Annotated in this window: 55 protein-coding genes (1 of these 55 only partly in view); 18 read left to right on the top strand and 37 right to left on the bottom strand. The window is 63.3% G+C overall.

Going from position 1 to position 56,854, the window contains the following annotated elements; genetic code table 11:
• Window positions 1-129: 129 nt before the first annotated feature.
• Complete coding sequence (gene hemE, locus RBA40_RS09440; RefSeq protein WP_306647669.1) at window positions 130-1,215, bottom strand: uroporphyrinogen decarboxylase; 1,086 nt, start codon at window positions 1,213-1,215, stop codon at window positions 130-132.
• A gap of 129 nt (window positions 1,216-1,344) precedes the next feature.
• On the opposite strand from hemE, the gene RBA40_RS09435 reads away from it, so the two are divergent.
• From RBA40_RS09435 to RBA40_RS09410, 6 genes are all read left to right on the top strand, one after another.
• Complete coding sequence (locus RBA40_RS09435; protein ID WP_306647668.1) at window positions 1,345-3,294, top strand: S9 family peptidase; 1,950 nt, start codon at window positions 1,345-1,347, stop codon at window positions 3,292-3,294.
• A complete protein-coding gene (locus tag RBA40_RS09430; RefSeq protein ID WP_306647667.1) occupies window positions 3,291-7,430 on the top strand; it encodes a DEAD/DEAH box helicase in 4,140 nt (1,379 codons plus the stop codon). Before RBA40_RS09435 ends, RBA40_RS09430 begins: the two co-directional genes overlap by 4 nt.
• 79 nt (window positions 7,431-7,509) lie before the next feature.
• Window positions 7,510-7,995 (top strand): hypothetical protein, encoded by a 486-nt coding sequence (locus tag RBA40_RS09425; RefSeq protein WP_306647666.1) that lies wholly within the window; start codon window positions 7,510-7,512, stop codon window positions 7,993-7,995.
• 115 nt (window positions 7,996-8,110) lie between these two features.
• Window positions 8,111-9,988 (top strand): DUF885 domain-containing protein, encoded by a 1,878-nt coding sequence (locus RBA40_RS09420; protein ID WP_306647665.1) that lies wholly within the window; start codon window positions 8,111-8,113, stop codon window positions 9,986-9,988.
• A gap of 10 nt (window positions 9,989-9,998) precedes the next feature.
• Entirely contained in the window at window positions 9,999-10,787 is a 789-nt protein-coding gene (locus tag RBA40_RS09415) for an alpha/beta hydrolase (RefSeq protein WP_306647664.1), read from the top strand.
• A 140-nt stretch (window positions 10,788-10,927) separates the two neighbouring features.
• A complete protein-coding gene (locus tag RBA40_RS09410; protein WP_306647663.1) occupies window positions 10,928-11,626 on the top strand; it encodes a hypothetical protein in 699 nt (232 codons plus the stop codon).
• Here the strand turns inward: RBA40_RS09410 and RBA40_RS09405 are convergent.
• Both RBA40_RS09405 and RBA40_RS09400 read right to left on the bottom strand, forming a co-directional pair.
• Window positions 11,580-12,143: a DinB family protein gene (locus tag RBA40_RS09405; RefSeq protein WP_306647662.1), complete on the bottom strand. Its 564-nt coding sequence runs from the start codon at window positions 12,141-12,143 to the stop codon at window positions 11,580-11,582. The genes RBA40_RS09410 and RBA40_RS09405 overlap by 47 nt on opposite strands.
• Window positions 12,136-12,621, bottom strand: a complete 486-nt coding sequence (locus tag RBA40_RS09400) for a hypothetical protein (protein ID WP_306647661.1) — start codon at window positions 12,619-12,621, stop codon at window positions 12,136-12,138. The genes RBA40_RS09405 and RBA40_RS09400 overlap by 8 nt, the downstream gene beginning before the upstream one ends.
• Window positions 12,622-12,917: 296 nt before the next feature.
• Here RBA40_RS09400 and RBA40_RS09395 point away from each other — a divergent pair, with 296 nt between their 5' ends.
• The gene (locus tag RBA40_RS09395) at window positions 12,918-14,651 is read left to right on the top strand and encodes an extracellular catalytic domain type 1 short-chain-length polyhydroxyalkanoate depolymerase (protein WP_306647660.1); all 1,734 of its coding nucleotides are present in this window, start codon (window positions 12,918-12,920) and stop codon (window positions 14,649-14,651) included.
• Between the two features lie 19 nt (window positions 14,652-14,670).
• Here the strand turns inward: RBA40_RS09395 and RBA40_RS09390 are convergent, their stop codons facing one another.
• Entirely contained in the window at window positions 14,671-15,621 is a 951-nt protein-coding gene (locus RBA40_RS09390; protein ID WP_306647659.1) for a hypothetical protein, read from the bottom strand.
• 270 nt (window positions 15,622-15,891) lie between these two features.
• Here RBA40_RS09390 and RBA40_RS09385 point away from each other — a divergent pair, with 270 nt between their 5' ends.
• Both RBA40_RS09385 and RBA40_RS09380 read left to right on the top strand, forming a co-directional pair.
• Window positions 15,892-16,455 (top strand): hypothetical protein, encoded by a 564-nt coding sequence (locus RBA40_RS09385; RefSeq protein WP_306647658.1) that lies wholly within the window; start codon window positions 15,892-15,894, stop codon window positions 16,453-16,455.
• Window positions 16,456-16,506: 51 nt separating this feature from the next.
• Window positions 16,507-17,145 carry a hypothetical protein gene (locus tag RBA40_RS09380; protein WP_306647657.1) on the top strand — a complete coding sequence of 213 codons (639 nt, stop codon included), beginning with the start codon at window positions 16,507-16,509 and terminating at the stop codon, window positions 17,143-17,145.
• Window positions 17,146-17,181: 36 nt separating this feature from the next.
• Here the strand turns inward: RBA40_RS09380 and tatC are convergent, their stop codons facing one another.
• The 30 genes from tatC to RBA40_RS09230 form a co-directional block, all read right to left on the bottom strand.
• Entirely contained in the window at window positions 17,182-17,937 is a 756-nt protein-coding gene (gene tatC, locus RBA40_RS09375; protein WP_306647656.1) for a twin-arginine translocase subunit TatC, read from the bottom strand.
• Window positions 17,938-17,957: 20 nt separating this feature from the next.
• Window positions 17,958-18,443, bottom strand: coding sequence for a Sec-independent protein translocase protein TatB (gene tatB, locus RBA40_RS09370; RefSeq protein WP_099872957.1), 486 nt, complete (start codon window positions 18,441-18,443; stop codon window positions 17,958-17,960).
• A 48-nt stretch (window positions 18,444-18,491) separates the two neighbouring features.
• Complete coding sequence (tatA, locus tag RBA40_RS09365) at window positions 18,492-18,710, bottom strand: Sec-independent protein translocase subunit TatA (RefSeq protein ID WP_306647676.1); 219 nt, start codon at window positions 18,708-18,710, stop codon at window positions 18,492-18,494.
• A gap of 87 nt (window positions 18,711-18,797) precedes the next feature.
• Window positions 18,798-19,169, bottom strand: coding sequence for a histidine triad nucleotide-binding protein (locus RBA40_RS09360; protein WP_306647655.1), 372 nt, complete (start codon window positions 19,167-19,169; stop codon window positions 18,798-18,800).
• A 38-nt stretch (window positions 19,170-19,207) separates the two neighbouring features.
• Complete coding sequence (locus RBA40_RS09355; RefSeq protein ID WP_306647654.1) at window positions 19,208-19,546, bottom strand: phosphoribosyl-ATP diphosphatase; 339 nt, start codon at window positions 19,544-19,546, stop codon at window positions 19,208-19,210.
• Window positions 19,543-19,986 (bottom strand): phosphoribosyl-AMP cyclohydrolase, encoded by a 444-nt coding sequence (hisI, locus tag RBA40_RS09350; RefSeq protein WP_306647675.1) that lies wholly within the window; start codon window positions 19,984-19,986, stop codon window positions 19,543-19,545. Before hisI ends, RBA40_RS09355 begins: the two co-directional genes overlap by 4 nt.
• Before the next feature lie 12 nt (window positions 19,987-19,998).
• Window positions 19,999-20,760, bottom strand: a complete 762-nt coding sequence (hisF, locus tag RBA40_RS09345) for an imidazole glycerol phosphate synthase subunit HisF (RefSeq protein WP_306647653.1) — start codon at window positions 20,758-20,760, stop codon at window positions 19,999-20,001.
• Window positions 20,761-20,776: 16 nt separating this feature from the next.
• The gene (gene hisA / locus RBA40_RS09340) at window positions 20,777-21,553 is read right to left on the bottom strand and encodes a 1-(5-phosphoribosyl)-5-[(5-phosphoribosylamino)methylideneamino]imidazole-4-carboxamide isomerase (RefSeq protein WP_306647652.1); all 777 of its coding nucleotides are present in this window, start codon (window positions 21,551-21,553) and stop codon (window positions 20,777-20,779) included.
• Between the two features lie 56 nt (window positions 21,554-21,609).
• Complete coding sequence (hisH, locus tag RBA40_RS09335) at window positions 21,610-22,248, bottom strand: imidazole glycerol phosphate synthase subunit HisH (RefSeq protein ID WP_306647651.1); 639 nt, start codon at window positions 22,246-22,248, stop codon at window positions 21,610-21,612.
• A 182-nt stretch (window positions 22,249-22,430) separates the two neighbouring features.
• Window positions 22,431-23,021 carry an imidazoleglycerol-phosphate dehydratase HisB gene (gene hisB, locus RBA40_RS09330; protein WP_099872969.1) on the bottom strand — a complete coding sequence of 197 codons (591 nt, stop codon included), beginning with the start codon at window positions 23,019-23,021 and terminating at the stop codon, window positions 22,431-22,433.
• A gap of 11 nt (window positions 23,022-23,032) precedes the next feature.
• Window positions 23,033-24,127, bottom strand: a complete 1,095-nt coding sequence (gene hisC / locus RBA40_RS09325; RefSeq protein ID WP_306647650.1) for a histidinol-phosphate transaminase — start codon at window positions 24,125-24,127, stop codon at window positions 23,033-23,035.
• A gap of 45 nt (window positions 24,128-24,172) precedes the next feature.
• Window positions 24,173-24,988: a DNA-methyltransferase gene (locus RBA40_RS09320; RefSeq protein ID WP_306647649.1), complete on the bottom strand. Its 816-nt coding sequence runs from the start codon at window positions 24,986-24,988 to the stop codon at window positions 24,173-24,175.
• Window positions 24,985-26,307, bottom strand: coding sequence for a histidinol dehydrogenase (gene hisD, locus RBA40_RS09315; protein WP_306647648.1), 1,323 nt, complete (start codon window positions 26,305-26,307; stop codon window positions 24,985-24,987). Before hisD ends, RBA40_RS09320 begins: the two co-directional genes overlap by 4 nt.
• A gap of 13 nt (window positions 26,308-26,320) precedes the next feature.
• Window positions 26,321-26,998, bottom strand: coding sequence for an ATP phosphoribosyltransferase (gene hisG, locus RBA40_RS09310; protein ID WP_099872977.1), 678 nt, complete (start codon window positions 26,996-26,998; stop codon window positions 26,321-26,323).
• Between the two features lie 20 nt (window positions 26,999-27,018).
• Window positions 27,019-28,269, bottom strand: a complete 1,251-nt coding sequence (murA, locus tag RBA40_RS09305; RefSeq protein WP_306647647.1) for a UDP-N-acetylglucosamine 1-carboxyvinyltransferase — start codon at window positions 28,267-28,269, stop codon at window positions 27,019-27,021.
• Between the two features lie 14 nt (window positions 28,270-28,283).
• Window positions 28,284-28,520, bottom strand: coding sequence for a BolA family protein (locus tag RBA40_RS09300; protein WP_306647646.1), 237 nt, complete (start codon window positions 28,518-28,520; stop codon window positions 28,284-28,286).
• Window positions 28,521-28,535: 15 nt separating this feature from the next.
• A complete protein-coding gene (locus RBA40_RS09295) occupies window positions 28,536-29,300 on the bottom strand; it encodes an ABC transporter permease (protein ID WP_306647645.1) in 765 nt (254 codons plus the stop codon).
• A complete protein-coding gene (locus tag RBA40_RS09290) occupies window positions 29,297-30,214 on the bottom strand; it encodes an ABC transporter ATP-binding protein (RefSeq protein WP_306647644.1) in 918 nt (305 codons plus the stop codon). The genes RBA40_RS09295 and RBA40_RS09290 overlap by 4 nt, the downstream gene beginning before the upstream one ends.
• A gap of 149 nt (window positions 30,215-30,363) precedes the next feature.
• Window positions 30,364-30,660, bottom strand: a complete 297-nt coding sequence (locus RBA40_RS09285; protein WP_099872983.1) for an STAS domain-containing protein — start codon at window positions 30,658-30,660, stop codon at window positions 30,364-30,366.
• 1 nt (window position 30,661) lies between these two features.
• The gene (locus tag RBA40_RS09280) at window positions 30,662-31,300 is read right to left on the bottom strand and encodes an MlaC/ttg2D family ABC transporter substrate-binding protein (protein ID WP_099872984.1); all 639 of its coding nucleotides are present in this window, start codon (window positions 31,298-31,300) and stop codon (window positions 30,662-30,664) included.
• 69 nt (window positions 31,301-31,369) lie between these two features.
• Entirely contained in the window at window positions 31,370-32,266 is an 897-nt protein-coding gene (locus RBA40_RS09275) for an MlaA family lipoprotein (protein ID WP_306647643.1), read from the bottom strand.
• A 5-nt stretch (window positions 32,267-32,271) separates the two neighbouring features.
• Window positions 32,272-32,739: an outer membrane lipid asymmetry maintenance protein MlaD gene (gene mlaD / locus RBA40_RS09270; protein ID WP_099872988.1), complete on the bottom strand. Its 468-nt coding sequence runs from the start codon at window positions 32,737-32,739 to the stop codon at window positions 32,272-32,274.
• Between the two features lie 52 nt (window positions 32,740-32,791).
• A complete protein-coding gene (mlaE, locus tag RBA40_RS09265) occupies window positions 32,792-33,571 on the bottom strand; it encodes a lipid asymmetry maintenance ABC transporter permease subunit MlaE (RefSeq protein ID WP_306647642.1) in 780 nt (259 codons plus the stop codon).
• A complete protein-coding gene (locus RBA40_RS09260) occupies window positions 33,568-34,371 on the bottom strand; it encodes an ABC transporter ATP-binding protein (RefSeq protein ID WP_306647641.1) in 804 nt (267 codons plus the stop codon). Before RBA40_RS09260 ends, mlaE begins: the two co-directional genes overlap by 4 nt.
• 339 nt (window positions 34,372-34,710) lie before the next feature.
• Window positions 34,711-36,174, bottom strand: a complete 1,464-nt coding sequence (locus RBA40_RS09255) for a glutamate synthase subunit beta (protein ID WP_306647640.1) — start codon at window positions 36,172-36,174, stop codon at window positions 34,711-34,713.
• Between the two features lie 73 nt (window positions 36,175-36,247).
• Entirely contained in the window at window positions 36,248-40,996 is a 4,749-nt protein-coding gene (locus RBA40_RS09250) for a glutamate synthase-related protein (protein ID WP_306647639.1), read from the bottom strand.
• 225 nt (window positions 40,997-41,221) lie between these two features.
• The gene (locus tag RBA40_RS09245) at window positions 41,222-41,923 is read right to left on the bottom strand and encodes a transposase (RefSeq protein WP_306647638.1); all 702 of its coding nucleotides are present in this window, start codon (window positions 41,921-41,923) and stop codon (window positions 41,222-41,224) included.
• Window positions 41,924-42,163: 240 nt separating this feature from the next.
• The gene (locus RBA40_RS09240) at window positions 42,164-42,847 is read right to left on the bottom strand and encodes a response regulator transcription factor (protein ID WP_099872997.1); all 684 of its coding nucleotides are present in this window, start codon (window positions 42,845-42,847) and stop codon (window positions 42,164-42,166) included.
• A 71-nt stretch (window positions 42,848-42,918) separates the two neighbouring features.
• Window positions 42,919-44,079, bottom strand: a complete 1,161-nt coding sequence (locus RBA40_RS09235; RefSeq protein WP_306647637.1) for a PAS domain-containing sensor histidine kinase — start codon at window positions 44,077-44,079, stop codon at window positions 42,919-42,921.
• Window positions 44,080-44,168: 89 nt separating this feature from the next.
• Window positions 44,169-47,276: a DEAD/DEAH box helicase gene (locus tag RBA40_RS09230; RefSeq protein ID WP_306647636.1), complete on the bottom strand. Its 3,108-nt coding sequence runs from the start codon at window positions 47,274-47,276 to the stop codon at window positions 44,169-44,171.
• 417 nt (window positions 47,277-47,693) lie between these two features.
• Here RBA40_RS09230 and RBA40_RS09225 point away from each other — a divergent pair, with 417 nt between their 5' ends.
• From RBA40_RS09225 to RBA40_RS09210, 4 genes are all read left to right on the top strand, one after another.
• Window positions 47,694-48,164: a YegJ family protein gene (locus RBA40_RS09225; protein WP_306647635.1), complete on the top strand. Its 471-nt coding sequence runs from the start codon at window positions 47,694-47,696 to the stop codon at window positions 48,162-48,164.
• Window positions 48,165-48,257: 93 nt separating this feature from the next.
• On the top strand, window positions 48,258-48,845 hold the full coding sequence (locus RBA40_RS09220) for a hypothetical protein (RefSeq protein WP_306647634.1): 588 nt from the start codon (window positions 48,258-48,260) through the stop codon (window positions 48,843-48,845).
• 64 nt (window positions 48,846-48,909) lie between these two features.
• Window positions 48,910-49,380 (top strand): hypothetical protein, encoded by a 471-nt coding sequence (locus RBA40_RS09215; RefSeq protein ID WP_306647633.1) that lies wholly within the window; start codon window positions 48,910-48,912, stop codon window positions 49,378-49,380.
• A gap of 104 nt (window positions 49,381-49,484) precedes the next feature.
• A complete protein-coding gene (locus RBA40_RS09210; protein ID WP_306647632.1) occupies window positions 49,485-49,910 on the top strand; it encodes a hypothetical protein in 426 nt (141 codons plus the stop codon).
• Between the two features lie 169 nt (window positions 49,911-50,079).
• On the opposite strand, the gene RBA40_RS09205 is transcribed toward RBA40_RS09210, so the two are convergent.
• Window positions 50,080-51,084 (bottom strand): serine hydrolase domain-containing protein, encoded by a 1,005-nt coding sequence (locus RBA40_RS09205; RefSeq protein WP_306647631.1) that lies wholly within the window; start codon window positions 51,082-51,084, stop codon window positions 50,080-50,082.
• Window positions 51,085-51,259: 175 nt separating this feature from the next.
• On the opposite strand from RBA40_RS09205, the gene RBA40_RS09200 reads away from it, so the two are divergent.
• The 4 genes from RBA40_RS09200 to RBA40_RS09185 all read left to right on the top strand — a co-directional run bounded on the left by RBA40_RS09200 (window position 51,260) and on the right by RBA40_RS09185 (window position 55,121).
• Window positions 51,260-53,611 (top strand): Tex family protein, encoded by a 2,352-nt coding sequence (locus RBA40_RS09200; RefSeq protein ID WP_306647630.1) that lies wholly within the window; start codon window positions 51,260-51,262, stop codon window positions 53,609-53,611.
• 7 nt (window positions 53,612-53,618) lie between these two features.
• Window positions 53,619-54,110 carry a GNAT family N-acetyltransferase gene (locus RBA40_RS09195; RefSeq protein ID WP_306647629.1) on the top strand — a complete coding sequence of 164 codons (492 nt, stop codon included), beginning with the start codon at window positions 53,619-53,621 and terminating at the stop codon, window positions 54,108-54,110.
• Window positions 54,111-54,208: 98 nt separating this feature from the next.
• Window positions 54,209-54,520, top strand: a complete 312-nt coding sequence (grxD, locus tag RBA40_RS09190) for a Grx4 family monothiol glutaredoxin (protein ID WP_206090881.1) — start codon at window positions 54,209-54,211, stop codon at window positions 54,518-54,520.
• Window positions 54,513-55,121 carry a UbiX family flavin prenyltransferase gene (locus tag RBA40_RS09185; protein WP_306647628.1) on the top strand — a complete coding sequence of 203 codons (609 nt, stop codon included), beginning with the start codon at window positions 54,513-54,515 and terminating at the stop codon, window positions 55,119-55,121. The genes grxD and RBA40_RS09185 overlap by 8 nt, the downstream gene beginning before the upstream one ends.
• A 60-nt stretch (window positions 55,122-55,181) precedes the next feature.
• Here RBA40_RS09185 and RBA40_RS09180 read toward each other — a convergent pair whose 3' ends face one another.
• Together RBA40_RS09180 and RBA40_RS09175 are read right to left on the bottom strand one after the other, a co-directional pair.
• Window positions 55,182-55,352, bottom strand: coding sequence for a hypothetical protein (locus RBA40_RS09180; RefSeq protein WP_167086010.1), 171 nt, complete (start codon window positions 55,350-55,352; stop codon window positions 55,182-55,184).
• 335 nt (window positions 55,353-55,687) lie between these two features.
• The gene (locus tag RBA40_RS09175; RefSeq protein WP_306647627.1) at window positions 55,688-56,242 is read right to left on the bottom strand and encodes a hypothetical protein; all 555 of its coding nucleotides are present in this window, start codon (window positions 56,240-56,242) and stop codon (window positions 55,688-55,690) included.
• Window positions 56,243-56,581: 339 nt separating this feature from the next.
• Here RBA40_RS09175 and RBA40_RS09170 point away from each other — a divergent pair, with 339 nt between their 5' ends.
• A protein-coding gene (locus RBA40_RS09170; protein ID WP_099881878.1) for a MerR family transcriptional regulator crosses the window boundary here: on the top strand, window positions 56,582-56,854 show its 5' portion. It continues 120 nt past the right edge of the window; the window shows 273 of its 393 coding nt (coding positions 1-273); the start codon lies at window positions 56,582-56,584; the stop codon falls past the right edge of the window.

Genomic DNA, 56,854 nt, shown 5'->3' with positions numbered 1-56,854 from the left:
TTCCGCGCCGCCTTCTTTTTAATCAGGGGTGTTTTGGAAAATTGTGAATAAGTGGGATATTGTCGTTTAGAAAACAGCTTCTGCGGGGTAGCGAAACCACCTTGTCAGGGTGGCATCGCTGTAGCCAGACTACAGGCCGGCGCGTTGCTGGCGGCTGAAGCTGTGGACCGCCTCGACCATGGCGCTGACCGACTCCGGCGGGGTGAACTGCGAGATGCCATGACCGAGGTTGAACACGTGACCTGAGCCGTCGGACGGCTTGCCGTAGCTGGTCAGGGTACGCTCGACTTCGGCGCGGATCTGTTCCGGGCTGGCGAACAGGATCGCCGGGTCGAGGTTGCCCTGCAGCGCCACCTTGTGGCCGACCAGCGCGCGCGCGCGGCCCAGGTTGACGGTCCAGTCCAGGCCGACCGCGTCGGCGCCGATGTCGGCGATCTGGTCGAGCCACAGGCCGCCGCCCTTGGTGAAGACCACCGCCGGGATGCGCACGCCGTCTTTCTCGCGCTTGAGCTGGCTCATCACCTGCTGCATGTACTGCAGCGAGAAGGTCTGGTAGGCGCCGTCGGCCAGCGCGCCGCCCCAGGAGTCGAAGATCATCACGGCCTGGGCGCCGGCGTCGATCTGGGCGTTCAGGTAGGCCGCCACCGCGCTGGCATTGGTCGACAGGATGTGGTACATCAGGTCCGGGCGGTTGTACAGCATCTTTTTGATGGTGTGGAATTCCTTGGAGCCGCCGCCTTCGACCATATAGCAGGCCAGGGTCCACGGACTGCCGGAAAAGCCGATCAGCGGCACGCGGCCATTCAAGGCGCCGCGGATCTGGGTAACCGCCTTGAAAACGTAGTCGAGCGAGTCCAGGTCGGGCGCGCGCAGGGCCATGACGTCGGCCTCGGTGCGCAGCGGACGCTCGAACTTGGGGCCTTCGCCATCGACGAAGTACAGGCCCAGGCCCATCGCGTCAGGGACGGTGAGGATGTCCGAGAACAGGATCGAGGCGTCCAGCGGATAGCGGTCGATCGGCTGCAGGGTCACTTCGGTGGCGTAATCGGGGTTCTTGGCCAGGCCCAGGAAGGAGCCGGCCCGCTCGCGCGTGGCGCGGTATTCCGGCAGGTAGCGCCCCGCCTGACGCATCAGCCACACAGGGGTGTAATCAGTCGGTTGGCGCAGCAGCGCGCGCAGGAATGTGTCGTTCTGGAGCGGGGCGAATTGGGGCATGGGAGAGAGTCGAAAGCTTGAAGAAAGGCGCTATTATCGCATTCCCGCGCCGCACGCCGCGCACCGCCATTTGCACGGGGCCGGGGTATTATCTATCATGCCATACCACCGCCAACCCAGTGAATCCCCATGACAGCTTCGACCAGCCCGCAGAGCGCCCCTTTCGGCCTCTGGCCTTCCCCTATCAGCGCCGCCACCGTGGCCGCCGGCGCCACCCCGCTGTCGCAGCCGCAGGCCGATGGCCTCGACGCTTACTGGCTGGCCGGGCGCGCGAGCGAGGGCGGGCGCACCACCCTGCTGCGCCAGCGCGGGGCCGAGCTGGTCGAACTGACGCCGGCCCCGTTCAATGTGCGCAGCCGCGTGCACGAATACGGCGGCGGTGCCTACCTGGTGGCGGCGGGCACGGTATATTTCTCGAACTTCGCCGACAACTGTATTTACGCGATCTACCCCGGCCAGACGCCGCAGGCGATAACGCGTCCGGGCAGCGCGCGCTACGCCGACTTTGCGCGGGATGCGGCGCGAAATCGCCTGATCGTCGTGCGCGAGGACCATGCCGTCCCCGGCGCCCAGCCGGTCAATACCCTGTGCGCAATTGACGCCGACGGAACAGAGACGATCCTGGCCCACGGCAGCGACTTTTACGCCGCTCCGCGCCTGTCGCCGGACGGCCGCGCGCTGGCCTGGCTGAGCTGGGACCATCCGCGCATGCCGTGGCAGGGCACCGAACTGTGGCTGGCCCAGGTCAACCCGGACGGCTCGCTGGCCCCCGCCACCCTGGTCGCCGGCGGCCCCGGGGAAGCGGTCTGCCAGCCCGAGTGGGCCCCGGCCGGCGTGCTCCATTTCGTGTCGGACCGCAGCGGATGGTGGAACCTGTACCGCCTGGCCGCCGGCAGCGTGCAGCCCCTGTGCGAGCGCGCCGCCGAATTCGGCACGCCGCACTGGACCTTCGCGGTGTCGATGTACGGCTTTCGCAGCGACGGCGAGATCATCTGCACCTATATCGAAAACGGCGTGAGCCGGCTGGCCCAGCTCTCCCCCGAGACCGGCAAGCTGGCCCCGATCACCAACCCGTACGAGGAAATCCGCGAGCTGCGCGTGGGCGGCGGCGCGGCGCTGATCCTGGGCGGCTCGCCCACCATTCCACTGGAACTGGCGCATTTTGATCTGGCCAGCGCCCGGCCCCACGTGCTGGCGCGCTCGATCACCGACCTGCCGGCCGACGGCTATCTGTCGGTCCCGGAGAGCATCACCTACGCCAGCGGCGGCAATGGCCAGCGCACCGCGCATGCCTTCTACTACCCGCCCTGCAACGCCGGCGTCACGCCCGATGCGACGGAAAAACCGCCGCTGATGGTGATCGGCCATGGCGGCCCGACCGGCATGGCTTCCAGCACCCTCAAGCTGGCCACGCAGTACTGGACCAGCCGCGGCTTCGCGGTGCTGGACGTGAACTACGGCGGCAGCAGCGGCTTCGGCCGCGCCTACCGCGACGCCCTCAAGGGCCAGTGGGGCGTGGTCGATGTCGACGATTGCGTGGCCGGCGCGCATTACCTGGCCACGCGCGGCGTGGTCGATCCGGAGCGCCTGGTCATCCGCGGCAGCAGCGCCGGCGGCCTGACCACCCTGTGCGCCCTCACCTTCCACGATGTGTTCAAGGCCGGCGCCAGCTACTACGGCGTGTCGGACCTGAAGGGGCTGGACGACGACTCGCACAAGTTCGAGTCGCACTACAACGAGTACCTGATCGCACCAAAGCCGGAATCGGAAACGCTGTATCTGCTGCGTTCACCGATCAACCACACCGACAAGCTGACGCGCCCGATGATCTTCTTCCAGGGCCTGGACGATAAAGTCGTGCCGCCGCAGCAGTCCGAGGTGATGGTGAGCGCCCTGCGCGCGGCCGGCGTGCCGGTGGCCTACATGACGCTGGAGGGCGAAGGGCATGGCTTTCGCAAGGCCGACAGCATCGTGCGCACGCTCGAAGCGGAGCTGTATTTTTACCTGCGCATTTTCGGCCTGGTCTCGCCCGGCCAGCCGGCCGTGGTGGCGATCGACAATTTGCCCGGAGTTGCATGAGCGAGCAAGACGCAACGACGATGCGGGCCCGGTTCGCGCAACTGGGCCTGCTCGAAAAAAGTATCGCCGCCATGCTGGCGATGGCGGGTGAACCGATGGGCCGCATCCGCCTCCAGGAGCATCTGGCCAGCGCGGGCATCACGGTCAGTAACGACGGCATGGTCGAGGCGATGGAATCGCTGCGCGCGCTCGGCATGGCGGGCGAGCTGCAGCACCGCGGCTGGATCGTCACGCCCGAAGTCACCTGGCCGGCACTGAGCGCGGCGCTCGACGCCGGCCAATTCGGCCCGCTGGCCGCCGCCTACGACAACCTGACCCCGCTGCGCCGCAACTGGGAAGGCTTCGCCATCCTGCGCAGCTACCGCCAGGGCGTGGCGCTGCTGCGCATCGCGCTGGCCAGCGGCCAGGGTCCGGCGCTGGTGGCGCCGCTGCTGGCGGCCTGCATGAACTGCCACGAGGCGGGCTACCTGCACCCGCTGGTCGATATCTGCGCGCGCCCATTCGAGCCGGAGCTGTTCGCGCGCATCCACCCGCAACTGCGCGATGAGGTGCTGCGGGTGCTGATGGAGAACGCCCAGCGCGAACCGGCCAGCGCGCCGCAGTTGCGCGTGTTCGCCGAACGCCACCTGGCGCAGGGCGCCTGCTCGATGGGCCTGCGTGTCGTCATGGCCGAACACCTGATCCTGTGCGGCCGCCTGGACGACGCCTCGAACCTGCTGCACGACATGGACGATGCGATGGCGCTGTTCTACCGCAGCGTGATCCTGCTGCTGCGCGAGCACCACGCCGAAGCGCTGGCCGGATTCGACCAGGCGCTCAAGTCGCTGCGGCGCGAAACCGGCAAACGCAAGATGACCTTCCCCGGCATCGGCGGCCACCTGTACGTGCTGGCGCTGCTGCGCAGCCCCGATCCGAAACATCACAAGCTGGCCGAGGCCTATCTCGACATCGTCACGCGCACCGTGCAAAGCCACGATACGGCGGTCTACCAGCAACTGAACATGCTGCGCCAGATCCGCGGCGGCACGGTCGATGCGGCGGTGCTGCCCACGCGCAGCTGGGAAAGCGCGCTGCAGCCGTTCATGTTCCGCGCGCTGCTGCATTACTGGCTGGCGCTGCCGCAGCTGGACGACAAGCGCGCCCAGCTCGAACAGATGATGACGCAGGCGGCCGAGGGCGGTTTCGATCTGGTGGCGGCGCAGCTGGGCGCCCTGCTGGGGCGCATCGGCGCCGTTTCGCGCGAACAGGAAGCGATCGCCCTGCGCCAGCGCCTGCGCTTTGCCGACATGTGCGGCTGGTTCGAGCGCGAGGAGCCGTGGGAGCGCCAGCTCAATGCGCTGATCAACCTGCAGCCGGCGGTGAATGTGGAAGTGGTCAAGGAAGCGCGCCTGGTATGGGGCCTGCGCTTCGATCCGCTGTACGGCGTGCAGGACATCGAACCGCGCGAACAGAAACGCGACGCCCAGGGCGGCTGGAGCCGCGGCCGCGCCATGGGATTGAAGCGCCTGTCGGAAGACGCGGCCAGTTTCGACTTCCTCACCTCGCAAGACCTGCACGTGGTGGCGACCCTGAACGCCTATAAATACTACAGCGGCGGCGGGGTGCGCTACGAATTCGACATGGACAAGGCGGTGGCGGCGCTGATCGGCCACCCGCTGCTGTTCTGGATCGACGCACCCGGCACGCGCGTGGAACTGCTGCCGGGCGAGCCGGAACTGATGATCAAGGCGCGCGTCGGCAATGTGACGATCACCCTGCAGCCGCCAATTCTGGATAACACCGACGACGTGTGCGTCACGCGCGAAACGCCGACCCGCCTGCGGGTGGTGCGCATCAGCGACGAGCACCGCCGCATCGGCGCCATCGTCGGCAATGGGCTGGTGGTGCCGCTGCACGCGGAAAAACAGGTGCTCAAGGCGATCGGCGCGATTTCGTCGATCGTCACGGTGCAGTCGGACATCGGCGGCAGCGCGGCCGACATCGCGCAGGTGGAGGCCGACAGCCGCCTGCACGTGCACCTGCTTCCTTACCAGCATGGCCTGAAGATGCAGGTGCTGGTGCGCCCCCTGCCGGACGCCGGCGCCTACTATCCGCCCGGCTCGGGCGCCGAGAGCGTGATCGCCGAGGTGGCGGGCGCGCGCGTGGAAGCGCGGCGCAACCTGAACGCCGAACGCGAGGCCGAACGCCAGCTGGTCGGTGCGCTGCACGTGCTGGAGCAGTCCGAATCGGACCATGGCGAATGGCTGCTGGCGAACCCCATCGAGTGCCTGGAACTGCTGGCCGAACTGCAGGAGCTCGACCCGGCGAAGGTGCTGCTGGCCTGGCCCGAGGGTGAACCGTTTCGCCTCGCGAAAAAAGCCGATTCGAAGTCGGTGCGCCTCTCGATCAAGCGCGACAAGGACTGGTTCGCCGCCAGCGGCGAAGTGCAGGTCGACGAAAACCGCATCATGGACTTGCGCACCCTGCTCGATATGCTCAGGGAGAACGGCAGCCGCTTCGTGGCGCTGGGCGACAACCAGTTCATGGCCTTGACGTCCGAGCTGCACCGGCGCCTGATGGAGCTGTCGGCCTTCGGCACCCCGAGCGCGGACGGAATCAAGGTGCATGCGCTGGCCAGCTTCGCGCTGGAAGACCTGGCGCAGGATGCGGGCAGCGTCGACACCGACAAGGGTTGGCGCGACCACCTGGCGCACATGGAACAGAACGCGGCCTTCGTGCCGCGCTTGCCGAGCACTCTGCAAGCCGAACTGCGCGACTACCAGGTCGAGGGCTTCGAGTGGCTGGCGCGCCTGGCTCACTGGGGCGTGGGCGCCTGCCTTGCCGACGACATGGGCCTCGGAAAAACGCTGCAGGCGCTGGCCCTGCTGCTGTCGCGCGCGCCGCAAGGTCCGGCGCTGGTGATCGCGCCGACGTCAGTATGCATGAACTGGATCAGCGAAGCGGCGCGCTTTGCGCCGACGCTCAACGTCAAGCTGTTCGGCAGCGGCGACCGCGCCGCCATGCTGGCCGAGACCGGGCCGTTCGACCTGGTGATCGCCAGTTACGGCCTGCTGCAGCTGGAAGCGCCGGCGTTCGCCAAGGTGCGCTGGACCAGCATCGTGCTCGATGAAGCGCAGGCGATCAAGAATACCGCGACCAAGCGTTCGCAGGCCGTGATGGCGCTGCAGGGCGAGTTCCGCATGGTGGCCACCGGCACGCCGCTGGAAAATCATTTGGGCGAGTTGTGGAACCTGTTCCGCTTCATCAATCCGGGCTTGCTCGGCACCAGCGACCAGTTCAACCTGCGCTTTGCCGGTCCGATCGAACGGGCCCAGGACAAGCGGGCCGAAGCCGGCGCGCGCCTGCGGCTGCGGCGCTTGATCCAGCCGTTCATCCTGCGCCGCACCAAGGCGCAGGTATTGTCGGAACTGCCGCCGCGTACCGAAATCGTGCTGCCGGTCGACCTGACCGAGGAAGAAACGGCGCTGTACGAGTCGCTGCGGCGCGACGCCATCGCCAAGCTGGCCGCGCTCGAAGCGCCCGAGAGCCAGAAGTCGATCCAGATCCTGGCCGAGATGATGAAGCTGCGCCGCGCCTGCTGCAATCCGGCGCTGGTGGCGCCGGAACTGGGCCTGCAAAGCAGTAAGCTCACTGTGTTCGCGCGCCTGCTCGACGAGCTGCTCGACAACCGCCACAAGGTGCTGGTGTTCAGCCAGTTCGTCGATCATCTGAGCCTGATCCGCAAGCACCTCGACGAACGCGGGATCAAGTACCAGTATCTGGATGGCGCGACCCCGATGCAGGAGCGTAAGAAGCGGGTCGATGCGTTCCAGGCCGGCGATGGCGATGTGTTCCTGATCAGCCTCAAGGCGGGCGGGGTCGGCATCAACCTGACGGCGGCCGATTATGTGATTCATATGGACCCGTGGTGGAACCCGGCGGTGGAAGACCAGGCCTCGGACCGCGCGCACCGCATGGGGCAGCAGCGGCCGGTGACCATTTACCGGCTGGTGGCGCGCCATACCATCGAGGAAGGCATCGTCGAGCTGCACAAGCACAAGCGCGACCTGGCCGACAGCCTGCTCGAAGGCAGCGATGTGTCGGCGCGCATGTCCCCAGGGGATATGCTGCGCATGCTGCAGGACGGGCTACGGTAACGCTATGCAAGCTTGTAGTAGCGTCCGGCGCAATTCCATGACATCATGCGTTTTTATCAACCAATATTGAATTGAAGCCATGGAAGAAGAAACCGCATCCAATGCCGCGTCAGGTGCAACCCTCCTCGGTGTCAAGTCCTGGTTTGCCTACGCCCGCGTTGGCCTGCTGGCCCTCGTGCTGTTCGGCGTGGCGCTGCCACTCGCATTTGAGATCGGCACCATCTCGGCCCTGGTAGTGTTCGTTGGCTCGGCCCTGTTTATCGGCTACCGCATCCTGCTGCTGCGCAGCGTGCAGCTGTACTACGACGATACCGGTGTCTGGCTCTATTCAGGCGTACTGCCGTGGAACAAGGGCCGCCACGGCGTCCTGTGGCGTGACGTGGACAGCGCCACCTTCATCCCGGGCTTCTGGAGCTGGAGCACACGCTCCTATTCGGTGCGCATCGGGCATCGCTTCACCAAGGGCAGCGAAATCAGCGAGACCAACATCGCCAACGGGGACGACGTCGCAGCCCGTATCAATGGACTCCACCAGGATATGCTGCGCTCCGGCCGCGCCGTCTGAGTCCCAGCCGTTTCCATTTGTGACAAAGGCGCCCCGGCGGGGCGATTGATGCTAATCTGGCGCCCGCCGCATGCTTGCGGCTGCCCCCGCTTCTGTAACTACAAGGCCAATCACAATGATCAAGACTAAAATTGCACTGGCTGTTTTCATGACGTGCTTCGCGCTGGCGCCCGCAGGCGCTGCCAAGCCGAAAAAACAGTCCAAGGCAAAAATCACCAAGCCGGTGAAAGCCGCCAAACCAGTCAAGCCATCCAAGGCCGTAGCCATCGCCGCACCGGTCGCCGCGGCAGCCGCTGTCAGCGCGCCGGCCGCCGGCGCCGAGCGCTCGCAGGACCGCCGCTTCAATACCGTCAGCATGCAGTTCCTCGGCGCGCTGTGGCGCATCGATCCGGAAAGCGCGATCTATTCCGGCAAATACGATGGCGCCGCCAACCTCACCATTCCGAGCGCGGCCACGCGCGCGGCGCAACTGGCGTTCGCCGACGAGTGGCTGCAAAAGCTGGCCAAGCTCGACGTGCGCCAGCTCTCGGTCAAGCAGCGCACCGACCACGTCCTGCTGGTCAACAAGCTCAATGCCGACCGCTTTTACCTGACCACCCTGCGCGAGTTCGAGTGGAACCCGGCGCTGTACAACATCGCCGGCCCGATCGACCTGATTCTCGGTTCCGAATACGCGGCCAAGTCGCAGCGCCTGCGCACCCTGCTCAAGCGCCTGGCCAACGTGCCGGCCTACTACCAGGCGGCGCAGGCGAGCATCGTCAACCCCACCCACGAACACACGCAGCTGGCCTTGCAGCAGGCGCCGGGCACGATGACGGTGCTGGCGGACCTGGGCAAGGCGGCGCAGGAATCGATGCTGAACCAGGCTGAAAAAGACCTGTTCGCGCGCCGCATCGCGGCCGCCGGCGATGCCCTGATCGGCTACGTCAACTTCCTCACCGACCTCGATAAAGCCCAGCAGGCCAACAAGAGTGCGCGCTCGTTCCGCATCGGCAAGGCGCTGTACGAACAGAAGTTCGGCCACGACATCCAGGCCGGCGTGAGCGCCGAACAGATGTACCAGAAAGCGCTGGCGGCGCGCGAGCAGCTGCTCACGCGCATGGACACGCTGTCGGACGAGCTGTGGACCAAGACCATGGGCAGCGCCGCCAAGCCGGCCGACCGCACCAAAAAAATCGGCATGGTGATCGACACGCTGTCGGCCAGGCACGTCTCGCGCGAAGAGTTCTTCCCCGAGATCCGGCGCCAGATCCCGCTGCTGCAGGACTGGGTGGTCAAGAACAACCTGCTCACGCTCGATCCGAAAAAGCCGCTGGTGGTGCGCGAAACGCCGCTGTACCAGCGCGGCGTGGCCGGCGCCAGCATCGACGCGCCCGGTCCGTATCGCCCGAAGGACCGCACCTTCTACAACGTCACCCCGCTCGACGGCATGTCGCCCGAGCAGGCCGAGAGCACCCTGCGCGAATACAACCACTGGATCTTGCAGATCCTGAACATCCACGAAGCCATTCCGGGCCACTACGCGCAGCTGGTGTACGCCAACAAGTCGCCGTCCCTGATCAAGTCGCTGTTCGGTAACGGCGCCATGATCGAGGGCTGGGCGGTGTACGGCGAGCGCATGATGCTCGAATCGGGCTACGGCGACAATACGCCGGAAATGTGGCTGATGTACTCGAAGTGGAATCTGCGCGTGGTCACCAACACGATCCTCGATTACAGCGTGCACGTGCTGGGCATGAATGAAGCCGATGCGATGGACATGCTCACGCGCCAGGCCTTCCAGACGCGCAGCGAGGCAAGCGAGAAGTGGCACCGCGCCAAGGTCAGCTCGGTGCAGCTGACCAGCTATTTCAGCGGCTACAGCGAAATCATGGACCTGCGCGAGCAGCGCAAGCAGGCGCTCGGACCGAAGTTCGATCTGAAGCAGTTCCACGAGCAGTTCCTCGGCTACGGCAGCGCGCCGGTGAAGATGATCAAAGAGTTGATGCAATAAGGAGAGCGCGATGCGCATGGTGATTGGTTCGATTCTTGCGGCGCTTGCGTTGTACATCGTCGCTTGCGTCGGCCTGTACTTCGCCCAGCGCTCGCTGATCTATTTCCCCCAGCCGCGCCGTTTCACGGCGCCCGGCTCGCTGATCCAGCTGCCCGTGGGGGGCGCCGTGCTGGACGTGACGGTGCGGCCAGAGACCGGGCCGCGCGCGGTGATTTACCTGGGCGGCAATGCGGAAGATGTTTCGGCCAACCTGCCGTCGCTGTCGGACACCTTTCCCGGGCAGGCGCTGTACCTGCTGCATTACCGCGGTTACGGCGGCAGTACCGGCACTCCCACCGAGGCGGCGCTGTTCGCCGACGGGCTGGCCCTGTTCGACATGGTCAAGGCAAGCCATCCGCAGGTGACCGTGATCGGGCGCAGCCTGGGCAGCGGCGTGGCGGTGCACATCGCAAGCGCGCGTCCGGTGGCGCGGCTGGTGCTGGTCACGCCCTACGACAGCATCGTCGGCATCGCCGCGCTGCAGTTTCCGTGGTTTCCCGTGACGCGGCTCCTGAAAGACAAATTCGAGTCGGGCGTGTACGCCGCCAGCGTGAACGCGCCCACCACCATCATCGCGGCCGCGAATGACGAGATCATCCCGCGCGCCAGTTCGCAACTGCTGCTGACGCGCTTCAAGCCGGGCGTGGCGCGCTATATCGATGTGCCGCATACCGGCCACAACACGATTGCGGACAGCCAGCTGTACAACCCCAGCCTGGCGGGCGATGCGGCGGCGCAGCCCGCGGCAAGGACCAACTAAGCGCCGCGCCCGCGTCTGCGGGAGCGCACTGTGGTATTTGGCGCGTGTTGGGATGCAGTTGACTATAGGCAAGTTACTTGCCGAATTGCATCGTTACAATGTGTGAAGTTTCCGTTCAACTTCACGCAAAGGACACCGCCATGACGCCAGGCCCAAACCCCGCCGTGCTCATCGCTTTGACAGTCATGGCCCTGGCCGGCTGCGCCAGCAAGCCGCCGCCGCCGCCAGACAGCATCAAATCACCCAACAGCCAGCTGGAGCATTGCCCGCGCTCGCTCGGCACGCTCACCCTGGTCGAACCGGAGCGCCAGCCCGGGCGCAACCGCTCCGGCAGCGACGCCGACCTGCCCGGTCCCATGCCGCTGCTGCGCCTGATGGTCAAGTCGTCGAACTGCTTCACCCTGGCACAGCACACCCCTAGCATCAGTGAACGCACACTAACCACGTCCGACTATACGGCCACGCCCTCGCTCAGCTTCGGCGACGACGCTGCGGCCGGACGCATCGGTTCGCTGCACGAGGTCGCCCTGCATCCGTCCACCCTGCTGGTATTGACCGACAACCGTTCGGGCGCCGAGCTGGCGGCGGCGCAAGGCAGCGCCAGCTACTGGCGCTTCGGCGCGGCGGGCGGCTTTTTCAATGGGGGCTTTGCGGGGGCGGGCGGCTATACCAGGACGCCTCAGGGCAAGGTGCTGACGGCGGCCCTGGTGGACTCGTACAACCAGATGGTGCGCTCGCTGAGGAACCACACCGTGCGGGCCGAGGGCGGCCGGATGGCCGACGCCGGCGGAGTCAGGCTATCCCGGGCGGCGCCGTCTGCTCTTCCACGTTCTCAATAAGCATCAGCAGGTCGGTCACGCCGAGGTCGGCGCCGGCCTGCGACAGCAAGGTGCTGGCCTGTCCGCGGTGATGGGTCTGGTGATTGAAAAAATGCAGCAGCAAATCGCCGAAGCGCTTCTGCGACGCAATGCCTTTGGTGCTGGCGTAGTGCAGCACATGCTCCAGGTCGACGTCGCTCAGCTGCGCGCTCCAGGCGCTGATCATGGCATCGAGCATGCGCCGGTGCGCTGCCAGCACGGCCAGGTCGTCGCTGTGGATGGCGTCCAGCGCGCTGGGGGGCGCCAGCGCCAGCACCGGTTCGAGCGCGGCAAAGCGCGCCGGATGGGTCGCGAAGCGGCGCAGCCAGATGGTGTCGCCCGCCACCAGATGATTCAGCGTGCCGAGCAGCGAGCCGAAAAAGGCGCCGCGCTCGGCCGCCAGTTCGTGGGCCGGGAGGGTAGCTGCGGCGGCGTACAATTTCTGGTTCATCCAGGCGTTGTACCCGGCCATCAGCCGCAGGTGGGCCAGTTCAGACATGGTAGCCTCGCGCGCGCAAGTGCTGGAGGACGGCGCCGTGGCCGCTGAGCAGCACCGACAGGCGAATCACGCTGCCGCTGCGAAATTTCAGCACGTACATGCCGCAGTACGCGCGGTAGTGCACGCTGCGCAGGTCGCGCCACAGCTCGTGACGCTTGCCGCCCCAGGGGGTGATGAACAGGATGCCGGCATCGTCGACCTTGCCGCGCGTCATGATGCCTTCGCACAGGCAGTACACGCCGCCGATGGCCAGCGCTACTGTCAGCGCGATCAGGGCGGTGTAACTGTCGTGCTCGCGCGACAGCGCGACCCAGACCAGCACGGCCACCCCCAGCAATTGCAGGATGCCCAGCCGCTCCATGAAGGGCGCGAACTCCAGGGTGCCGTCGCCGGCGCCGGTGCGCAGGCGCGCGCCGATCCAGCGCACGGCGAACCAGGCGGCGACGGCGCCGACAATACCTGCTGCAAGGGCCGACACGCTCTCTCCTCAAGGGGCGCGGCCGGACGGCCGCGCGGCTTGTCATTGTGCCTCACATCGCGCACGCCTGCTGTAGCCCCTGTGCAATTACGCACAGGCATCGTGCCAGGATGCTCCGCCGCGGCCGACGTGTTCATGATGCCGCTCCGGTAGAATTATTTCCGGCTGTTACTTCCCGTGAACCGTCCCGATGGCTGGCCGCCCCGCGCGGCACCCCCTCCACGCCTACACCCGAGCTCTTCCCTGCAAGCACCCGCAGCCTTCCCGTATTTTCAATATAGAAAAATGGAGACATCATGGCAATCAACACATCTCTCGGCCGCTGCGCGGCTTCTTTCCTGCTCTGCCTGCCAGCGGCCGCGCTGGCCCAGGTCCAGGCCGGCCCCGGCGCCTGGAGCGGCAACCAGACCTGGGGCGCCGACAGCGTCAACGGCGGCAACCTGAGCGGCTATTTCTACTGGCCGGCAAGCCAGCCTGTGCTGGGCGGCAAGCGCGCCCTGGTCATGGTGCTGCATGGCTGCCAGCAATCCGCCTCCGGCGACGTCATCGATTCAGGTTCCGACAAGGGCTTCAACTGGAAAGGCGTGGCCGATCAGTACGGGGCCGTGATCCTGGCCCCGAACGCCACTGGCAATGTGTCCGGCAGCCATTGCTGGGATTACAGCCTCACCAACCACAACCGCGCCAGCGGCCACGATGGCGTGCTGCTGAACCTGGTGAGCCGCTTCGTGAGCGATGCGCGCTATGCGATCGATCCGAACCAGGTCTACGTGACCGGCCTGTCCTCGGGCGGCGGCCAGACCATGGTGCTGGGCTGCCTGGCGCCGGATGTATTCGCTGGCATCGGCATCAACGCGGGGCCCCCGCCCGGCACCACCATCATGCAGATCGGCAGCGTGCCATCCGGGTTCAACGCCAGCACGGCGGCCAACAAGTGCACGGCCCTGGCCGGCGCCCAGCAAAGCAAGTTCGCCACCCAGATCGCCAGCGTCATCTGGGGCACCAGCGATTACACCGTGGCCCCGGCCTACGGCCCGATCGACGCCGGGGCCATGCGCATCGCCTACGGCGGCAGTTTTTCGCGCGGAGCGACCGTCACCGTGGCGGGCGGGGGCAGCAATACGCCTTACACCGACAGCAACGGCAAGCTGCGCACGTCGGAAATCTCGGTTACCGGCATGGGTCACGCCTGGCCCGCCGGTCCCGGCGGGCAGAACAACCATTTTGTGGACGCCACCAAGGTCAATTACCCGGCCTTCGTGATGGATTTCTGGTTCAAGAACAATGTGCGCGCCAGTAGCATTGCCGCGCCCGTGATGACCGCCTGCAAGGCAACCGTGTCGGGCAACGCCGCCACCATCAGCGGCGCCGCCGTTGACACGGCCGGCACGATCAGCAGCTACCGCGTGGTGCTCAACGGGACCACCGCCGTCGACGACGCGGCGGCCGGCAGCGGCGCCAGTTTCAGCATCGGCTATGCGCTGGCCAATGGCTATTACAGCGGCACCGTCACGGCCACCGATGCCGGTACCGGCAAGACCTCGGCGCCCTGCCACTTGCCGCAGTTCCTGGTGGGACCGGCGCCGGCGCTGCTGCCGCCGTCCGACCTGAAGGCCGGCAGCGCCAGCGCCAGCAGCATCGCGCTGGCGTGGAGCGCGGCCAATGGCGCGGGCGGATACAACGTCTACCGCAACGGCAGCAAGGCCACGCCGGCGCCGGTGAGCGCCACGAGCTACACCGATACCGGGCTGACGGCGTCGAGCACCTACGCGTACCAGGCGTCATCGGTGGCGAATGGGGTGGAAAGCGGCTTGTCGGCCAGCGTGAGCGCCAGCACCACCAGCGGCTTTACCTGCAGCACGGTCACGGCCAGCAACTTTGCCCACGTGCAGGCAGGCCGCGCGCATGACAGCGGCGGCTTTGCGCTGGCCAATGGATCGAACCAGAACATGGGATTGGACAATCTGTTCTACATCCAGACGCTGGCGCAAATCTCGGCCGGGCATTACGTGGTGGGCAACTGCCCATAAGCAGCGCTGGCCACTGGCCTTAATGGCTCTTGGCCAGGTTCTTGCCTTCGACCAGGACGTATGTCTTGCCGTCATAGGCATAGCGGGCCGCGCCGTCCAGGCGGGTGATGTCCGACGCCAGCCGCGGCCCTTCCCCACCCTTCCTGCGCACGTCTTTCTTGCTGTCTTCTTCGCCGCGGAACTGGAACACGAGGTCGTTATACGCCGCGCCGCTGGCGGACACGGCGAAGCGCCAGCCCGAGGTGACGTCGTAACACGTCTCCGTGTCGGCCGGCTCGCAAGCGAGCGCGCTGGCCGACACGGCAATGCCATCGCCGGTGAGGTCGCGCAGGTCGGCGGCGCCCAGGTCGAACAGGGACAGGTAGCGATCGACATAGCCTTGAAAGGCGCTGCCGTACAACATGGCCAGCCCCGGCTTGCCGGGCGCGAGGTGCATGAATTTGGCCGTGCCGATGCGCTCCCAGGTGCCCAGGCGCGCCACGTTGGCGTGGTGCTTGAGCAAGGTCCAGCGGCCATCGGCTTTGCGCAGGATGAAGACGTTGAGCAGCCCGCCGTCGGTATGCACGCGGATGCCATCGCGGTCGGCCCGCACGATCAGGGCATTGGCGACCAGCGCGGCGTCGCCGTTGGGCAGGAAGGCATGGGCCACCGGCTCGATGGTGTACATGCTCAAGTCCGGCTCGTCCGGCGCCCGCATCTCGATCGGGGCCTCGTTGGCGGCCGGGTTGAACTTCGTACCGAAGATGGCGTGCATCAGCACGGCCCGCTCGCGCAGGGCGGCTGCCCCGGCTTCCAGTTCTTCCGGCGTGGGCGGCAGTGGCGCGGGCACGGCCGCGGCCTTGGCCTCAGCGGCCGCGACGCGCGCAGCGGCAGGTGTTGCCGGCGCGGCAGCGGGCGCGGGGGTGTGCTCGCGGCAGGACGCCAGCAGCATGGGAAAAAGGACACCGAGAAACAGAACAGCTGAACGCATCGGATCGCAAACGGGACAGGAATAAATCCATCTTACCTTACCGCTTGCCAAGCTGTTTCAAACCATCACGCCCGCAAGCGATACCCGCATGCATCAAGTGGGCCGTGCACGCAGCTTGTTTGGCACAGGCCGCGCCGATGGCCGATTCAGACCGGGGACGATTGATGCATCTCACGCGCACGCGGGCTGCGGCTCCTAGGCTGGAAGTATCGGCGTGGCCCTCGTCGTTACGACGCCGGCGCGCGCCCGACTTCATGCCAAGGAGCCATCATGTCTACCCATCTTCCATTTCCACGCCCACACATCACGAGCCGCACACGGCTGGGCGCGGCACTCGCCGTGATCGCACTGGCCTTTCCCGGCCTGGCGCTGGCAAGCAGCAACTGGTCGTCCGTGGGATCGACCGGCACCCCGGACGAACTGTGCACTGGCCGCGTATCGTTCAACAACAATGATGCCGGCCTGGTCAGCGGCGCCACGGCCTTGAGCTGCACCATCCGCTACCAGGTGCACGATACCTGGGACGGCAACGGCCTCCTGGGCGTGTACCTGGGCGCGCGCTTCACCGACAACGGCATCTACTCGGAGGTGCGCACGCGCCTGCGCGCGCACAATACCGCCACGGGCGTGCTGACCACGCTGGCTAGCTTGTCGAGCAACAGCTACGCACCGGCGGCGACCCCGCAAACGCGCTACCTGACCAACTGCGTCGCGCTCAACTTCAACGCCAACAGCTACTTCATCGAGGTCGACCTGGTGCGCACCGCTTCGCCGGTGGGCGCCATTCCCGGCTTGCCCGTGCTGGGACAACTGCGCCTGCTGCGCTGCCAGTAGGCCATCAAGGAGCAGGACCATGCACCATCCACACCGCCCGAAGGAAGACCCATGATGCGACTGATTCCCACAACAATGCTGCTGGCCGCGCTGGGCGGCTGCGGCGGCGACGACATAGCGTCTCCAGCGCGGCAGCAGGCACTCCCGGTTACTCCTTCCGCGCCGGCGCCCGAGCCTGTGCGGCCCGCGGCAGCGCCCGCACCTCCACCGGTGCGCGCCGCGCCAGCGCCGCCCGGCGCGCCGCCACTGAACGACATCGCCCAGCTGCGCCAGGAAGTGGCCAGCTTGCGGCGCGAAGTGGCCGAGCTGCGCATGATGTTGACACGCGCGCCCATCAGCGCGCCCCCCGCCGGGGCGGCAATGGCGCAGATGGCCGAAACGCCGGCGGTGGCGCCGGCCGAAACCATGTTCCGTGCCGAGCAGACCGACCCGGCGTGGAGCATGTATGCGACGTCCGCCGTGCGCGCAGCGCTGGCGCGCACGAATGCCGAGCTCGAATCGCAGGTGCGGCGGCTCGAATGCCGCACTAAAACCTGCCGCGTCGAAATGAATCCGACCAGTGCCGATCTGCTGGAAAGTTCACTGGGAGCCGTGCTGGCCAATGTGGGTGCAGCGATACCGAACATGACGGCAACGCAGGTGGGAAGCGATGATGGGAGCGAAGCGACGGTGCTGTACCTGACGCGCTAGGACTAGCGGCGCCGCCGCGGGAGCGGCGGCGCCGTGTTACACCGGCTCTTGCGGCGCCTGGGTGGCGCGCACGAACGCTGGCGCCACCAGCAGGCCCAGCTCGAACAATAGCCACATCGGTATGGCCAGCGCAAACTGGCTGACCACGTCCGGCGGCGTGACGATGGCCGCGATCACGAATGCGCCGACGATCACGTAGGAACGGATTTCCCTCAGCTTGGCCACGCTGACGATGCCCATGCGCACCAGGATCACCACCACCACCGGCACCTCGAAGGTCGCGCCGAAGGCCAGGCACATGGACATGACGAAATCGAGATAGTTCTCGATGTCGGGCGTGACCGCGATCGAGGTGGGCGAAAAGTCGGAAATGAACTTGAACACGCGCCCGAACACGAAGTAGTAGCAGAACGCCACGCCGCTCATGAACAGCGCCGAGGACGACACCACCAGCGGCAGCACCAGGCGTTTTTCGTGCTGGTACAGGCCGGGGGCGACGAACGCCCAGACCTGGTAGAACACCCATGGCAGCGCCAGGATCAGCGACAGCACCAGCGTCACCTTCATCGGCACCAGGAAGGGCGAAATGACGCCGGTGGCGATCATCTTCGAGCCGGCCGGCAGCGAGGCGATCATCGGTTCGGCGATGATGTCGTAAATTCGGGCCGGCCCGGGCCAGAGCATCAGCGCGGCGCAAACGATGGCAACGCCGATGGTGGCCTTGATCAGGCGGTCGCGCAATTCGACCAGATGAGAGATAAAGGTCTCTTCGCCCGCAGCTTTATCGGTCATTGAAAGTTAGGGGAACAAGGTTAGAAGAACGAGCGGGTGGTGGTGGAACGCGGGCGGAATTTTTTGACGCGCGCGGCGCCCGACATGATGTGGGCCTTGCCGCCGTGACGCTGCTTGTACCAGCCCGGCACGGCAGAATTGCGCACCAGCTTCTTGCGGCGGAAATCGCGCGCCTTGCGTTCGAGGTCGCCCATGGTCGCGCTTGGTGTCGTCGACGAAGGCAGGTCGCGCCAGGCGGCATCGACATCATCGATGTTCTGGGCGATGGTGTTTTCGACGCTATCCTTGATCGACTGGGCCGTCTCCTGCACTTCCTTTTGCAGGTTGCGCAGTTCGTCGAGCTCGATTTCGCGGCTCACCTCGGACTTGACGTCGTGCAGGTAGCGCTGGGCGCGGCCGTACAGGGTCCCCGCCATGCGTGCCACCTTGGGCAACTTTTCAGGGCCGATGACGACAAGTGCAACGACGCCAATGATGGCGAGTTTAGAAAGTCCAAGATCGATCATGGCGTCTGGAAGTGTCTGTTAGCGGACGTGCGCGGGCACGCACGGTGATCAGAACTTCGTTTTCTCTTTCGCTTCGGCGTCGATGGTCGTCTTCTCCACTACCGTGCCCGGCGCGACCGGCTTGTCGTCCTCGCCGCGCACGCCATCCTTGAAGCCCTTGACGGCCTTGCCAATATCGCCACCCATGTTGCCAAGTTTCTTGGTTCCGAAAACCAGCACAACGACAAGCAACACGATCAGCCAATGCCAAACACTCAGTCCACCCATCATTTTCTCCTCGCGAGGCGCGCGCGCCCGAATTCGTGAAAGCTTACGCCGGTATTCTACGCGATGCCGGGGTTTCCTGCCGCATTGTCAGCGCTGGCCGGGCCACGGACGCGCGCCGCCGTACATATGCAGGTGCAGGTGGTAGACCTCCTGGCCGCCGTCCGGACCGCTGTTGATGAGGGTCTTGTAGCCGCCGGCCGGCTTGCCGTCGGCATCGTAGGTGACCTCGCAGCCATGCTCCCTGGCCAGCCTGGGCGCCAGCGCCAGCATCTTGCCGAGCAGTGCGCCATGGGTTTCGTTGCACTCGGACAAAGTTGCCACGTGCACCTTGGGAATGACCAGCAGGTGCACCGGCGCGGCCGGGTGGATATCCTTAAATGCCAGCAACTCGTCATCTTCATAGACTATGCTGGAAGGAATTTGCTTGGCGGCGATTTTGCAAAAGAGGCAGTCGGTCATGGATGGTTTCCGTTGTTGGGGTTGGCAGTGGTCGCGCTTCAGCTCGGGCGGGCGGCTTTTTCGGCCAGGCCCGACAAGCCTTCGCGGCGCGCCAGTTCATCGAGCACCTGCTGCGGGCTCAGGTCGAATTTGGCCAGCAGCACCATCGAATGGAACCACAGATCGGCGCATTCGTACAGCACCTTGGAAGCGTCGCCATCGACGCGCGCGTCTTTCGCGGCCATCACCAGCTCGGTGGCTTCTTCGCCGATTTTCTTGAGGATCGCATCGTCGCCCTTGGAAAACAGACGCGACACGTAGGAAGTGGCGGGATCGCCCCCGTTTTCCAGCTTGCGCGATTCGATCGTTTGCGCCACGCGGGCAAGGGTCTGGCTCATGGTGTGCTCTTTTTGGGATTGGTGTAAATCGTTTCCGGATCCTGCAGCACGGGGTCGGTGACCTGCCAGTCGCCGGTCTTGGCGTCGCCGTCGAACTTCTGGAAGAAGCATGAATGGCGCCCGGTATGGCAGGCGATTGAGCCGGCCTGCTCGATTTTCAGCAGGATGACGTCTTCATCGCAGTCGAGGCGGATTTCCAGCACCTTCTGGATGTGGCCCGACTCTTCGCCCTTGTGCCACAGCTTCTTGCGCGAGCGGCTCCAGTACACGGCCTCGCCCAGTTCCACCGTGCGCGCTAAGGCGTCGCGGTTCATCCAGGCGAACATCAGCACATCGTTCGAACCGGCTTCCTGGGCGATCACCGGCACCAGGCCGTTCTCGTCCCACTTGACCTTTTTCAGCCAGCTGAAATTGGCCGCGCTACTTGTTACGGCAGGCATGATCATGTTGGTCTACTCCAAACGCATGGGAATGCCCTGCGCGGCCATGAAGCGCTTGGCTTCGCCGACCGTGTGCTGCCCATAGTGAAAAATACTCGCTGCCAGGACCGCATCGGCCTTGCCGATCCTGATGCCGTCGGCCAGGTCCTGCAGGCCGCCCACGCCGCCGGACGCGATCACGGGAATGCCGATCGCGCCCGACACGGCGGCCGTCAATCCCAGGTCGAAACCGACCTTGGTGCCGTCGCGGTCCATGCTGGTGAGGAGGATTTCGCCAGCGCCCAGGCGCTCCATGTTCATCGCCCAGGCGACCGCATCGAGGCCGGTGGCGCGCCGCCCGCCATGGGTGAACACTTCCCACTTGCCGGGCGCGGTCTGCTTGGCGTCGATCGCCACCACGATGCACTGCGAGCCGTGCTTTTGCGAGGCCTCGAACACCAGGTCTGGATTGGTCACGGCCGAGCTGTTCATGCTGACCTTGTCGGCGCCGGCGTTGAGCAGGCGGCGCACGTCTTCGACCTTGCGCACGCCACCGCCCACGGTGAGCGGGATGAACACGGTGGAGGCCACCGCTTCGATGATGTGCAGGATCAGGTCGCGGTCGTCGGAGGACGCCGTGATGTCGAGGAAAGTGATCTCGTCGGCGCCCTGCTCATCGTAGCGGCGCGCGATTTCGACCGGGTCGCCGGCGTCGCGCAGCTCGGTGAAATTGACGCCCTTGACGACGCGCCCGTCGGTCACGTCGAGGCAGGGAATGATGCGTTTTGCGAGCATGGTGTGTTCTTCCGGCTTACGCCAGGTCGCCTTCGGTGAGTTCGTCGGCGCGGGCCTGGGCATCGGCCAGGTTGATCGTGCCTTCGTAGATCGAACGTCCGCAGATCACGCCCTCGATGCCTTCGTCCTGCACCGCGCACAGCGCTTCGACGTCGCCCAGGTTGTGCAGGCCGCCGGAGGCGATGATCGGAATGCGCACGGCCTGGGCCAGCTTGACGGTCGCTTCGATATTGATACCGCCCATCATGCCGTCGCGGCCGATGTCGGTGTAGATGATCGATTCGACGCCGTAGGCTTCGAATTTGGTGGCCAGGTCGATCACTTCGTGGCCGCTCATCTTGCTCCAGCCGTCTGTTGCGACCTTGCCGTCCTTGGCGTCCAGGCCGACGATGATGTGGCCCGGGAAGGCACCGCAGGCATCGTGCAGGAAGCCGGGATTTTTAACGGCGGCGGTGCCGACGATGATGTAGCTGATGCCGTCGTCGAGATAGCGCTCGATGGTGTCGAGATCGCGGATGCCGCCCCCCAGCTGCACGGGGATTTCGTCGATATCGTTATCGACGGCGAACTCCTGCACCACCTGCAGGATGGATTTGACGGCGGCTTCGTTTTTCGGCTTGCCGGCAAAGGCGCCGTTCAGGTCCACCAGGTGCAGGCGGCGCGCGCCCTGCTTGAGCCAGTGCAGCGCCATCTCGGCGGGGTCTTCGGAGAAGACGGTGGCAAGTTCCATATCGCCCTGTTTGAGGCGAACGCAGTGACCGTCTTTGAGGTCGATGGCAGGAATGAGCAGCATGATCGGTTATCGCTTATCGCTTAGTTGGGTTGGATGATTAGGTGATTGAGTGACAATCAGGGATTCCAGTGAACGAAGTTCTTGTACATCTGCAGCCCCGCGCCGGCGCTTTTCTCCGGGTGGAACTGGGTCGCGAAAATATTATCGCGGGCGACGGCGCAACAGAACGGCGCGCCGTAATCGGTTTCGCCGGCGGTGAGGCTGGCATCGTCAGGCTGGACATAGTAGCTGTGCACGAAATAGAAGTAGCTATCGTCGAGGATACCCTGCCACAGCGGATGCTGGCGCACTTGTCTGACGCGGTTCCAGCCCATTTGCGGTACTTTAAAGCGCGAACCGTCCGGCTGCAGGCGGCCATCGAGCTGGAAGCGCACCACTTTGCCGGGCAACAGGCCCAGACCGGGGGTGTCGGCTTCCTCGCTTGAGTCGAACAGCATCTGCTCGCCGACGCACACGCCCATCACGGGACGGGTCTTGGCGGCGCGCAGCAGAGCTTCCTCGACGCCGGACTGGCGCAGGCTGGCCATGCAGTCGCGCATGGCGCCCTGCCCGGGCAGGACGATCCGGTCGGCGGAATCGATCGCGGCGACATCGCCGGAAATAAGCACCTCGGCTTCGGGAGCGACGGCGCGCAGGGCTTGCGCCACCGAACGCAGATTGCCCATGCCGTAATCGACCACAACAATTTTATTCATAGCAATTCAGTTTTTTGTGAAGAACAAGCACGAGCCGCCGGCTTCACCAGACCACCGTCTTCCCCGCGCAGGCGGGGATCCATAGCACCTTGGCGAATAGAAGGTGCTATGGATTCCCGCCGAGTGCCGCCTTGGCGCGGGAACGACGGAGATAGCGGCAGGAACATGCACCAGTGCCAGGGTTACAGACTACCCTTAGTCGAAGGGATCGTGCCCGCCGAGCGCGCATCGAGTTCCGCAGCCATGCGCAGCGCGCGGCCGAATGCCTTGAACACGGTCTCGCACTGATGGTGGGCGTTCTCGCCGCGCAGGTTATCGATATGCAGCGACACCAGCGCGTGGTTCACAAACCCCTGGAAAAACTCATGCGCCAGGTCGACGTCGAAATTGCCGATCATCGAGCGCTTCCACGGCACGTGCATTTCGAGGCCCGGACGGCCGGAAAAATCGATCACCACGCGCGACAGCGCTTCGTCCAGCGGCACATAGGCGTGGCCGTAACGGCGGATGCCCTTCTTGTCGCCGATCGCCTTGGCCACCGCCATGCCGAGCGTGATGCCGGTGTCTTCCACGGTGTGATGGGCGTCGATATGCAGGTCGCCCACGCATTCGATATCGAGGTCGATCAGGCCGTGGCGCGCGATCTGGTCGAGCATGTGGTCGAGGAAAGGCACGCCCGTATTGAGCTTTTGCTGGCCGGTGCCATCGAGGTTGATCGCGACGCGGATTTGCGTCTCGTTGGTGTTGCGCGTAATGTCTGCGGTGCGGGTCATGGGAGGCTCGGTTAGTGCGAAGTCAGCGATGCCTTGATGGCATCCAGGAAAATGGCATTTTCTTCAGGTGTGCTCACGGTCACGCGGATGCATCCGCCCAATCCGTGCATTTTACTCACATTTTTAATCATGACCTTGTCCGCGTCGAGGCGCGCGCAGGACGCATCCGCATCGGGCAGGCGCACCAGCAGGAAGTTGGCGGCCGACGGAAATACCGTCACGCCGGGCAGCGCGGCCAGGTCGGCCGCCAGCTGTTCACGCGCGGCGATCAACAGGGTGGCCTGGTCGTTCAACACCTCCAGGTGATCGAGCGCGAATTCGGCGGCGGTCTGCGTCAGCACATTGATGTTATACGGCGGGCGCACCTTGTCGAACTGCGCCAGCAGCTTGGGCGCGGCCGCCATGTAACCGAGGCGGATACCGGCCAGGCCCAGTTTCGAGACGGTGCGCATGACGACCATGTTCTCGAACTCGGGCAACCGCTCCATGAAGGAGGTGCGCGCGAACGGTCCGTAGGCTTCGTCGACGACGACGATGCCGGTGTCGCCGACGGCGCGGATGATCTCGACCATCTCGGCCGGGTCGAACAGGTTGCCGGTCGGGTTGTTCGGGTAGGCCAGGAACACCAGGGCGGGCTTGTGCTCGGCGATCTTGGCGAGCATGCTGGCTTTGTCGAGCGTCATGTCGGCGCGCAGCGGCACGCCGACGAAGTGGGCACCGGCCAGCATGGCGGAACGCGAGAACATCACGAAGCCGGGCGTGGGCGCCAGGATCACGGGACGGCGCGCGCCGCCGGCAACGGCGGTGGCCATGATCGAGATCAGTTCATCGGAGCCGTTACCGAGGATGACGTCGTAGCCGCCCGGCACGCCCAGGCGGGTGCAGATCTTGTGTTTGAGCGTGGCGTTGCTGGGCAGCGGATAGCGGTTCAGGACCGCGGCGGCCAGGCGATGGCCCAGTTCTTCGCGCAGGTGGGCAGGCAGCGAGTATGGGTTCTCCATCGCGTCGAGTTTGATGTAGCCGTCGGCGTCGGGGACGATGTAGGCATGGTCGGCCTGGACCTCGGGACGGATCGTGTTGGCGATCAGCGTGTCGATGAAACTCATGCTGCTTTGCTCCTTAAGTTACCGTTGGTGGTGGCGGGATCGACGCTACACATTTTCAGCCTGCACAGTCTTCTTGGCCGGCTTGCGCTTCTTGACCATTTCCTGCTCCGGCGACGACGCCAGTCGCGCTGCGATAATCTCGCAATACGCGGCATTGAGCTCGAAGCCGACGAAATTGCGCCCGCAGCGTTTCGCGGCCATGGCCGTGGTGCCGCTGCCCATGAACAGATCCATCACCACGCCATCCGGCGGGCACGAGGCCTTGACCATGCGCTCGATGATTTCCAGCGGCTTCTGGGTCGGATGATCGGCCCGCTCCGGGTGTTCCTTGTGCAGGCGCGAGACGCTCCACAAATCCTTGGGGTTGTACCCCACTTCGAGCCACTTCGCCCCGACAAAAATCGAGCGCGAACGGGCTTTCTTGGTCGCCGCGTCGTAGGGAATGCGCACCGCGTCCAGGTCGAAGTAGTAATCCTTGCGGTTGACGAAGAAACCGATCGTGTCGTGCACCGAACTGAAACTTCTCACGCTGCCGCCCATCGACGGCACCCGCCGGTCCCAGATAATCTCGTTCATCATCGTCATGCGCTGCTTGAGCATGACGAAAATCTCGGGCGAAAAGCGCCACGTCAGAAAGATGTACAGGCTGCCGTTGGGTTTGAGCTTGGGCAGCGCCTTCGAGATCCATTGCTCGGTCCACGCCAGGTAATCGGCCACGCTTTGCTGGTCGGAGTCGTTGCCGTAGTCCTTGCCGAGGTTATACGGAGGATCGGTCAGAATCAGGTCGATGGAACCGTCCGGGATGCGCGCCAGTCCGGCCAGCGCATCCTCGCAAAACACCTGATTGAGCCAGTCGCTCATAGCGCCGGTCGCAAGCGCAGTTCGGCACTGCGGGCATGCGCCTGCAAGCCTTCGCCGTAGGCCAGTTCGGCCGCGACCTTGCCGAGCGTTTGCGCGCCCTCTTCGCTCACGAAAATGACGGACGAGCGCTTCTGGAAGTCGTACACGCCCAGCGGCGACGAAAAGCGCGCGGTGCGCGAGGTCGGCAGCACGTGGTTCGGGCCGCAGCAGTAGTCGCCCAGCGACTCGGACGAAAAGCGCCCGAGGAACATGGCGCCGGCGTGGCGGATGCGGTCGGCCCACTGCTGCGGGTCCTCGGCCGAAATCTCCAGGTGCTCGGCGGCGATGGCGTTGGCGATGTCGCACGCTTCCTGCATGTCGCGCACCTTGACCAGCGCGCCGCGGTCGGTCATCGAGGTGCGGATGGTGTCCGCGCGCGGCATGGTCGGCAGCAGCTTGTGGATGCTCGCTTCGACCTTGGCGATGTAATCCGCGTCGGGGCACAGCATGATCGCCTGCGCCAGTTCGTCGTGCTCGGCCTGCGAAAACAGGTCCATCGCGACCCAGTCCGGGTCGGTGGTGCCGTCGCACAGCACCAGGATTTCGGACGGCCCGGCGATCATGTCGATGCCGACGGTACCGAACACGCGCCGCTTGGCCGCGGCCACGTAGGCATTGCCGGGACCGACGATCTTGTCGACCGGGGCGATGGTGGCGGTGCCGTAGGCCAGCGCGCCCACTGCCTGGGCGCCGCCGATGGTGATCACGCGCGTGACGCCCGCAATCGCGGCGGCGGCCAGCACCATCTGGTTCTTCACGCCGTCGGGCGTGGGCACCACCATGATGATTTCAGCCACCCCGGCGACCTTGGCCGGCACGGCATTCATCAGCACCGACGACGGATACGCCGCCTTGCCGCCCGGGACGTAGATGCCGACCCGGTCGAGCGGCGTGATTTTCTGGCCCAGCACCGTGCCGTCCGGCTCGGTGTAGGTGAAGCCGCGCAGTTCTTCCCGCTGGCGCTCGTGGAAGACGCGAATCCGTTCGGCCGCCGTTTCCAGCGCCACGCGCTGGGCTGCCGGCAGGGCGCGCAATGCGGCCTGCAGTTCGGCTTGCGGCACGTCGAAGGCGGCCATGCTGGCGGCGCCGCCGGGAATGCGGTCGAATTTGTTGGTGTATTCGAGGACGGCGTCGTCGCCCCGGTGTTTGACATCATGCAGGATCGCCGCCACCGATTTTTCAATCGCTTCATCGGTGGACGCTTCGAAGGCCAGCAGGGTCTCGAGGCGTTGTTTGAAGTCCGGCTGGGCGGAGTCGAGGTGGCGGATCTGAATGGTCATGTTGGTGTGAGTTTTAAGCTTGGTTGTTCAATCGCGACGCGCGTTCGAACGCCTCGAGAATCGGTTGCAAACGCTCGCGCTTGAGCTTGAGCGCGGCCTGGTTGACGACCAGGCGCGAGGAGATGTCCATGATCTCTTCGACTTCGACCAGGTTGTTGGCGCGCAGGGTGCTGCCGGTGGAAACCACGTCGACAATCGCGTCCGACAGGCCCACCAGCGGTGCCAGCTCCATCGAGCCATACAGCTTGATCAGGTCAACGTGCACGCCCTTGGCGGCGAAGTGCTCGCGCGCGGTCTGGACGAACTTGGTGGCCACGCGCAGGCGCGCGCCCTGGCGCACCGCCTTGTCGTAGTCAAAGCCGGCGTTCACCGCCACCGACATGCGGCATTTGGCGATGTTCAGGTCGATCGGCTGGTACAAGCCTTCACCGCCATGCTCGAGCAGGACGTCCTTGCCGGCCACGCCGAAATCGGCGGCGCCGTACTGCACGTAGGTCGGCACGTCGGACGCGCGCACGATGATGACGCGCACGTGCGGATCGTTGGTCGCCAAAATCAGCTTGCGCGAGGTCTCCGGATTTTCGGTGACGGTGATGCCGGCCGCCGCGAGGAGCGGCATGGTGTCGTCGAAGATGCGGCCCTTCGACAGCGCCAGGATCAGGGAGTTGGCCGGGTTACTGAATGTACTCATCGATATTTTCTCTGGCTTCTTTACTTGATGCGGACGATGTTGGCACCCACCGCCGACAGCTTCACTTCCATGCGGTCGTAGCCGCGGTCGAGGTGATAGATGCGGTCGATGATGGTGGTGCCTTGCGCGGCCATGGCGGCGATCACCAGCGAGGCCGAAGCGCGCAGGTCGGTCGCCATCACGGGCGCGCCCACCAGCCGGTCCACGCCCTTGACGTGGGCGGTGTTGCCCTCGGTCTGGATCGAGGCGCCGAGACGGTTCATTTCCTGAACGTGCATGAAGCGGTTCTCGAAGATCGTCTCGGTGATGCGGCTCGCGCCCGAGGCGATGGTGTTCACGGCCATGAACTGGGCCTGCATGTCGGTCGGGAAGCCCGGGTATTCGGTGGTGCGGAACGACACCGGCTTGGGACGGCCGCCCATCTGCGCGCGGATCGAAGCGGGACCCATGGTCATCACAAGACCAATCTCGCGCAGCTTGTCGAGCGCCACGTCGAAGTAGTCGGTGCGGGTATTCTTGAGCAGGATGTCGCCGCCGGTGGCCGCCACGGCGCACAGGAACGTGGCCGCTTCGATACGGTCGGAAATGACCGCGTGCTTGGCTCCGTGCAGTTCGGCTACGCCCTGGATCACCAGGCGGTCGGTGCCGATGCCCTCGATCTTCGCGCCCATGGCCACCAGCAGGTTGGCCAGGTCGGTCACTTCCGGCTCGCGCGCGGCGTTTTCCAGGACCGTTTCGCCTTCGGCCAGGGTCGCCGCCATCAGCAGGTTCTCGGTGCCGGTGACGGTGATCATGTCGGTGCGGATGCGCGCGCCCTTGAGCTTTTTGCACTTGGCGTAGATGTAGCCGCCTTCGATGGTGATCTCGGCGCCGAGCGCGCGCAAGCCCTTGATGTGCTGGTCGACCGGACGCGAACCGATGGCGCAGCCGCCCGGCAGCGAGACCTTGGCTTCGCCGAAGCGCGCCAGCAGGGGGCCGAGCACCAGGATCGAGGCGCGCATGGTCTTGACCAGCTCATAGGGCGCTTCCAGCATGGTGATGGCGCTGCCGTTGAGGGTGACGCGCTCGTCGTCCTGCGACACCGTCAGGCCGGTCTGGGCCAGCAGCTTGAGGATGGTCTTGACGTCGTGCAGGCGCGGCACGTTCGACAGTTCAAGGTCGCCCGAGGTGAGCAAACCGGCGCACAGGATCGGCAGGGCCGCGTTCTTGGCGCCCGAAATGACGATTTCCCCTTCGAGGCGCTTGCCTCCGACCACTTGGAGCTTGTCCATGCTTATTTATCCTTTTATCCTTGGTATTCTTCGGGGGTGAGCGTTTTCATCGACAGCGCGTGGATTTCTTCGCGCATGCGGTCGCCCAGCGCCGCGTAGACGATCTGGTGGCGCTGGATCGCTCGCTTGCCGGCAAACGCGGGCGAGACGATGACGGCGGTGAAGTGCTGGCCGTCGCCCTCCACTTCGAGGTGGGTGCATTCGAGACCGGCGCTGATGTAGCCGTGGATGAGTTCTGGTGTGGTAGCCACGATAAATTCCTCTGATTAGTGGCGCAGGTTGTAGCCGCGCTTGAGCAGGTTGATGGCGATACCCGCGAGGGCCGCGAAGAAGGCCGACACGATCGCAAGACTGGTCCACGGCGAGACGTCGGACTGGCCGAAGAAGCCGTGACGGAAGCCGTCGATCATGTAGAAAAACGGATTGAAGTGCGACACGGTGAGCCAGAATGGCGGCAGCGAGTGGATCGAGTAGAACACGCCGGAGAGGAACGTGGCGGGCATGATCAAAAAGTTCTGGAAGGCGGCCAGCTGGTCGAATTTTTCGGCCCAGATGCCTGCGATGACGCCCATGGTGCCGAGGATGGCGGCGCCGAGCAGCGCGAACGCCAGGATCCACAGGGGCGCGGCGAACGAGAGCTTGGCGAACCACACGGTGGCGATGAACACGCCGGCGCCGACGGTCAGGCCGCGCACCACGGAAGCGAGCACGTAGGCCGACAGAATCTCCCAGTGCGACAGCGGCGGCAGCAAAATGAACACCAGGTTGCCGGTGATCTTGGACTGGATCAGCGAGGACGAGGAATTGGCGAAGGAATTCTGCAGCACGCTCATCATCACCAGGCCGGGAATGAGGAAGGCGGTGTAGTTCACGCCGCGCACGTTGACGTGCCCTTCGAGCACGTGGCCGAAGATCAGCAGGTACAGCATGGCCGTGAGGACCGGGGCGGCCACGGTTTGCGTGGCGACCTTCCAGAAGCGCAGCATTTCCTTGTAGAGCAGGGTCTGGAAGCCCACCGAGAACATGTTCATAGCGCGCCCTTGTCCATAATCTGCAGGAAGATATCTTCCAGGTCGGCCTGCTGCAGCTGCATTTCGTCGATGACGGCGCCGGACTCGCGCAGGCGCGCCAGAATCTGTTCGACTTCGCTGTATTCGTTCACGCGCAGGCTGTACTTCATGCCGCTGCCATTGTCATGTTCATCGTGCGACACCAGGTGGCGCAGGTCGTCCGGCAGACTGCCGCTGGCCAGGTGCACGATCAGCTGCGAGCCGGAGATGCGGCGGATCAGGGCCGACATGGTGTCGAGCGCGACCACCTTGCCGCCCTTGAGCATGGCCACGCGCTGGCACATGGCTTGCGCTTCTTCCAGGTAGTGGGTGGTCAGGACCACGGTGTGGCCTTCCTTGTTCAAGCGCGAAATGAACTTCCAGAGCGTCTGGCGCAGTTCGACGTCGACACCGGCGGTCGGCTCGTCGAGCACGATCACGGGTGGCTTGTGGACCAGGGCCTGGGCCACCAGTACGCGCCGCTTCATGCCGCCCGAGAGCGCGCGCATGTTCACATCGGCCTTGTTGGTCAGGTCCAGGTTGCCCATGACCTCATCGATCCACTTGTCGTTGTTTTTCAGGCCGAAGTAGCCCGACTGCAGACGCAAGGTTTCGCGCACCGTGAAGAAGGGATCGAACACCAGTTCCTGCGGCACCACGCCGAGCTTCTTGCGCGCTTGGCGAAAGTCGGTGACGACATCGTGGCCGTGAATGGCGACCGTGCCCGCATCGGGGCGGATCAGGCCGGCGATGGTGGAGATCAGGGTGGTCTTGCCGGCCCCGTTCGGTCCGAGCAGGCCGAAGAACTCGCCTTCTTCAATCGTCAGGGAGACGCCACCCAAGGCTTTGAGGGCCTTGTAGCTTTTCTCGACGTTGGTAATTTGAATCGCTGTCATGCGTCTTTTTGAGTGAGCAAATGTCTATACAGCATGCACGGACATTGCGGGGTGAGCCGTCAATTATAGGGGAAATCGGAGGAAACAGAGTTGCCCGGAGTTACAGGCAGGGGGAGTGGGGAGGCGGATGCGCCTCCCCGAAGGCAGGATCAATGGTGGTGCAGGTTGGCGGGAGTGTCCACCAGGAAGGCATCGACGCCGTACAGCGCGGCCAGGCTTTTCAGGCTGACCGGAAGATTGACATAGGACAGCACCACGCCGGCGGTGCGCGCGGCGCGCTGCCATGCGAGCAGGACCGCGACCGCGGACGAATCGGCAACCTTGACGGAGCCGAAATCGAACACGGTCTGGCCCGCATTGATCGCATCGAAACCCTGCACCAGTGCCGCCTTGGCGTTGTGCACGGTCAGGGTATCGATGTTCTCGAGCTTGTTGGTTTGAACCATCTTATTTGATAGGCTTGGCCAGCGGCTTGGCAGCCAGCTTCTTGTTGCGCTCGGCCAGGGTCTTGATCAGGCCATCGATGCCGGACTTGTTGATTTCCGATGCGAAGGTGCCCTTGTAAGTTTCCACCAGCCACGCACCCAGCACGTTGATGTCGAAAATCTTCCAGCCGGTCGGGGACTGGGCCAGGCGATAGTTCAGGGTGACCGGCTCGCCGCGCGCGACGTTCACTTGCGAACGCACTTCGACTTCCTTGTCTTCCGGCGCGGCGCGCAGCGGCTTGAACTCGACGGTTTCATTCTTGATCTGCGACAGCGCGCCCGAGTACGTGAAGATCAGCAGGGTGCGGAACTCGTTCGAGAGCTGCTTTTGCTGTTCCGGGGTGGCATCGCGCCAGGCACGGCCGGCGGCCAGCTGGGTCATGCGCTGGAAGTCGACGTGCGGCAAGATCTTGCTTTCGACCAAGTCCATGACCTTTTTCTGGTTGCCGGCCTGGATATCCTTGTCGGCTTTGGCGGTGTCGATCACGTCGGCGCTGATGCGTTTGACGAGCGCGTCCGGCGCTTCGGCAGGAGCGGCAGCGGTGGCGCTGGTGGCAATGGCCACGGTCGCGAGGGCGATAAGTTGTTTAATCAGTTTCATAAGCTCTTTTCGATAAGGTTGTGTTCAGACCGGCTGAACCGTCCGATGACGGTCCAGTTTAGCGGTTAACTACTTCGAGGGCGTTTCGGATGACACAGCCGGTGCGACAGCTGGGGTCGGCGCTGGCGCGGTCGCCGTGGCGGCCGGCGCAGCAGGCGCAGCAGGCGCAGCAGGCGCAGCAGGCGCAGCGTCATCATCGGCATAGGCGGCGCGGATGCTTTTCGCGTCGGCCGGCTCGTCCCTGGACGCTTTCAGGGCCTTGCGCGAGGATTCGCCATCGAACACCTGTCCCTGGCGGCGCTGCAGGAAGCCGTCGCGGATGAATTCGTAACGGTCGAGTGCGGCTTCTTCCATCAGGTTCGAGGCGTCCAGGATGTTGGCGCGCCCATCGATCACGCGTAGCGCGGTGCCGATGTTACGGGTGGAGGATGGATCGACGTAGGACCAGCCGTTGGCGGCCATGTCGACCGGCAAGCCGCTGGTGTCGCGCACGGTCGATGGGCCCAGCAGCGGCAGCATCAGGTACGGGCCGCTTGGCACGCCCCAGTAGCCGAGGGTCTGGCCGAAATCTTCATTGTGCTTTTTCAAACCGGCTTCGGAAGCGATGTCGAACAGGCCGCCGATGCCGAAGGTCGAGTTGAGGGCAACGCGGGTCCAGTCGGACATGCCTTGTTCGCCCTTGCCTTGCATCAAGTTATTCGCGCCGGTCCAGACGTCGGACAGGTTGCCGAAGAAATTGTTCACGCCGGTCTGCATGAAGCTCGGCACGACTTTCTTGTAGGCGGTCGCGACCGGTTTCAGCGCAGCCTGGTCGATCGCGTCGTTGAACTTGAACACCGTGCGATTGAACGGCTCGAGCGGGTCGCGCGGGTTGTTGGTGGCGCAACCGCTGAGGGTGGCAATGGCCACCAGAGCGGCAGCGCTGACGCGCCAGTTCAGGGCGCGGTTCGGCTTCGGTAATGTCATTGCTCTTATTCCTTTCCGTCAGCCGCCTTGCTGTAGATGAACTGATTGATCAGGTCTTCCAGCACGGTGGCAGATTGGGTACTGTTAATCCGGTCACCATTGACCAGCTTGTTGGCATCGTCGCTACCTGCTTGAATACCGATGTACTGTTCACCGAGCAGGCCGGCCGTCAGGATTTTCAAAGAGCTATCTTTAGGAAAGTTATAGCCCGTCTCAAGTTCCAAGGTTACCAGCGCCTGATACGTTTTGTCATCAAACTTGATATCGCCCACGCGCCCCACCACGACACCGGCGCTTTTCACCGGCGCCTGCGGCTTGAGACCGCCGATATTGTCGAACTTGCCCGTGACCAGGTAGGTCTTGCCGAAGGACAATGTGCTCATATTGCCGGCCTTGAGGGCCAGAAACAGCAGCGCTGCCAGACCCAGCAGAACAAACAGGCCGACCCAGACGTCGATGGATTTACGTTGCATGTGATTTCCTAGCTCTTGTTATGCGGCGCTACGTGCCGCCAGATTCATCTATTTAGTTAAACATCATCGCGGTCATCACGAAGTCCAGACCCCAGACGGTCAGCGACGCGATCACGACGGTACGGGTGGTGGCGCGCGACACGTCTTCCGGCGTCGGCTGGGCATGGTAGCCCTGGAACAGCGCGGTAAAGGTGACGGCGATGCCGAACACGAAGCTCTTGATGATGCCGTTGACGACGTCGTGCTGCACATCCACGTTCGCTTGCATCTGCGACCAGAAGGCGCCTTCATCGACGCCGATCAGCTGCACGCCGACCAGATAGCCGCCCACCACGCCGACGGCGCTGAAGATGGTGCCGAGGATCGGCATCGCAATGACGCCGGCCCAGAAACGGGGTGCGAGCACGCGCTGAATCGGGTTAATCGCCATCATTTCCATGGCCGAGAGCTGCTCGCCGGCTTTCATCAGGCCGATCTGGGCGGTCAGCGAGGTGCCGGCGCGGCCGGCGAACAGCAGGGCGGTGACGACCGGCCCCAGTTCGCGCACCAGCGCCAGCGCGACCACCTGGCCGAGCTTCTGCTCGGCGCCGTAAGGCGTGAGGGTGATGTAACCCTGCAAGCCGAGCACCATGCCGACGAACAAGCCGGAGACGATGATGATCACCAGCGAATAGTTGCCGATGAAATGGATCTGTTCGGAAATCAGGCCGGGACGGCGCAGTGCGCCTGGAGTCACGCCGAGCAGGGTGAAAAACGAGCGCGTCGCAAAACCGACGCTGGCGATATTTTCGCGCACGGCACGGCCGATGGAAGCGAGCATGTTAGCAATCACTTGCGTTCCCCCAGGCCGAGGTCCTCGGCCAGCGACTTGCCCGGGTAATGGAAGGGTACCGGGCCATCGGGCGCGGCGTTGACGAATTGCTTGACGTAAGGGTCTTCCGAGACGCGCATGTCGGCCGGCGTCCCCTGGGCAACAATTTTACCGGCGGACATGAAGTACACATAATCGGCGATCGCAAAGCATTCGTGCACATCGTGCGACACCAGGATCGAGGTGGAGCCGAGCGCATCGTTGAGCCTGCGGATCAGGTTGGCGGTAACGCCCATCGAGATCGGGTCGAGGCCGGCGAAAGGTTCGTCGTACATGATCAGTTCCGGGTCGAGCGCGACCGCGCGGGCGACCGCCACGCGGCGCGCCATGCCGCCGGAAATCTCGGCAGGCTTGAGCTTGGCGGCATTGCGCAGGCCGACCGCGTTGAGCTTCATGAGCACCAGGTCGCGGATCAGTTCCTCGGGCAAGTCGGTGTGTTCGCGCAGCGGAAAGGCGACGTTCTCGAACACGCTCAGGTCGGTGAACAGCGCGCCGAACTGGAACAGCATGCCCATCTTGCGGCGCAGGCGGTACAAGCCATCGGTATCGAGCTGGTGGACGGTTTCGCCGGCGACAGTGACCGTGCCCTTTTGCGGGCGGATCTGGCCGCCGATCAGGCGCAGCACCGTGGTCTTGCCGCAGCCGGAGCCGCCCATGACGGCCACGACCTTTCCGCGTGGGAAGTCCATCCGGAGGTTCGACAAGATCGAACGGTCACCGTAAGAAAAATGTAGATCGCGGATTTCGACAAGATTAGGCACGGCGCTGTTCATATTTGGGAATGCCGTATTGTAGTGCAGAAAGGGCAATCTCTGCTGACGGCCCCCCGATCGATCATGGGGGCGCGAGGTGAGAATACAACACTACTGAACGGCGGGTCAGATATTTCCGTGCGTAAGTGCTTGTTTTTGTTGGGATAGCAGGGATGAGGGGATTGGTACGAAGGCGAACTTCTTTCCATCATTCAACAATGCGTTTATGTAACTTTACATTACTTCATGCATATAAGGGCGGCAAAACAGGCGCAAAAAGAGACACTTTTGCACGTCGTTCCCGCGCCAGGACGCGGGAACGACGGCCTTGCGTGCCGTGACCGGGTTCTAGCGCGGCAGGACCGATTCGCCCATCAGGAATTCATCGACGGCGCGCGCGCACTGGCGGCCTTCGCGGATCGCCCACACCACCAGGGACTGGCCGCGCCGCATGTCGCCGGCCACGAACACCTTCGGCACCGACGTGGCATAGCAGCCGTCGCCATCGGTGGTGGCCTTGGCGTTGCCGCGCGCATCCTTTTCCACACCGAAGGCATCGAGCACCTGTTGCACCGGCGAGACAAAGCCCATGGCCAGCAGCACCAGGTCGGCCTTCATCTCGAATTCGGAATTCGGCACTTCGATCATCTTGCCGTCTTTCCACTCCACGCGGCAGGCGATCAGCTTGTCGACCTTGCCGCCCTTGCCTTCGAAGCGCTTGGTGGCCACCGCCCAGTCGCGCTCGCACCCTTCTTCGTGCGAGGACGAGGTGCGCAGCTTGGTCGGCCAGTACGGCCAGACCAGCGGCTTGTTTTCCTGCTCGGGCGGCTGGGGCATCAATTCGAACTGGGCCACCGACAGCGCACCGTGACGGTTCGAAGTGCCGACACAGTCGGAACCCGTATCGCCGCCACCGATCACGACCACGTTCTTGCCGGTCGCCTTGATCTGGTCCTTGAGCTTGTCGCCGGCGTTGACCTTGTTTTGCAGCGGCAGGAAGTCCATCGCGAAGTGCACGCCCTTGAGCTCGCGCCCCGGTACCGGCAAGTCGCGCGGCTGCTCGGCGCCGCCGGCCATGATGATGGCGTCGAAATCTTTTTCCAGGTCTTCCGGGAAAATCGTTTCCTTGGCCCAGTTGTTAACCGTGGCCGGGAAATCCTTGCCCACCAACACGCTGGTGCGGAAGGTCACGCCTTCGGCTTCCATCTGCTTCACGCGCAGGTCGATGTGGGTCTTTTCCATCTTGAAGTCGGGAATGCCGTAGCGCAGCAGGCCGCCGATGCGGTCGCTCTTCTCGAACACAGTGACCGCGTGGCCGACACGCGCCAGCTGCTGGGCCGCCGCCAGGCCGGCCGGACCGGAACCGATGATGGCCACTTTCTTTCCGGTCAACTTTTCCGGCGGCTGCGGCACGACCCAGCCGTGCTCCCAGCCGGTATCGATGATCTTGTGTTCGATCGACTTGATGCCGACCGGATCGCTGATGATGCCCAGGGTACAGGCCGACTCGCACGGCGCAGGACAGACGCGGCCGGTGAACTCGGGGAAGTTATTGGTCGAATGCAGGTTTTCCAGCGCGGCGCGGTAGTTGCCGTGAAAAACCAGATCGTTCCAGTCCGGGATGATGTTATTCACGGGACAGCCGCTGTTGCAGAAGGGGATACCGCAATCCATGCAGCGCGCCGCCTGCACCTTCGCTTGCGGATCGCTCAGGTGCAGCACGAATTCCTTGTAGTTCTTGACGCGCGCGCCCGGCTCGAGATACCCCTCGTCCTGACGCTTGAATTCCATGAAGCCGGTAATTTTACCCACGATGTTTTTCCTTGTATTCAGTAGGGGCGCGGGCAGCGGGTGCCCGCGCGGGCCGTCGTCTTCAGCGACGCTCTTATGCCGCAATCTTGGCGACCGCATCGATCTTGTCGTTCGCTTCTTCCATGCTGCTGTTGTGCAGTTCTTCCAGCGCCCGTTTGTATTCGGTCGGGAACACTTTGACGAACTTGGCGCGTCCTGTCGCCCAGTCGTCCAGCAGGTTGCGCGCGCGGGTCGAGCCCGTGTGCTTGAAATGGCGTTCGATCAGGCGCTTGAGAATCGCTTCGTCCGACTCGCGGTCGCTGCCGCGGCTCTGGCTGTGCCAGCCGGCGCGGTCGGTCTGTTCCTTGGTGCTGAGCACGCGTTCCAGGTTGACCATGGCGGTGTTGCATTTCTTCTCGAAGTCGCCCAGCGGATCGTAGACATAGGCCACGCCGCCCGACATGCCCGCCGCAAAATTGCGGCCCGTCGCGCCCAGTACCACGACCGTGCCGCCGGTCATGTATTCGCAGCCGTGGTCGCCGCAGCCTTCGACAATCGCGGTGGCGCCGGAGTTGCGTACGGCGAAGCGTTCGCCCGCCACGCCATTAAAGAAGGCTTCGCCGGCAATCGCGCCGTACAGCACGGTGTTGCCGACGATGATGTTGTCGACCGCCCAGCCGCGGAACTCGGTGTTGGGACGCACGATGATGCGTCCGCCCGACAAGCCCTTGCCCACGTAATCGTTGCCTTCGCCCACCAGATCGAGGGTGATGCCGGCGGCCAGGAAGGCGGCGGCGGACTGGCCGGCCGTGCCTTGCAGCTGGATGTGGATGGTGTCGTCCGGCAAACCGGCGTGGCCGTAGCGCTTGGCCACTTCGCCCGACAGCATGGTGCCGACGGTGCGGTTGACGTTGCGCACCGGCGAGATAAAGGAGACGCGCTCGCCTTTTTCCAGCGCCGCCTTGGCCTGGGCGATGAGCTTGTGATCGAGCGCTTTTTCCAGGCCATGGTCCTGCTCTTCGACCTGGCGCACGGCGCCGCCCACCGGCACTTCCGGCTGATAGAAAATGTTGGAGAAATCCAGGCCACGCGCTTTCCAGTGGCTGATGGCTTTCGATTTGTCGAGCAGGTCGACGCGGCCGATCAGTTCATCGTAGCTGCGGATGCCGAGCTGGGCCATCAGCTGGCGCGCTTCTTCGGCGACGAAGAAGAAATAGTTGACCACGTACTCAGGTTTGCCCGAGAACTTGGCGCGCAGCACAGGGTCCTGCGTCGCCACGCCGACCGGGCAGGTGTTCAGGTGGCATTTGCGCATCATGATGCAACCTTCGACCACCAGCGGCGCCGTGGCGAAACCGATCTCGTCGGCGCCGAGCATGGCGGCGATGACGACATCGCGGCCGGTTTTCATCTGGCCGTCGGCCTGCACGCGGATACGGCTGCGCAAGCCATTGAGCACCAGCGTCTGCTGGGTTTCGGCCAGGCCCAGCTCCCACGGCGTGCCGGCGTGCTTAACCGACGACAATGGCGATGCGCCCGTGCCGCCGTCATGGCCAGCCACCACCACGTGGTCGGCCTTGGCCTTGGTCACGCCCGCGGCAACCGTGCCGATGCCCACTTCCGAGACCAGCTTGACCGAAATCGAGGCGCGCGGGTTGGCGTTCTTAAGGTCGTGAATCAGTTGCGCCAGATCTTCGATCGAGTAAATATCGTGGTGCGGCGGTGGCGAAATGAGGCCCACGCCCGGCACCGAAAAGCGCAGGCTGGCGATGTATTCGGTCACCTTGTGGCCCGGCAGCTGGCCGCCTTCGCCAGGTTTTGCGCCCTGCGCCATCTTGATCTGGATCTGGTCGGCCGAGTTCAGGTACTCGGCGGTGACGCCAAAGCGGCCCGAAGCGACCTGCTTGATGCGCGACCGCAGGGAATCGCCTTCTTGCAAAGGAATATCGACCACCACGTTCTGTTCGCCGATGACGGACGCCATCGTTTCGCCCTGCTTGATCTTGATGCCTTTCAATTCCTTGGTGTAGCGGAACGGATCTTCACCGCCTTCGCCCGTGTTCGACTTGCCGCCGATGCGGTTCAGGGCGATGGCCAGGGTGGCGTGGGCTTCGGTGCTGATCGAACCCATCGACATGGCGCCGGTGGCGAAGCGCTTGACGATTTCCTTGGCCGGTTCGACTTCATCGAGCGGAATGGCCTTGGTCGGATCGAGTTTGAACTCGAACAGGCCGCGCAGTGTCAAATGACGACGGCTCTGGTCATTGATGATTTGCGCGTATTCCTTGTAGCTCGAGAAATTGTTGCTACGGGTGGAGTGCTGCAGCTTGGCGATCGCATCCGGCGTCCACATGTGTTCTTCGCCGCGCACGCGGAAGGCGTATTCGCCGCCGGCGTCGAGCGCATCGGCCAGCAGCGGGTCGTTGCCGAAGGCCAGGGTGTGCAGGCGCAGCGCTTCCTCGGCCACCTCGAACACGCCGATGCCTTCGACGTTGGACGACGTGCCCTTGAAGTATTTGTCGACCAGCGACTTGTTCAGGCCGATGACTTCGAAGATTTGCGCGCCGCAGTAAGACATGTAGGTCGAGATGCCCATCTTGGACATCACCTTCATCAAGCCCTTGCCGACGGCCTTGGTGTAGTTATAGATGGCGGTGTCGCCCGACATGTCGCCGGTCATGCCCTGGGCCAGTTCGACCAGGGTTTCCATGGCCAGGTACGGGTGCACGGCTTCGGCGCCGTAGCCGGCCAGCAGGGCGAAGTGGTGGGTTTCGCGGGCCGAGCCGGTTTCCACGACCAGGCCGGTGGAGGCGCGCAGGCCGCGTCCGACCAGGTGCTGGTGCACGGTGGAGGTAGCCAGCAGGGCCGGAATGGCGACCTGTTCGGCCGAGACGGCGCGGTCGGACACGATCAGGATGTTGTGGCCGGACTTGACCGCATCCACCGCTTCCGCGCACAGCGAGGCGAGCGAGGCTTCGATGCCTTCCTTGCCCCAGGCGACCGGGTAGCAAATGTTCAGCTCATACGACTTGAACTTGCCGCCGGTGTGGGCGCTGATGTTGCGCAGGCGCGCCATGTCGTCGAAACCGAGCACCGGCTGCGACACTTCGAGGCGCATCGGCGGATTGACGTTGTTGGTATCGAGCAAGTTCGGCTTGGGTCCGATAAACGACACCAGCGACATGACCATGGCTTCGCGGATCGGGTCGATCGGCGGGTTGGTCACTTGCGCGAACAGTTGCTTGAAATAGTTGTACAGGGGCTTGAGCTTGTTGGACATGACCGCCAGCGGCGAATCGTTGCCCATCGAACCAGTGGCTTCTTCGCCGAGCACGGCCATCGGCGCCATCAGGAATTTCAGGTCTTCCTGGGTGTAGCCGAACGCTTGCTGGCGGTCGAGCACGCAGGCCGGGGCTTTTTCGCCCTGGGCCGTTGCGCCAGGGTGGGCGCCATCCTTGGCGCGGTTGTGGCCGAGCTGGCTTTCCTTGAGCTTGATCTCGTTGAGCTTGATGCGCACCGAGTTGATCCATGCCTTGTAGGGCTTGGCGTTGGCGTAGGTGTCTTTGAGTTCCTTGTCGTCGATGATGCGGCCCGCTTCCAGGTCGATCAGGAACATCTTGCCCGGCTGCAGGCGCCATTTCTGGATGATTTTCGATTCCGGAATCGGCAGCACGCCCGATTCGGACGCCATCACGACCAGGTCGTCGTCGGTGACGATGTAGCGCGCCGGACGCAAGCCATTGCGGTCCAGGGTGCCGCCGATGTGGCGCCCGTCGGTAAAGGCCATGGCGGCCGGGCCATCCCACGGTTCCATCATCGCGGCATGGTATTCGTAGAAGGCGCGGCGGTTGTCGTCCATCATCGTGTGATTTTCCCAGGCTTCCGGGATCATCATCATCATGGCCTGGGCAATCGGGTAGCCGGCCATGATCAGCAGTTCGAGGGCGTTATCGAAGCAGGCGGTGTCGGACTGGCCTTCATAGATCAGCGGGAACAGCTTTTGCAGGTCTTCGCCCAGCACGGCGGACTTCATCACGCCTTCGCGCGCGCGCATCCAGTTGAAGTTGCCTTTGACGGTGTTGATCTCGCCATTGTGGGCGATCAGGCGGTACGGGTGGGCCAGCGGCCATTCCGGGAACGTGTTGGTCGAGAAACGCTGGTGCACCAGCGCCAGTGCCGAGATGCAGCGCGGGTCTTGCAAGTCCTTGTAATAGACACCGACCTGGTCGGCCAGCAGCAAGCCTTTATAGACAATGGTGCGCGCCGACATCGACGGGACAAAGAATTCTTTGCCGTGGAGCAATTTAAGCGCCTGGATCGCGTGGCCGGACGACTTGCGGATCACGTACAGCTTCCGTTCGAGCGCGTCGGTGACCATGATGTCCGGGCCGCGGCCGATGAAGATCTGGCGGATCACGGGTTCCTTGCCGCGCACGGTAGGCGACATGGGCATGGTGTCGTCGAGCGGCACATTGCGCCAGCCGAGCACGACCTGGCCTTCGATGCGCACGGCGCGTTCAATTTCTTGCTCGCAAGCGATGCGCGATGCATTTTCTTTTGGAAGGAACACCATGCCGACGCCGTATTCGCCCGGCGGAGGCAGTTCCACGCCCTGTTTCGCCATCTCGTCGCGGAAATACTGGTCCGGAATCTGGATCAGGATGCCGGCGCCGTCGCCCATCAGCTTGTCGGCGCCGACGGCGCCCCGGTGATCGAGGTTCTTCAGGATCAACAGGCCCTGCTCGATGATGGAGTGGCTCTTGTTGCCCTTGATGTGGGCGATGAAACCGACGCCACAGGCATCGTGTTCATTGGACGGATCGTACAAACCTTGGGCAATCATGCGCATTCTCCACAGCTTTTGAAAGTCGAAGACCAAGATTAGTGCAATGCAGCAGAATCGGCAATAGAATTAATTAGGGTCAGAGTCGAATTAATTGCGCCAGCGTCGCTCCATAAATTAAATAGGGACATAGTCAAGCGTTTTTCTGGTTTATGCGTTACGCTTAGCTGGAACAAGGGTTTTTGGGGTTTCTGGGAGGCGAAAAAAAACGCCCATCGGGCGTTTTCAGGAGGCGGGAGCCTTGATCTTGAACGGTCTTCCCCGCTTGGCAGGCAGTACCTGCCGTTTTGCGCGGTGTTGCAATTCTATCTTAAAGGCATCGGAACCGAGCGGCCAGCCCTTGAGCACGGCGGCGTTGATCTGGTCCAGCTGCTCGCGCGTCAGGGCCGGGCGGCTCAGTTCGATGTAAGCCGCTTCGCGCTGGAAGGGGGTGTTACCCAGTGCCCAGTAGAGTGCATGGTCGGTAATGACGCTGTCGGGCTGGGCGCCGGCGTGGTGGGCGTAGCTCGACCAGGGGTAATTCACGGGATCGGACACCAGCTCGCTGCGCACCGGGTTGTGTTCTATATAGCGGCTGCAGAGCAGGAAATAGGCGGCGGCATCGATCAGCGAGGTCTTGAAGCGTCCCTGGAACAGGCTGCCGCTGCGGCCGTACTTGGCATTGAACCAGGGAACGTAATAGCGGCCGACCCGCTGCATGGTTTGCGCCAGGCCTTCCACTGTTGATGGCGAAGCGAGCAGGTGCAGGTGGTTGGGCATCAGCACGTAGGCGTGGATGGCCACCTTGAATTCCCGGGCGCTTTCCTTCAGCCATCCCAGGAAGCGCTGGTAATCCTCGCTGTCGCGGAAGATCAGCTGGCGGTCGTTGCCGTGCTGGATGATGTGGTGCGGCTGGTTGGGGAGAACGAGACGGGGAAGGCGGGCCATGGCGGTATGATAAAGGGACGGACCGCGGCATTTTACTGAATTATCATGACTCTGTCCCTGATTAAAAACAGGCTCATGATTATCAGGGCTGGCTATGTCCCCTTTTTATGAGGAGACATGCTGAGCTCCAGAGTTCCCGCTCATCTCAAACAGCGTTTCGGTAGGAATCTTCATATACGCTTTTTTCCAGCAAGAATACGGGAAGCCTGTTTTTGCCCGTTCCGTGAGCGATGTAACCGGTTACGCGAGCGTGAAACCGGCGGACAGGCTGTAGCCTTCGCCGTAGGCGCTGCGCAGAGGCAAATCCTGCCCGAGGCCTGACCGGGCTTTCTTGCGCAGGCGATAAACCAGCATGTCGACCCGGCGGCTGGCGTCGGGATCGTCGCCGCCCATGCCGGCCACGATCACCTGGCGTGGCACGGGACGCGTGTTGAGCGTGAGCAGGTGCAGGAAATTGCACTCTTTTTCGGTCAGGTCGATCACCGCCCCCATCAGTTCGAGCTGGCGCGCACTGACGCGCAAGGTCCACTTGCTCGGCAGCTGAGCCGCCGGCTCGGGCGGACGCACGCGCCGGTCCAGCGCCTCGATATGGGCGGCCAGTTCCGGAAACTTGATCGGCTTGGTCAGGTAATGGTCCGCGCCCAGGCGCAGGCCGAGAATGCGGTTGTCGAAGGCGACGCGGCCGGTCAGCACCAGCAAGCCGATTTCCGGATACAGCTGGCGCATGCGTGGAATGACATTGAAACCATCTTCATCGGGCAGGCCGAGATCGAGCACGACCACGGCGGTCGGAACCTTGGTCAGGGCGGCCCACATCTCGGCGGCGGTGGTCGCGACCATCACTTCATGGTTGAGCTCCGTCAGGAACTCCGCCATATCGCCGGCATAGTCGCCGTTGTCCTCAACAATCAATATCTGCGTCATGGGTTGGCCATTTTATTCATTTCATTACCCCGTGCATCGTTTCCTTACTTGCGCGCGGCGCCTTCCCTTGTCTATTGATTAGCGGAATTATCACTGCTGCACCCTTCTGGCGCAACTCTTTTCCCCGCGGCGCGTTGTACGGGCAGCCAGATTTTGAACAAGGCGCCTGCTGGTGCCACATTTTGAACACCGATGGTTCCCCCATGTACCTCGATCACGGACCGCGCCATATACAGCCCCAAACCGGACCCTTGGCCCACGGCGTTACTTCCACGAAATGCTTTGCCGAAAATCGCGCCGGTCTCCGCGTCAGGCACGCCCTCGCCGTGATCGCGCACCGACAGTTCGATGCCGTCCGCCGTACCGTGACCGGCCAGGATGACCGGCTGCCCGGGCGGCGAATATTGCAACGCGTTATCCACCAGCACTTTCAACGCCAGGCGCAAGCCGTTAGGCTGAGCCCGGATCGAGGGCGGCAAGCCGCTGCACTCGACCTGCGCACTGCCGCCCGCCGCGATGATCCGGGCCGCCGCTTCGCGCAGCAGCAACTCCGGCACAACCGTGTCGGGCGGGCGCGTACCGCCGATCTCGTCCATGCGGTCGGGCGACAGGTACTCGTCGAGCAGGCCAATCAGGCGATCCACGGCCCCCTGGATCTTGCGGTAGCGCAGGCGGGTCGGCTCATCAGCCTGGGTTCCGGTCGCTTCGAGGCGCTGGATGGCACCGTCGATGGTCGACAAGGGCGTACGGAATTCATGGTTCAGCATGCTGGCGAAACGGCGCTGCTGTTCTGCACGTTCCCGCTCGGCACTGGTATCGATCAGCACGCCGACCAGGGCGCTCGGCTTTCCATTGGCATCCGTCAATAAAGTCGAGCGCACGTCGAGCGGGACCGTGCTGCCATCCGGACGCACCTGCTCAAAGTGGCGCAACAGCGCGCGCCGGCTTTGATCGCCTGCCGCAAAACGGGCCAGGCGCTCGGGCAAGCCCGTGCACAAGGCGGCCAGCGGCGACGCCGCATCGTGGCTGGACAGTTGCCTGATGAAATCCCGGGGCGCATATCCCAGCATGTCGCGCACGGACGGGCTGATGTACGACAGCGTGCCCGTTGCACAGTCCACGATCCAGGCGACGTCGCCCCGCAACTCGGCGATGGCACGAAACTGTTCCATAAGCACAATGTCGCCGGACGTCACGATTCCCTTGCTTCCCTCGCCGGCACCGATATTCATGGAACGCTTTCTTTACCTGTTCAAAACCAATACTCCGCTAGTATATCGCCAACGTTGCAGGAAAGTATATGAACCAAAATCCGAGGACCTTACTCCTCCAGCGGCGCGAAAATGGCTTGCAGGTCTTCCTGCGTCAGACTCATTTTTTGCGACTCGCCTTCTGCCAGGATCGACTGGGCCAGATCGGATTTTTTTTGCTGCAGTAACTGGATCTTTTCTTCCAACGTCCCCTTGGCGATCAGCTTGTACACGAACACCGGCTTGTCCTGTCCGATGCGCCAGGCACGGTCGGTAGCCTGGTTTTCGGCGGCCGGGTTCCACCACGGATCGTAATGGATCACGGTATCGGCGGCGGTCAGGTTGAGGCCGACACCGCCCGCTTTCAGGCTGATCAGGAAAATCGGCACCGCGCCCTGCTGGAAGGCGGCGACCTGGGCCGCGCGGTCCTTGGTGTCGCCGGTGAGCAAGGCGTACGGAATGCGGCGCGCGTTGAGCTCTTCCTCGATCAAGGCCAGCATGCTGGTAAATTGCGAGAACACCAGGATCTTGCGGCCTTCTTCCAGCAGATCGTCGACCATCTGCATCAGATCGATCAGTTTGGCGGAGCCGCTGTCTTTCTTCTTGGCAGGCAAGGCTTTCACCAGGCGCGGGTCGCAGCACACCTGGCGCAGCTTGAGCAAGGCTTCGAGAATGACGATCTGGCTGCGTGCCACGCCTTTCTTGTCGATCTCGTCGCGCACTTTCTTGTCCATCGCCAGGCGCACGGTTTCGTACAGGTCGCGCTGGGCGCCCGACAATTCGACCTTGCGCACCATTTCCGTTTTCGGCGGCAATTCCTTGGCCACATTGTCCTTGGTCCGGCGCAGCAGGAAGGGACGGATGCGGCGGTTCAGCAGCGAGCGCCGCAGCGGGTCGTCCTGGCGCTCGATCGGGTGGCGGAACTGGCTGTTGAAGGTTTTTTCATCGCCCAGTAAGCCCGGCAGCAGGAAATGGAATTGCGACCACAGCTCGCCGAGGTGATTTTCCAGCGGGGTGCCGGTCAGGCACAGGCGGTGGCGCGACTTGAGCAGGCCGGCGCTCTGGGCCGCCTTGGAGCGCGTGTTCTTGATGTAATGCGATTCGTCGAGGATGACGAGGTGAAACTCGTGCTCGCGCAGTTTTTCTTCATCGCGCGGCAACAGGGCGTAGGTGGTCAGGACCAGATCGACTTCCTCGATCTTGTCGAACTGCTCCAGGCGCTCCTTGCCTTGCAGCAGCAGCACGCGCAGGTCGGGGGCGAAGCGGGCCGCTTCATCCTGCCAGTTGGTCATCAGGCTGGTGGGCGCGATGACCAGGGCCGGATGGGTCAGGCGGCCGGCTTCCTTCTCGATCAGGATGTGGGCCAGGGTTTGCACCGTCTTGCCCAAACCCATGTCATCGGCCAGGATGCCGGCGAGGTCGTACTCGCGCAGGAACTGCATCCAGGCCAGGCCATCTGCCTGGTAGTCGCGCAAGGTCGCCTGGAGCCCCACCGGGGGCGCCACTTTTTGCACGGAACCGAACAAGCTCAGCTTTCGGCCGGTTTCGCGCAACTGCTCGCCGCCGAACCAGCGCAAAGCGGTTCCGCGTGCCAGTTCTTCGAGCCGGCCCGCATCCAGGGTCGAGAGCCTGACCTTGTTTTTGATCTTGTCGCTGAAATAAAGTTCACCCAGCGTGTTGAGAATCGGCTTCAAGCGGCCCCAGGGCAGCGCCACGCGCAGACCATCGGGCAGGGTGGCCAGCATCTGGTCGACGTCGGCGTGGGCGGCCAGGACCTCGGGATCGAAGTCGCTTGGAGCACTGCGGATCAGTTGCACCAGCACCGGCAGCAGCGGCACGCGTTTCTGGTTGACCACGATGCCCAGCTCCAGCTCGAACCAGGCGTTGCCCGCTTCGGCCGGCTCGTCGATCTCGGCGTACCAGTCTTCGACCGCGACAACGTCATAGCGGTATTTGTTGGATTTCTGCACATGCCAGCCGGCGTCGATCAGGCCGGCGAGGTCGCCTTCGGCAAAGCGCAGCCAGTGCGCCTGGCTTTCCAGCTGCTGGGCGCCGGCCAGGGCGTTGAGCGGCGGCGTGCCGGGTTTGCGGAAACCGAGGGCGGTGAGTTCTTCAAGCGAGGCGGCCTCGGCCGGGATATCGCGGGCGATGACTTCGGTCACGTCGCCCACCTGGCGCACCACGCGCTGGGCCGGATCGAACGCGACCCGCTCGCCGTCGTAATCGAAGGAGAGCACCGCGTAATCGTGCCAGCGCTGGTGCGAGCCGTCGGCCAGCGGCACGCTGTCGAGCAGCAGGTGCGGACGCGGCTTGACGTCGTCGCGCAGGCGCTGGATCAGCGGCTGCGGCAGGGGCATCAGTTGCTGCAGGCCATGGGCCAGCAACAGTTGCGAGACGCGTTTTTTATCGTTGCCGCTCAGCGCCGGGGCTTGCGCCACCAGCGCCTGCAAGTCGGCCAGGGAAATATCGACGCCGCCGCGGTTGAGCGCGAGCGCGCCGCAGGAAAGGTTGTCGATGTACCACGGCGGATCGGTCGGCAGCATGTAATCGATCTGGTCGGCGGCAGTGTGGGTTGCGCCGCTGGCGGGCTGGACCTGCCAGCCGAGGCGCGCGGTGCGGCCTTCCTCACGCCAGACCAGGTTGGCTTCACGCACGGGGCCGGCCTGGAGTGGGTAGATCAGGCCATTGGCCATGTCGGCCCAGGAATTCGCCCACAACAGCTTGTCTTGTTCCAGCAACATTTGCAGGAGGATGGCGCCGACCTTGCCTTTCGGTTCGGTCGCGCTGCCGCCCTGGGACGCGGCGCCGCTACGCATGGCGATGAAAAAGCGCACCAGGTCTTCATCGTCGCCTTCGAGGTAGGCGGGCGGGGCCGAGAGGAGGGAAAACACTTCGCTGACCGGGCTGGCGGCAGCGACTTCGCCGTTCGGGCGCAGGCGTGCCTTGCACAGGCACAGGGCCACGTGGCGGCCGCCGCTGGTCGGAGCCAGGACATAGACGAACTTGTATTGGGCGACTTTGGGATCCTTGACCTCCAGGTCGAGCTTGGGCTGCGGGTGGGCGGCAGCCTCGACCCGTTGCAGCCAGCTGGCGATCGGTGCCGGCAAGGCCGACGCCGTGGCGTGCGGCGCAGCGGTGGCAGGGCGTCCTTCGCGGGGTTCGTCGCGCGTTAAATCCATCGTGTGCATGTGTTCTTAAGGGCAATATCGAAGACGATAACACCCGATATTATCCGACATAAAGACGCTTGTGTTCTGTTCTCTTTCGCACGCAGGGGAGCTTGTTTGTGCGGGCAGTGGGGCGGCGTATGACGTTCATGCTCAAAGGGTAAGCGGCGATTGCAAAGGGGAAGCTGTCGCCACGCTGTCCAAATATGGCGATTTCTAATGCCTTATGAATTCAAAACCGGGGAGTATCTCAAAAAGGCAGTGCAGTCGGCGAATTCGACGCCAAGAATGGGAGACCTTATCATACGAAGTGAAAGAGTTTTTTTAGGCAACATTATTGCTAATAATTCACTATCTACATAGAATAGCTGCCTTGGGCAACGGTCAATTATCCCGTTGCGATATCTCTTCCCCTACCTCTGGAAAATCATGAAACTGACCGCCGCTCTTGCCCTGCTGCTGCTTACCGCCACCGCCAATGCCCAGGTCGGCGACGGTATGGTCATGGTCCGGGATGAAAATCCGGCAATGGCTGCTGCGATCACCAAGGCACAAGCGTCGCTCGACACCTTTCTCGCCACGGCTGCCAAGCCGCCCGCAGGTGCGGGCAAGTTCCGCCTGAAGGTAAAAATCACCGACGAAAATGGCAGCGAGCATATGTGGGTCATGCCCTTCGAGCAGACCAAGACCGGCTTCACCGGCACGATTGCCAATGATCCCCAAATCGTCGAAAGCGTCGAAAACGGCGAAGAAATCACCTTCAAGCGCGCCGACATTTCGGATTGGGGATACGTTCAAAACGGCAAGCAAAAAGGTAGCTTTACCGTCTGCGCCCTGTTCAACACGATGCCTGCGAATGTGGTCAAGCAGTACCGTGAGCAGCATGGTTTCGAGTGCTGATCGGAACTCTTGCTGCTCAGTGGAATCGGACAGGCCTCCTGCTCCAGCCGGCAAGTTTGGCCGATGCGCATAGTTGAGCTATTCAAACGCCAAATGAAACAGCCGGGGGCGATGAGCCCGGCTGTCTTTATTGCCGGCTTCGTCATCCTCGACATGAATGTCGCGTGGTCTGGTGGCTATTCCATCCTGTTAGGAATTATTCCGGTGCCCCAAGTCGGGGTGATGCTGGCCGCGGGAAGCATGCTCACCCTTGTCATTCGGGCGATCGCGCTTTGCTATCAGCGCAAGTTCGGCTCCCTTTGCCTGTTCATCGTGTGCACGACGGCGCTCTTGGTTTATTGTGCGCAGGACGGACGACAACGAGTGTCCAAGGGAAAACGTGACGCGCTTAACGCGGTCAATGCCATGTTAAAAAATCCTGATAAACACAATATCTGGTATTTGAAACCGGAGTTGAAGCAAGTGCTTCACGCCATCGTCGACGAATCCGCACCCACGGCGCATTACGAGGGCAGCCTTCGCCAATATTTCACTTACGTGTATAGCGTAAAAGACCGCAACGGCAATGCTCTGAAAATCACGGTTTTCATGTTGAAGGATGAGACGCAATTCAGAGTCGATCGCCCGAACACGGCGACGGCTCGTCAGGCAGTGCCAAATGGCGTCGGTGCCGAGCCCTAGAGGCGAGCGCTTCAACAGCATTTGGCCTTGAGCCCCATCCCGATTTTTGCAAAACGTGGCACCTATGAACCAGTTCAAATATATTTATCAACGCCCCGACGGCGCGACATGCTTCGATAGATATTTCGCCTATCTCGGCACCATCCGGCAGGACATGCCGCCCGCGCTTGCCTCGTTTTCCATGGAGCCGGACCGCTATGCGCTCGACTCTGATGGCACCCTGCACGATGCGTGGCTGGAATCGCTGAACGTGGAAAAAGAGTATGCGGGCACTGCGCAAGGATCATCGACAGTCAAGCTCAGGCTGCTGCACTCATCCCATGAATCAATCATCAATCTGGTGTACACCGATGTACTGGGCATGAAGTCCTCTTTACAGCCCAGCCAATGGCCCCTTCAGCCGGCGGACCTGCTGGTTCATGAATTCTGCATGCTCGAAGCCGGAATTTTCCGCCACTTCATCGAATTTGACAGGGAAATGTGGGTGGAAATTATATTCCGAGGCTTCGATTTCTCGGTACTTGCTCGTCATTGATTTGCCATGCATTGGTGCCGATACGTTGACAGCGGGTGGACAGAAATTCCGCGATTGGGCTGCGCTGGCGTTTGCGGTCGGAGACTCGCTTCATCTGCTAAAAAATGAAAAATCATCTATTTAAGCCGGGTTTCCGAATGTCGTTTACCGATGTGATTGTCATTATCCTCGGCATCTGCGGTTCGGTCGTGGGCATGCGAATGGACGCTGGATCAGGTTTGCCGGTCGCACTGGTCGTCGGACACTTTTTCGCTTTTTGCAACGTGTTCCGTCTTCCTCGCAAGCTTGAGCTGATCTGGGCCACATTTTTCCTGATTGCGGCAGGTACGACCATTGTCTGGCAGTGGCCAGGTTGGTATCCTGCATCGGCGCTATCGATAATTTGCGCAGTCGTACTTGTTGGTATTCATATGAGGCAGCCTTCCTACCACGGAGTAGGCTGGAAATATCTGAATCCACATCTGCCTGCATGGTGGGAGGCCAGGCGCCGCGATACCAGCGAGCCTGGCGAGGCAGCTAATAGCATATAGGCCCTGCCGGAATAGCGCAGACGACGCCGACGTTTGACATCGTTCGCTTGCATTCCATCCCGGACTGGCTGATCCGCGGTTTACCCGTTTCCGGACAGCCCGGCATCATCTCCGTCACCGGTCGCCCCTCGCGCGTCGAAAAAATCGATCCGTCGGCAAGTTCGGAACCTCACGCCACCGCCGCCAGCATGCGCTCCATGTCCGGTTCGGCGCTGCCGCAGTTGGCCAGACAGATCACCGACAGCCGCCGCGCCGGCACCCGCAGCAGCAGCGTATCAAAGCCCCACAGACCGCCGCTATGAAAAACAAAATCGGTGCTGTTGCGCTCGATGAGCTCCAGCCCGAAACGATACGGCAGCACCGTTCCATCCGCCATCGGTGATGGCTGCAGCATCGCATGCAACATACTCCCGCTATCAGCCCACTGGCGATGCCATTCGCGCTCCCATAGCACCAGTTCATCGGTGCTGGCATACATGCCGCCATCGCCCACCGTATTGGCATTGCCGAGATGCTGTTTGTATCCGCGCGGCCGCGCCGCATCCGCCTCGTAACTGAACACGCGATGCGCAAGCACGTTGCCGCGGTCATCGTCAAAACCCATGCGCTTAATACCCAGTGGCGCGAACAGGGTCTCCCGCGCAAAACGTGCCGTGGACAAGCCGCTCAAGCGCTCAATCAAGGCCGCCAGCAGGATGTAATTGCTGTTGCTGTAACCGTACGCCGTCCCGGTGGGAAAAGCGACCGTATCGAAACAGGCAATCATCTTCAAAATCAGCGCATTGTTAAAATAATCGGCCTCGTGCCGGCCCAGCTGGCATGCCAAAAACTGAAAATAATCGGGTATGCCGCTGGTGTGATTGAGGAGCGACCGTAACGGAAACGCCTGTTCCATCCGCGCCAGTTCCGGCAGATGAAGGCACACATCGTCATCGAGCCCAATCCGCCCGGCGCGCACCAGCGCCAGCACGCAGGCCGCCGTGAACTGCTTCGATTCCGACGCCAGATAATAGGCCGACTTTCCCGACAGCGGCACCTCCAGTTCCAGCGAGGCCAAGCCGTGATGCAGCTCGCATACCACCGCATTTTCCTGCAGCACGACCGCACTGAAACCCGGTCCATCGGCAGGTAATGTCGATTCAAGTTCGAGAAAATACTGACGCAATTTTTCCATCGTTATTTACGCTATTAAACGGAGCAAGAAAGGCACTGTACACTGCGCACTATCAATCAGCTAAACCAGCGGCCACACCAGCGGCCGCCCTGCACACCGTTCGAGCACTGTCAAGACTGGCGCATTCGCCGCGATTGCGTATCATTCCGTGCTTGACTCACCAGGATGTTCACCCATGCTCCCAACTATCGAACAACGTCTCGCCATAGAACTTGCCGCCAAACCTGTACAGGTTGCCGCCGCCATTGCCCTGCTGGACGAGGGCGCCACCGTTCCCTTCATCGCGCGCTACCGCAAGGAAGCGACCGGCGGGCTGGACGATATCCAGTTGCGCCTGCTGGAAGAACGCCTGCGCTACCTGCGCGAGCTGGAAGACCGGCGCGCCGCGATCATCTCGTCGATCACCGAACAGAACAAGATGACGCCGGCCCTGCTCGACGCCGTCACCCACGCAGAAGACAAGACCCGGCTGGAAGACCTCTACCTGCCCTACAAGCAAAAACGCCGCACCAAGGCGCAGATCGCGATCGAAGCGGGCCTGGCGCCCCTGGCCGATCAATTGCTCAATGATCCGACCAGCGCGCCGGAAGAAGAAGCCGCCAAATACCTGCGCGAAGCCTTCACCAGCGACGACGGCAACAACCCCGGCGTGGTCGACACCAAGGCCGCGCTGGACGGCGCGCGCCAGATCCTGATGGAGCGCTTCGCCGAAGACGCGACCTTGCTGCAGTCGCTGCGCGAATACGTGCAGGAGCATGGCATCGTCGAATCGAAGGTCGTCGAAGGCAAGCAGGATGAAGGCGAAAAATTCGCCGATTATTTCGACTACTCCGAGACTATTTCCACCGTGCCCTCGCACCGCGCGCTGGCCCTCCTGCGCGGCCGCCGCGAAGGCATCCTCGACGTGGTTCTGCGCCTGGACACCGAAGCCGAAAAACCGAAGTGGGATGCCCCGCACAACCCGTGCGAAGGCCGCATCGCCGCCCGCTTCGGCATCAAGAACCTGGGCCGCCCGGCCGACAAATGGCTGGCCGACACGGCCCGCTGGACCTGGCGCGTGAAAAGCTTCATGCACCTTGAAACGGAGCTCATGGGCGCCCTGCGCGAACGCGCCGAACTCGATGCCATCAACGTTTTCGCACTGAACCTGAAAGCGCTGCTGCTGGCCGCGCCGGCCGGCCCGCGCGCCACCATGGGCCTGGACCCGGGCCTGCGCACCGGCGTCAAGGTGGCCGTGGTCGACGCCACCGGCAAGGTGGTCGACACCGCCGTCATCTACCCGCACCAGCCGCGCAACGACTGGGACGGTTCGCTGCACGTCCTCGGCGCGCTGGCCGCCAAGCACAATGTGTCGCTGATCTCGATCGGCAACGGCACCGCCTCGCGCGAAACCGACAAGCTGGCGCAAGACCTGATCAAGCAGCGCGCGGAACTCAAGCTGACCAAGATCGTCGTCTCGGAAGCCGGCGCCTCGGTGTACTCGGCCTCCGAATTCGCTTCGCGCGAGCTGCCCGACATGGACGTGTCGCTGCGCGGCGCGGTGTCGATCGCGCGCCGCCTGCAGGACCCGCTGGCCGAACTGGTGAAGATCGATCCCAAGTCGATCGGCGTGGGCCAGTACCAGCACGACGTGAGCCAGACCCAGTTGGCGCGCTCGCTCGACGCCGTCGTCGAAGATTGCGTGAACGCCGTTGGCGTGGACGTCAACACCGCTTCGGCGCCGCTGCTGGCGCGCGTGTCCGGCTTGTCTTCCAGCGTGGCGCAGGCAATCGTGACCTACCGCGACCTGAAAGGCGCCTTCACCTCGCGCGCCGCCCTGAAAGCGGTGCCGCGCCTGGGCGAGAAGACATTCGAGCAGGCGGCGGGCTTCCTGCGCGTGATGGGCGGCGCCAATCCGCTTGATGCGTCGGCGGTGCACCCGGAATCGTATCCGCTGGTGGAAAAAATCCTGGCCGATATCAAGAAGGAGATGAAGGCCGTCATCGGCGACGCGTCGCTCCTCAAGACGCTCAATCCGGCCAGGTACGCGGATGAAAAATTCGGCGTGCCGACCATTACCGACATCCTCAAGGAGCTGGAAAAGCCGGGACGCGATCCGCGCCCGGAATTCACCACCGCCACCTTCAAGGAAGGCGTGGAAGAGATCCGCGACCTGCGCCCGGACATGATCCTGGAGGGCGTGGTGACCAACGTGGCCGCCTTTGGCGCGTTTGTCGACATCGGCGTGCACCAGGATGGACTGGTGCATATTTCGGCGCTGTCGAACGCGTTTGTGAAGGACCCGCACACGGTGGTCAAGGCCGGCCAGGTGGTGCGCGTGAAGGTGCTGGAAGTGGACGAGAAGCGCAAGCGCATCGCCCTGACCATGCGCCTGACCGACAGCGCGCCGCAGCCCGGCTCCAAGCCGGAGCAGCGCGGCGACCGCACCGACGGCAAGCGCCTGGCGCAGCACCAGCAGAAGCAGGACCGTGCGCCGGCGCCGGCCGGCGGGAGCATGGCGGCGGCCTTCGCCAAGCTGCGTGGATAAGCCATCCATGATGGCGATTGCCGCCTGCGATCCGGACAGCCTTGATGCCCGCACTCTGATCGAGGAGCTGTCGGCGGCGCTGGCCGCCATCACCGGCGACAGCGGCAAGGCCTCGTTTTGCGCTGACGACGCCCGGGTGGCGCGCTCGCTGTTCGTGGTGGCACGCGGCGATGGCGGGCAATTGCTCGGCTGCGCGGCACTGCGCCCGCTCGATGGCGACGTGGGGGAGGTCAAGCGCATGTTCGCGCGTCCCGGCGCCAGCGGTGTCGGCGCGGCCTTGCTGGCGCACGTGGAGCAGGCGGCGCAGGGGTTCGGCTACCACCAACTGTGGCTGGAAACGCGCAAGGTCAACACGCGCGCGGTGGCCTTCTACCAAAAGCACGGTTACGGCATCATTCCCAACTATGGTAAATACGTGGGACGGGATGATGCGGTTTGCCTGGGCAAATTGCTGAGGGCCGAGGAAGCGTCCTTTTCCCCGCTCGGTCAAAGTAGCTAGAAGCACCTACTCCCGACGCCGCCGGGCCCCAAACGTCCACCCCCCGCCGTTTTCTTATAAAATGGCGGCATCTAACCTATTTCCCACCGAGGCAAGCCATGAGCGACGTAAAAACCTGGATCAAAGAAACCGTAACCGCCACCCCCGTGGTGCTGTTCATGAAGGGAACCGCGCAGTTTCCACAATGCGGCTTTTCCGGCCGTGCCATCCAGATCCTGAAAGCCTGCGGCGTCGAGAACATCGCCACCGTCAACGTGCTGGAAGATCCGGAAGTACGCCAGGGCATCAAGGACTATTCGAACTGGCCGACCATTCCCCAGCTCTACGTCAAGGGCGAATTCATCGGCGGTTCCGATATCATGAATGAAATGTTCGAGTCCGGCGAACTCAAAGCACTGCTCGATGCCTGATTCTCGCGTGCGGCGCCTGGTCGTCGCCATCACCGGCGCCACCGGTGCCGTGTACGGCGTGCGCCTGGTCGAGCAACTGGCCGCCACACCAGGCATCGAAACGCATCTGATCATCTCCGACGCCGCCGTCCTGACGCTCCATCAGGAACTGGGCATGCAGCGCCGCGAGGTCGAGGCGCTGGCCCATGTCGTCCACAAGAACCGCGATGTGGGCGCGTCGATCGCCAGCGGCTCGTTCCAGTCCGACGGCATGGTGATCGCCCCCTGTTCGATGAAAACCCTGGCCGCCGTGGCCTTGGGCCTGTCCGACAACCTGATTGCGCGCGCGGCCGACGTGGTGCTCAAGGAGCGCCGCCGGCTGGTGCTGATGGTGCGTGAAACCCCGTTCAACCTGGCGCATCTGCGCAATATGACGGCGGTAACGGAAATGGGGGGAGTGATCTTCCCGCCGCTGCCGAGCTTTTATCACAAGCCGGAAAGCATCGACGAGATGGTCGATCATACGGTGGGACGGGTCATGGACCTGTTCGGCGTGGTGCACACGCTGGCGCCGCGCTGGGCCGGCATGAAAGCCGGTTCGGACGCTCAGCCGGACAGCTGAGGCGTACAGGCAGCCGCGCCAGCCTGGCGCCGGCACTGCCTTGCCATGCGCGGCAGGCGCTCAGCGCTTGTCGAACTGCCAGCTGTCGGCCTTTTTCAATTCTTTTGCTTCCTCGACCATGCGGCGATGCTGGATGCGCTTGCGCATGACTTCTGCGTGCTGCGCCGCAGTCATCGGGGGAACGGTCATCAGGTCCTTGAGCTGGGCGGTGTTGCTGTAGTTACTTTTCATAAGACGGCGGAATCCTCGGCTTGGTGCGTAACGGGATGACAAGACTACAAGTGCTGCTGTGATTATGAGCCACTATTCCGGTTTTGGGCGGCACAATATACACGCATTCCGCCGGGAAACTTTACCCGTGGTCTGACCATTGTGCATGAATTTTATGGCGTGGCCATGACAAATCATAAACACCCGTCGAATTTGTAGAGGACGGGGCCATGATCCGGGATTGATGCGGCGCAAATGACGCCCGTGGAGAAACCGCCGCCCCCGATCGGGCGCTTCGGTGTGGCAAGAAAACAATTTATATCAACGCCAAGAAAGCCGATATACGTGTTAAATAGCTACTTTTGGTAATTAATGCGTACAAGCATGCGGATGAATTCTCGCGCAATTTGACGATGATGTTCGTCCAGACGCTGTAAATCGGCGATTAATTTCACGTCGGCCGATTCAAAACGCGATAAACCGCCCGCGCCATCACCGTTGGCCGCAGCGTTTTCGTCGCCGCCAAAGCGCAACCATTCCGCGGGCACGCCCAGCCATTGCGCGATCATGCGCAGCTTCTCTTGGGTGGGAATAGCCTCTCCTACCAGCCATTTGCGGGCAGCGTGCACCGTAATTGGCCGTCCATCGAAGCGAATGTTAAATTCCCGCGCCAAGCGTGTGGGACTGTCGGGTGAGTAATGGGCGTTCTTTAGTGCCTGCTGCAGGCGCTCACTAAAGCTTTCCCGTTCGTTGGATGAATTCATGGGTGGCACTATTTCATGCAACGGCATGAAAGTCAGTCTCTTCACAGTTGAGACCAATTGTGACAAGTTGCTTTCCGGATGTAACAATTTGACAGGCGTTGCCCATGCATCGCAGGGCAGGATGCATGGGGCAAAACCTTGATTCATAAACAATATTTTGCGCGGTCCGGTGCGGCGGGAAAGGTCACCTGGTCGAAAAAACCAGTGTAGACCGGCCCAACACGGCCGCCGCCGCGCACGATGACGCGGTTTGTGCTGGATCAGATGCCTGCACATGAGCCCGGTGTAGCGATCGGGCGGAAAGCGGCCACGGGCGAACGCCGTGGGCGCAGCTGGCGGCGACGCCCACGCCATCTTTCGCGTTCAGGATACGGACAGGCACGCTACAATAGGTTGACGTTGACGTAAACGGAAATCACCGCGGGGGATTTTCGCGCCGTCTCCTCCCACCGCCGCTTCTTATTAGTTGATGAGCCATTGATGTCCATACGTACTTACACCATCGCCGAACTGGCGCGCGAATTCGATATTACCGCGCGCGCCATCCGCTTCTACGAAGACCAGGGCTTGCTGCGCCCCAGCCGCGAAGGCGTGGGCGGACGCAACCGGGTCTACACGGCGCGCGACCGCACCCATCTCAAGCTGACCCTGCGCGGCAAGCGCCTCGGCCTGACCCTGTCGGAAATCAAGAGCATCGTCGACATGTACGAGTCGCCCAAGGATACCGCGGCCCAGATGAACCGCTTCCTCGGCGTGCTG

The organism is Massilia pseudoviolaceinigra (assembly GCF_030846505.1).
Taxonomy (GTDB): domain Bacteria; phylum Pseudomonadota; class Gammaproteobacteria; order Burkholderiales; family Burkholderiaceae_D; genus Telluria_A; species Telluria_A violaceinigra.
This window is presented reverse-complemented; position numbering and strand designations above follow the sequence as displayed.

Coding starts and splice junctions, on each gene's coding strand:
- hemE (WP_306647669.1), bottom strand. CDS start 1,215: ATGCCCCAATTCGCCCCGCTCCAGAACGACACATTCCTGCGCGCGCTG.
- RBA40_RS09435 (WP_306647668.1), top strand. CDS start 1,345: ATGACAGCTTCGACCAGCCCGCAGAGCGCCCCTTTCGGCCTCTGGCCT.
- RBA40_RS09430 (WP_306647667.1), top strand. CDS start 3,291: ATGAGCGAGCAAGACGCAACGACGATGCGGGCCCGGTTCGCGCAACTG.
- RBA40_RS09425 (WP_306647666.1), top strand. CDS start 7,510: ATGGAAGAAGAAACCGCATCCAATGCCGCGTCAGGTGCAACCCTCCTC.
- RBA40_RS09420 (WP_306647665.1), top strand. CDS start 8,111: ATGATCAAGACTAAAATTGCACTGGCTGTTTTCATGACGTGCTTCGCG.
- RBA40_RS09415 (WP_306647664.1), top strand. CDS start 9,999: ATGCGCATGGTGATTGGTTCGATTCTTGCGGCGCTTGCGTTGTACATC.
- RBA40_RS09410 (WP_306647663.1), top strand. CDS start 10,928: ATGACGCCAGGCCCAAACCCCGCCGTGCTCATCGCTTTGACAGTCATG.
- RBA40_RS09405 (WP_306647662.1), bottom strand. CDS start 12,143: ATGTCTGAACTGGCCCACCTGCGGCTGATGGCCGGGTACAACGCCTGG.
- RBA40_RS09395 (WP_306647660.1), top strand. CDS start 12,918: ATGGCAATCAACACATCTCTCGGCCGCTGCGCGGCTTCTTTCCTGCTC.
- RBA40_RS09390 (WP_306647659.1), bottom strand. CDS start 15,621: ATGCGTTCAGCTGTTCTGTTTCTCGGTGTCCTTTTTCCCATGCTGCTG.
- RBA40_RS09385 (WP_306647658.1), top strand. CDS start 15,892: ATGTCTACCCATCTTCCATTTCCACGCCCACACATCACGAGCCGCACA.
- RBA40_RS09380 (WP_306647657.1), top strand. CDS start 16,507: ATGATGCGACTGATTCCCACAACAATGCTGCTGGCCGCGCTGGGCGGC.
- tatC (WP_306647656.1), bottom strand. CDS start 17,937: ATGACCGATAAAGCTGCGGGCGAAGAGACCTTTATCTCTCATCTGGTC.
- tatB (WP_099872957.1), bottom strand. CDS start 18,443: ATGATCGATCTTGGACTTTCTAAACTCGCCATCATTGGCGTCGTTGCA.
- tatA (WP_306647676.1), bottom strand. CDS start 18,710: ATGGGTGGACTGAGTGTTTGGCATTGGCTGATCGTGTTGCTTGTCGTT.
- RBA40_RS09360 (WP_306647655.1), bottom strand. CDS start 19,169: ATGACCGACTGCCTCTTTTGCAAAATCGCCGCCAAGCAAATTCCTTCC.
- RBA40_RS09355 (WP_306647654.1), bottom strand. CDS start 19,546: ATGAGCCAGACCCTTGCCCGCGTGGCGCAAACGATCGAATCGCGCAAG.
- hisI (WP_306647675.1), bottom strand. CDS start 19,986: ATGCCTGCCGTAACAAGTAGCGCGGCCAATTTCAGCTGGCTGAAAAAG.
- hisF (WP_306647653.1), bottom strand. CDS start 20,760: ATGCTCGCAAAACGCATCATTCCCTGCCTCGACGTGACCGACGGGCGC.
- hisA (WP_306647652.1), bottom strand. CDS start 21,553: ATGCTGCTCATTCCTGCCATCGACCTCAAAGACGGTCACTGCGTTCGC.
- hisH (WP_306647651.1), bottom strand. CDS start 22,248: ATGAATAAAATTGTTGTGGTCGATTACGGCATGGGCAATCTGCGTTCG.
- hisB (WP_099872969.1), bottom strand. CDS start 23,021: ATGACCCGCACCGCAGACATTACGCGCAACACCAACGAGACGCAAATC.
- hisC (WP_306647650.1), bottom strand. CDS start 24,127: ATGAGTTTCATCGACACGCTGATCGCCAACACGATCCGTCCCGAGGTC.
- RBA40_RS09320 (WP_306647649.1), bottom strand. CDS start 24,988: ATGAGCGACTGGCTCAATCAGGTGTTTTGCGAGGATGCGCTGGCCGGA.
- hisD (WP_306647648.1), bottom strand. CDS start 26,307: ATGACCATTCAGATCCGCCACCTCGACTCCGCCCAGCCGGACTTCAAA.
- hisG (WP_099872977.1), bottom strand. CDS start 26,998: ATGAGTACATTCAGTAACCCGGCCAACTCCCTGATCCTGGCGCTGTCG.
- murA (WP_306647647.1), bottom strand. CDS start 28,269: ATGGACAAGCTCCAAGTGGTCGGAGGCAAGCGCCTCGAAGGGGAAATC.
- RBA40_RS09295 (WP_306647645.1), bottom strand. CDS start 29,300: ATGAACATGTTCTCGGTGGGCTTCCAGACCCTGCTCTACAAGGAAATG.
- RBA40_RS09290 (WP_306647644.1), bottom strand. CDS start 30,214: ATGACAGCGATTCAAATTACCAACGTCGAGAAAAGCTACAAGGCCCTC.
- RBA40_RS09285 (WP_099872983.1), bottom strand. CDS start 30,660: ATGGTTCAAACCAACAAGCTCGAGAACATCGATACCCTGACCGTGCAC.
- RBA40_RS09280 (WP_099872984.1), bottom strand. CDS start 31,300: ATGAAACTGATTAAACAACTTATCGCCCTCGCGACCGTGGCCATTGCC.
- RBA40_RS09275 (WP_306647643.1), bottom strand. CDS start 32,266: ATGACATTACCGAAGCCGAACCGCGCCCTGAACTGGCGCGTCAGCGCT.
- mlaD (WP_099872988.1), bottom strand. CDS start 32,739: ATGCAACGTAAATCCATCGACGTCTGGGTCGGCCTGTTTGTTCTGCTG.
- RBA40_RS09250 (WP_306647639.1), bottom strand. CDS start 40,996: ATGATTGCCCAAGGTTTGTACGATCCGTCCAATGAACACGATGCCTGT.
- RBA40_RS09245 (WP_306647638.1), bottom strand. CDS start 41,923: ATGGCCCGCCTTCCCCGTCTCGTTCTCCCCAACCAGCCGCACCACATC.
- RBA40_RS09240 (WP_099872997.1), bottom strand. CDS start 42,847: ATGACGCAGATATTGATTGTTGAGGACAACGGCGACTATGCCGGCGAT.
- RBA40_RS09235 (WP_306647637.1), bottom strand. CDS start 44,079: ATGAATATCGGTGCCGGCGAGGGAAGCAAGGGAATCGTGACGTCCGGC.
- RBA40_RS09230 (WP_306647636.1), bottom strand. CDS start 47,276: ATGGATTTAACGCGCGACGAACCCCGCGAAGGACGCCCTGCCACCGCT.
- RBA40_RS09225 (WP_306647635.1), top strand. CDS start 47,694: ATGAAACTGACCGCCGCTCTTGCCCTGCTGCTGCTTACCGCCACCGCC.
- RBA40_RS09220 (WP_306647634.1), top strand. CDS start 48,258: ATGAAACAGCCGGGGGCGATGAGCCCGGCTGTCTTTATTGCCGGCTTC.
- RBA40_RS09215 (WP_306647633.1), top strand. CDS start 48,910: ATGAACCAGTTCAAATATATTTATCAACGCCCCGACGGCGCGACATGC.
- RBA40_RS09210 (WP_306647632.1), top strand. CDS start 49,485: ATGAAAAATCATCTATTTAAGCCGGGTTTCCGAATGTCGTTTACCGAT.
- RBA40_RS09205 (WP_306647631.1), bottom strand. CDS start 51,084: ATGGAAAAATTGCGTCAGTATTTTCTCGAACTTGAATCGACATTACCT.
- RBA40_RS09200 (WP_306647630.1), top strand. CDS start 51,260: ATGCTCCCAACTATCGAACAACGTCTCGCCATAGAACTTGCCGCCAAA.
- RBA40_RS09195 (WP_306647629.1), top strand. CDS start 53,619: ATGATGGCGATTGCCGCCTGCGATCCGGACAGCCTTGATGCCCGCACT.
- grxD (WP_206090881.1), top strand. CDS start 54,209: ATGAGCGACGTAAAAACCTGGATCAAAGAAACCGTAACCGCCACCCCC.
- RBA40_RS09185 (WP_306647628.1), top strand. CDS start 54,513: ATGCCTGATTCTCGCGTGCGGCGCCTGGTCGTCGCCATCACCGGCGCC.
- RBA40_RS09180 (WP_167086010.1), bottom strand. CDS start 55,352: ATGAAAAGTAACTACAGCAACACCGCCCAGCTCAAGGACCTGATGACC.
- RBA40_RS09175 (WP_306647627.1), bottom strand. CDS start 56,242: ATGAATCAAGGTTTTGCCCCATGCATCCTGCCCTGCGATGCATGGGCA.